Below are 55,888 nucleotides of genomic sequence, written 5' to 3' on the forward strand. Positions count from 1 at the left end.
CTGATCAAGGGCGAGGCGCTTTTCCAGGTCAGCAAGAACCCGGCGCGTCCATTCGTGGTGCATGCCGCTGCAGGCACGGCCCAGGCACTGGGCACCCGGTTCGACGTGAACCTGCTCGAACAGCAGGTGCGGGTCGGCGTCAGCGAGGGCGTGGTGCAGGTAACGTCCGGTGGCCAGAGCGCGCGCCTGGAACCGGCCCAGCAACTGGACTATGCCCAGGGCCTGCCACCGTCCTCCACGCGCCCGCTGGACCTGACCAGTGATTCGGCATGGCAGCGCGGCAAGCTGATCTTCAATCGACGCCCACTCGACGAGGTGGTCAGCGAAATCGGGCGCTATGTACCCGGCGCACTGGTGGTGACCGGGCAATTGCCGAGCACGGCGGTGAGCGGGGTGTTCAACCTGGACGACGGTGCCCAGATGTTCAGTACCCTGGCGCGCACCCAACCGCTGCGGGTCGTGCAACTGCCGTGGCTGACCCTGGTGATGAACCGCGAGAGCGTCGAAGAAAAATAAATCCGGATTTTGTTGGCAAGGTTGACGGCAATGAATCGTCGTTGGTTTGAACGCGAATACTTCTCATAAATATCGCTTCTTACCAACATTTGATGACGGACGATTTCAATGCAGGCGCTTTCCAACGCTTTTCCGTTCAGTGGCCGTACCCTGACGCTGGCCATCGCTCTGACCCTGGGTGGCGGGGTGCCGCTGACCCTGCCGCTGGCCCACGCAGCCGAAACCACCACGCGCCTGACCCTGAACCTGGCGCCCCAGGCGCTGGACCGGATGCTCACTCAACTGGCCGACCAGGCCAACGTACGTCTGGTGTTCAACTCCAGCGACCTGGCTGGCCGGTCCGGCCCGGCCCTGCAGGGTGCCTTTACCCTGGCCCAGGCCCTGGACCGGTTGCTGCAGGGCAGCGGCCATACCTGGCAGTTGCTGGACGGTCAGACCCTGGTGCTGGAAAAACTGCCTGCCGCCGATGCGTCCGTGGTGCTGGGCGCCACCAACATCGACAGCCGTGCAACCGAATCGGCCTACGGCCCGGTCGACGGGATCGTGGCCAAGCGCAGCGCCACCGGCTCCAAGACCGACACGGCCCTGAGCGAGATCCCGCAGACGATCAACGTCATCACCCAGGACGAAGTGAAGATGCGCGGCGCCCAGTCGGTCACCGAGGCCCTGCGCTACACCGCCGGCATGACCGGTGGCGGCTTCGCCGACCGGGTGAAGGTGTTCGATGAACCCACCTCCCGCGGCTTCTCCCCCACCCCGCTGTACCTGGACGGCCTGCACCTGCCCTACAGCGGCGGCAGCACGGGTGGCTCGCTGCAGATCGACCCCTACACCCTGGAGCGCATCGAAGTGCTCAAGGGCCCGGCGTCGGTGCTGTATGGCCAGAACCAGCCGGGCGGCATCGTCAACATGGTGAGCAAGCGCCCCACCGCCACGCCGCTGCATGAAGTGGTCATCGGTGGCGGCAGCTACGACCGCAAGTACGGGGCCTTCGACCTCGGTGGCCCGATCGACGATCAGGGTCAGTTCCTCTATCGCCTGACCGGCGTGGTCAACGACAGCAACTCGCAGATCGACTATGCCGACCAGAACCGCATGCTGCTGGCGCCCAGCCTGACCTGGCTGGCCAACGAGCGCACCACCGTCACGGTGTTCGGCCAGTACCAGAAAGACCGCGACACCCCGGAAGCCCAGGGCCTGCCGGCCAAGGGCACGGTGTACAGCACCGCCAACGGGCGCATCAGCCGCAGCCTGTTCATCGGCGAGCCGGGCCTGAACAAATATGACCGCGAGCAGTTCGTGGTCGGCTACGAGATCGCCCACGAGCTCAACGACACCTGGACCCTCAAGCAGAACGCACGCTACGCCGACCTCGACGACCGCTACGTCGCACCACTGCACGGCTATTCATTCGGCCCCAACCCGGTCACCGGCGCCAACGACTTCAGCTACCAGGCAGACCGCTTCGGGGTGGACTGGGCGCAGCACAACCGGGTCTACGGCATCGATAGCACCGCCCAGGCCAAGTTCAAGACCGGCGAGCTGGACCACACCCTGCTGCTGGGGGTGGACTACTACCACTTCAACTCCGAGTTCCTCGGCCGATACGACCGTCGCGGCCCGGGCATCGACCTGTACAAGCCGGTCTACGGCAGCAAGTTCACCTTCACCCAGCCTTACCGCTGGGACAACACCATTACCCAGACCGGCCTGTATGCCCAGGATCAACTGCTGTGGAACAAATGGTTCCTGACCGTGGGCGGCCGCTATGACTTTGCCGAAACCGACAACAAGACGCCGCTCAACGGCGGCCACACCAACCAGAAGGATGAAAAGTTCACCGCGCGTGCGGGGCTGGGCTACTCGTTCGACAACGGTGTGACGCCCTACGTGAGTTACGCCGAGTCGTTTTTGCCGCTGTCCGGTGTCGACGCCAACGGTTCGGGTTTCGACCCCACCAACGGCAAGCAGTATGAAGTGGGCATCAAGTACGAGCCCAGGTCGATCGACGGTTTCATCCAGCTGTCCGCCTACCAGATCGACCAGGACAACATGCTGACCAACGACCGCGACGACCCGAGCCTGAGCGTGCAGAGCGGCTCGGTGCGTTCGCGTGGTGTCGAGCTGGAAGGCAAGGTCAATGTCACCGACAACCTGAGCGTGCTGGCTGCGGTATCACGCAACCAGATCAAGTGGCGCAGCATCAACGACGGCCGCGAAGGCCGTACCCTGGCCATGCAGCCACCGCTGACCGCTTCGGCGTGGGTCAACTACGACTTCGACGTTTCCACCGTACTGGCCGGGTTCGGTGTGGGCCTGGGCGCGCGCTATGTGCGCAGCAGCTACGGTTCGGACTACGTGGGCGACTCTTTCCAGATTCCGTCCTACACCGTGTATGACGCCATGGTGTCCTATGACCTGGAAAAATCGCCGCTGCACGTCAAGGGCGTGAAGCTCAAGGCCAACCTGCAGAACCTCACGGACGAGAAGTACGTGGCGGCCTGCAATGGCGGGCTGGACTGCTATTACGGCGAAGGCCGCACCCTGAGTGCAGATGTGACCTACAACTGGTAAGACGGCGCGAGGCTGTCTGGAAAAGGCGCCCTCAGCGGCGCCTTTTTCGTTGTTGGAGGGGGATGCATGGCAGGCGCGGCCAAACGCCAGGCACAAAAAAAGCGACCCTAAGGTCGCTTCGTTTGTGGCTTCAGGGAGTTCAGTGGGCCCTGAAGCTAATATATGGCGCAGCGGACGGGACTCGAACCCGCGACCCCCGGCGTGACAGGCCGGTATTCTAACCGACTGAACTACCGCTGCGCGATACACTGAGAAGTGGTGGGTGATGACGGGATCGAACCGCCGACCCTCTGCTTGTAAGGCAGATGCTCTCCCGGCTGAGCTAATCACCCTTCGTCTCGGTGTGGCGCGCATTCTACGGAGCACCTCACACTCTGGCAAGCACTTTTTTAAAATTATTTTTCAGGCCTTCCAATGACTTAGCGGGCTTGGCCTGAACACGCCGCTCGGAGAATAATGCCCTCCTTATGTACCGAGGAGAGATGCACCCCATGTGGTTCAAAAACCTGCTGCCCTACCGCCTTACCCAGGACATCCAGTTCGACGCCGAGGCGTTGGAAACCGCACTGGCCAGCAAGCCGGCGCGCCCCTGTGCCAGCCAGGAGTTGACCACCTACGGTTTCGTCGCGCCCTTCGGCAAGGGCGAAGATGCGCCCCTGGTGCATGTCAGTGGCGACTTCATGCTGATCGCGGCACGCAAGGAAGAACGCATCCTGCCCGGCAGCGTGGTGCGTGACGCGGTCAAGGAGAAGATCGACGAGATCGAAGCCGAGCAGATGCGCAAGGTCTACAAGAAGGAGCGCGACCAGATCAAGGACGAGATCATCCAGGCCTTCCTGCCCCGCGCCTTCATCCGTCGTTCGATGATCTTCGCCGCCATCGCGCCCAAGCAGGGCCTGATCCTGGTCAACTCGGCCAGCGCCAAGCGTGCCGAGGACCTGCTGTCGACCCTGCGTGAAGTGATGGGCTCGTTGCCGGTGCGCCCGGTGACCGTGAAGATCGCCCCAAGCGCGACCCTGACCGACTGGGTCAAGTCGCAGAAGGCTGCGCCCGACTTCTATGTGCTGGACGAGTGCGAGCTGCGCGACACCCACGAAGACGGCGGCATCGTACGCTGCAAGCGCCAGGACCTGACCAGCGACGAGATCCAGCTGCACCTGGGTACCGGCAAGGTGGTGACGCAGCTGTCGCTGGCCTGGCAGGACAAGCTGTCGTTCGTGCTGGACGACAAGATGGTGATCAAGCGCCTGAAGTTCGAAGAGCTGCTGCAGGACCAGGCCGAGGAAGACGGCGGCGAAGAGGCCCTTGGCCAGCTCGATGCCAGCTTCACCCTGATGATGCTGACCTTCGGCGACTTCCTGCCGGCGCTGTTCGAAGCGCTGGGTGGGGAGGAGATCCCGCAGGGGGTCTGATCGTCTGCTCTCTATATAGCTATATAGAGGCCTTGCGGGCCTCATCGCGGGTCAAGCCCGCTCCTACAGGGTCGCTGCAATCCTTGTGGGAGCGGGCTTGACCCGCGATGGGGCCGCCGATAATAAAAAAGGAGCACCCCCATGCGCGCCCTCGCCGCCCTCAGCCGATTCGTCGGCAATACATTCGCCTGGTGGGTGCTGCTGTTTGCCCTCCTGGCCTTCTTCCAACCCGCCTGGTTCATCGGCCTCAAGGTCGCCATCGTGCCGCTGCTGGGCCTGGTGATGTTCGGCATGGGCCTGACCCTCAAGGTCGAAGACTTCGCCGCCGTGTTCCGCCAGCCCTGGCGCGTGGCCCTGGGCGTGGTCGCCCACTTCGTGATCATGCCGGGCGTGGCCTGGCTGCTGTGCCAGCTGTTCCACCTGCCCGCCGAAATCGCCGTGGGCGTGATCCTGGTCGGCTGCTGCCCAAGCGGTACCTCCTCCAATGTGATGGCGTGGCTGGCCAAGGGCGACCTGGCCCTGGCCGTGGCAATAGCCGCCGTCACCACCCTGCTCGCCCCGCTGCTGACCCCCGCGCTGATCTGGCTGCTGGCCTCGGCCTGGCTGCCGGTCTCGTTCATGGAGATGTTCTGGTCGATCCTGCAACTGGTGATGCTGCCGATCGTGCTCGGCGTGCTCGCCCAGCGCCTGCTCGGCCCGCGCGTACACCTGGCGGTGCAGGTGCTGCCGCTGGTGTCGGTGGTGAGCATCGTGCTGATCGTGTGCGCGGTGGTGGCGGCCAGCCAGGCCAAGATCGCCGAATCGGGCCTGCTGATCATGGCGGTGGTGATCCTGCACAACACCTTCGGGTTCGCCCTGGGCTACGTCACCGGCAAGCTGTTCAAGCTGCCGCTGGCCCAGCGCAAATCCCTGGCGCTGGAAGTCGGCATGCAGAACTCCGGGCTGGGCGCGGCACTGGCCAGTGCGCACTTCTCGCCCCTGGCGGCGGTGCCCAGCGCGCTGTTCAGCGTGTGGCACAACATCTCCGGTGCGCTACTCTCGACCTGGTTCCGGCGCATGGAAGAACCCGTCGCCGAAACGGCAGCGGTCGACGCCACGCGTTGACCGCCTCTTGCCCCCCGGCAAGGAAATGTGCACTATAGTGCGCACTGTGAGGACGACCTCACGACGCACCGCGTGACCGATCCGGGGACGGCCCCATCAACAGATGGAGTACTGCGCATGTCCTGGATCATCCTGTTTTTCGCAGGCCTGTTCGAAGTCGGCTGGGCCATCGGCCTCAAATACACCGACGGCTTCACCCGCCCCCTGCCCACTGTGCTCACGGTTGCCGCCATGGCGGTCAGCCTCGGCCTGCTCGGCCTTGCCATGAAGGAACTGCCGCTGGGCACCGCCTATGCGATCTGGACCGGTGTGGGCGCAGTGGGTACGGTGATCGCCGGGATCATCCTGTTTGGCGAATCCATGGCGTTGATGCGCCTGGCCAGCGTGGCACTGATCATCATCGGCCTGGTGGGGCTCAAGGTCAGCGCCAGCTGACCCTGGCCCCCGCGCCTAGCGCCAGGTGCCGCGTAGTTCGCTGACCCGCTCGCGCAACAGCGCCGGTTGCGCCGTTTCCACCGGTACGGCGCTACCGGCCACCAGGGTCACCCGCGACCACAGGCGCCGGAAAAACCCCTTGGCCGGGTCACGGCTGAAGAAACTCCCCCACAGGCCTTGCAGCGCCAACGGAATCACCGGCACCGGGGTGCGCTCCAGAATCAGGCTCAATCCGCCCTTGAATGCATCGATCTCGCCATCGGAGGTCAGCTTGCCTTCCGGGAAGATGCACACCAGCTCGCCGTCGGCCAGGTAGGCGGCAATTTTCTCGAACGCACGCTCGTAGGTCGGCAGGTCTTCGTTGCGCCCGGCAATCGGGATCGCCCCCGCAGTACGGAAGATGAAATTGAGCACCGGCAGGCGGTAGATCTTGTAGTACATGACAAAGCGGATCGGCCGGCGCACGGCCCCGGCAATCAGCAGCGCATCGACGAACGACACGTGGTTGCACACCAGCAGCGCCGCGCCTTCATCCGGGATCTTGTCCAGGTCGCGGTGTTCGACGCGGTACATGGAATGGCTGAGCAGCCAGATCATGAAGCGCATGCTGAACTCGGGCACGATGCGGAAGATGTAGGTGTTGACCGCGATATTGAGCAGCGACACCACCAGAAACAGCTGCGGGATACTCAGCTTGGCCAGCCCCAGCAACAGCATGGTGACCACGGCCGAGACCACCATGAACAGTGCATTGAGGATGTTGTTGGCGGCGATCACCCGGGCACGCTCGTCTTCGGGGGTGCGCGACTGGATCAGCGCGTACAGCGGCACGATGTAGAAACCGCCGAAAACACCCAGGCCCATGATCGACAGCAGGATCCACCAGGCCTTGCTCATGCCCAGCAGGGCGAGCCAGTCATACGGCGCGCCGGCGGCCGGGATATCCCCCGAATGCCACCACCACAGCAGGCCGAACACCGTCAGGCCGAACGATCCGAACGGCACCAGGCCGATCTCCACCTTGCGCCCGCTGAGGCGCTCGCACAGCAGCGACCCCACCGCGATGCCCACCGAGAACAGCGTGAGAATCAGCGTGACCACGGTTTCGTCGCCGTGCATCCACTCCTGGGCATAGGCCGGGATCTGCGTGAGGTAGATGGCACCGACAAACCAGAACCACGAGTTGCCCACGATCGAGCGCGATACCGCCGGGGTCTGTTTCAGGCCCATGCGCAGGGTCGCGACGGTCTGGCTGAAGATGTTCCATTGCAGCTTGAGTTGCGGCGACGAGGCCGCGGCACGGGGGATTGCGCGGCTGGCGAGGTAGCCCAGCACCGCCACCAGCACCACCGCGCTGGCCACGATGGGCGCGTAGTGGGTGCTGGACATCATCACCCCGGCGCCGATGGTGCCGGCCAGGATCGCCAGGAAGGTACCCATCTCCACCAGGCCGTTGCCGCCCACCAGCTCCTCTTCGCGCAGGGCCTGGGGCAGGATCGAGTACTTGACCGGGCCGAACAGTGCCGAATGGGTCCCCATGGCGAACAGCGCCACCAGCATCATCCACAGGTGGTTATAGAGAAAGCCCGCGGCGCCCACGCCCATGATGACGATCTCGGCCAGCTTGATGGTGCGGATCAGCGCATCCTTGGCGAACTTTTCGCCGAACTGGCCGGCCAGGGCCGAGAACAGGAAGAACGGCAGGATGAACAGCAGCGCGCAGAGGTTGACCAGCATCGTGCCGTCGCCGCCCAGGCTGAGCTTGTAGAGAATGGCCAGGATCAGCGATTGCTTGAACAGGTTGTCGTTGAACGCCCCCAGCGACTGGGTGACGAAAAACGGCAGAAAGCGCCGTTTTTGCAGCAGGGCAAACTGTGAGGGGTGACTCATCGTCCAGGGTCCTGAGTGGGGCTTTGTTATTGGAGGAAGCCAGCCCGCAAAAAGCCACAGATGCACGGGTAAATGCAAGCCACCGCATGAACCGCTTCGCCGACAAGGCCTTCTAGCGCCAGCAAAACCCTGCCGGAGCCGGCCTTGCCGGCGAAACTGCCACCCTTGTCACTTGCCCGTGCACCCCGCAATGCAAGGCGACACGAACAGCTCGCCACGCCAGGCCCCCGCCAGGGTACGGCTGGCCACCACCAGCCACAGCCCTGCCAGCGCCACCACCAGCACGTGGCCCATCACCGTGAAGAACCCCAACTGCAGCCACGCCGCCAGCTTCAACGTGGCCAGGGCATACACCCCCAACGGAAAGGTGAAGCCCCACCAGCCCAGGTTGAACGGCATGCCATCGCGCAGATGGCGCAGCGTGATCAACACGGCAGTGAGCAACCACCACAGCCCCGCACCCCACAGCACGATACCGGCCACCAGCCCCAGCCCGCGGGCAATCTCGCCCAGGCTGCCCAGGCCATTGGCAGCGAAGATCGCCGGTGCATCACTGCCCAGCAGCATCATGCCCAGGGCACCGGTGCCGATCGGCCCGAGTGCCAGCCAGCTCGAAGCGGCCATGCTCGCCTGGGGCAGCTTGTGCAGCGCCATGCGCAGGGTGAGGATGGTCAGGATGCTGAACGCCACCGGCAACGACACCGCCCACAGCACATAGCTGGTGATCAGTACCTGGAACTGGCGATGGACGTCCGTCAGGTGCGGCGCCAGCAGGCCGCCGCTGGCCGCGGCCACTTCGGCCGCCACCACCGGCAGCAGCCATACCGCGGTCATCTGGTCGATACTGTGCTCCTGTCGGGTGAACATCAGGTAAGGGATCGCCACCCCGCACAGCAGCGCCAGGGCCACGTCCAACCACCACAACGCCTCGACCCACGGAAGCACCCCCGTGCCCCAGCGCTCGACCCCGAATACCAGCGCCCCATTGAGAATGGTCGCCAGGCCCATGGGGATGGTGCCGAAGAACATCGAGACCGTGGAATGCGCGAAAATCCGCCGCGCCTCATCGAAGAACATCACCCAGCGCGCGGTGTAGAGCACGCTGAACAGCACGAACAGGCCAATGGTCAGCAGCCACAGCGCCTCGGCCATACCCGACAACCCCGGTACCGCCTGCCGCAGCGCCAGCGCCAGCACGCCGGTGCCCATGGTCGCGGCGAACCAGTTGGGGGTGAACTGTCGGATCACCTCGCGCGGGTGAGCCAGGCGGCTCAGCGGGCGCAAGGGGTGGGCTATCTTGGTGCAGGTCATGGTGTCGGTCTCCTGTCCTCCGGTGAGGTGAAATCGATGTTACAACCCTATGGAATATCGATATAACGGGTAATTTCTCTAACTGTTATCTGTTTTACCTATATATAAGCCGTTCGCGAGCCTTTCAAGGCTGACGTATGCTGGCGGCTGACCTCACCGGACAAGGACGTGAACATGCTCGAAAGCCTGCGGGGCTATGGCGCCGAGGTTCGCCTGCTGCTGTGCACCACCTTCGTGCTGACCCTGGCGCGGGCCATCACCCTGCCTTACCTGGTGGTGTACCTGTCGGAGCACTTCGCCCTGGGCATCAGCGCCATCGGCCTGATGATCGGCGGTGCACTGATCGTCGGCTCGCTGCTGAGCCTGTACGGCGGCTACCTGATCGACACCCTGCGCAGCTACACGGTGATCGTGTTCTCCACCCTGGCCTTCGCCCTAGCGTTCTTCGTGGCCGTGGCCAGCCGGCAACTGGGGATGCTGTTTGCCTGCCTGGTGGTGATCAACCTCACCCTGGCAGTGGTGGACATCGCCGCCAAGGCCGGCTTCTGCGCGCTGTTGCCAGTGCAGGCACGCGGCGAGGTGTTCTCGATCAAGTACACCCTGAGCAACGTCGCCTATGCCGTCGGGCCTTTTGTGGGGGTGGCGCTGGTGCTATTGGATGACCGGCTGCCGTTCGTGCTGTCGGCATTGCTGGGGCTGGGCATGTGCCTGAACTATCAACGCCGGGGCGAGCGTGCTGCACGCGCCGGGCTCGGCGGGCCGACGCTGGGCCTGCTGGCGGTCGGCAGGCACCTGCTCGGCGATCGGCGCCTGGTGTACTTCACCCTGGGCGGCGCGCTCAGCGCGGTGGTGTTCGGCCAGTTCACGGCCTACCTGTCGCAGTACCTGGTGACCACCACATCGGCCATCCAGGCCAACCAGACCGTCAGCTACCTGGTGGCGACCAACGCCATCACGGTGATCGCCCTGCAATACGCCATCGGCCGGCGCATCGGCAGTCGCCAGCTGATGCCCTGGCTGCTGGCCGGGATGCTGCTGTTCGTGATCGGGTTGCTGGGGTTCTCGCTGGCGCAGACATTGTGGGTGTGGTGCCTGGCGATGCTGGTGTTCACATTGGGCGAGATCATCGTGATCCCGGCCGAATACATGTTCATCGACAGCATTGCCCCGGAGCACCTGCGCGGGGTGTATTACGGCGCACAGAACCTGTCCAACCTGGGGGCGGCGCTGGGGCCGGTACTGTGCGGGTTTGCGCTGGCACACCTGATGCCGACGGCGATGTTCTACCTGATGATGCTGTCGGTGGGGCTTGCGGGGCTGTTCTATTGCCTGGGGGCACGGCGCCAGGCCTGAAGGCCGGCGCCGACAAAGATCCACGCTGCTCTTGCCGGAAAACGCAGCACCATCGAGATCAGATAGATCGCGCTCCGCGCATCGCCGGCAGGTTCAACACCCCCGCCACCGCGCACAACCCGACCAGCACCAGCGCATACACCTCGCTGGTGGCCACCAGCCCGAACTGGCGCACCATCAACCCGGCCGCAAGCGCGGGCACACAGAACGCCAGGTAGCTCAGCACATAGAACGTGGCCATCAAGCCCGCCCGTTCATGGGCCTCGGCCAGTGGCAGGGTACTGCGCAACGCACCCAGAAACCCCGCACCAAAGCCGCTGCCCGCCACCAGCGTGGCGGCGAAGAACAGCACCAGGCTGGCGTTGTGCAGCGCCAGCAGAATCAGCCCCACCCCGCCGGCCAGCAGCCCGGTGCCCAGCGCCAGCACCTGCTGTGCCGGGCGCAGGCGCAGCCGATAGATCGCCAGCGCGCCACTGAGGGTCAGGGTCGCCACCAGCGCGCCACCGACCAGGCTTGAGCCCAGGCCGCTCACCTCCCGCACCAGCGACGGCCCCAGTGAGAGGAAGAACCCGCCAAGCGCCCACACCGCAATGTTCACCGGCAGCATGCGCCACACCGCGCCACGCGCCTGAGGCGGCACCAGCAGGCTCGGACGCAGGGCGCGCAGCGCGCCCGGCTGGCGGCTGACGCTCTCCGGCAAACGCCACACCAGCAGCGCCAGCACCACGAACAGCGCCAGCAGCACCCCATACACAAGGCGCAGCGGCCACGGCGCGAACTCCACCAGCACGCTGGTGCCCAGCGCCCCGCAGGCCATGCCCAGCAGCGGCGCCAGGCTATTGACCAACGGCCCCTGTTCGCGGTCGGTATCGAGCAGCGCGGCGCCCAGCACACTGGTGGCCATGCCGGTGGCAAAGCCTTGCAGCAACCGCGCCGCAAGCAGCCAGGGCACCGACTCGGCCTGGATGAACAGCAGCATCGCCACGCTCTCGAGCAGCAACGCCACGAAGATCACCGGCCGGCGCCCCAGGTAATCGGACAGCGACCCCACCGTCAGCAACGCCGCCAGCAGGCTCAAGGCATACACCGCAAACACCAGGGTCAGGGTTGCCGGCGAAAACTGCCACGCATGCTGATACAGCTGGTACAACGGCGTCGGCGCACTCGAGGCCGCCAGAAAACCGAGCAGCGCGACGGCCAGGTACACCAGCCGCAAACGCGCCGACGCCGGACGGCTGAACAATCCGATCATGTGCTTTCTCCACTAAAGCTAACCGTTAGCTTTTGTGCAGTCTGCGCGTCCTGAATCCTTAACGCAAACCCTTTGTGTTAAGGTCGCGCCATGGCGATCAAAGAAGGTATTCGCACGGGCGGTCGCAGCGCCCGTGTCCAGCAATCGGTGCACAGCGCCGTGCGGGCCCTGCTCCAGGAGCAGGACCGCGCGAGCCTGACCGTGCCCATGGTGGCCGCACGTGCCGGCGTCACCCCCTCGACCATCTACCGGCGCTGGGGTGAACTGGCGGCGCTGCTGGCCGACGTGGCGGTGGAGCGCCTGCACCCCGACAGCGAACCCCTCGACACCGGCACCTTGCGCGGCGACCTGCTGGCCTGGGCCGAGCAGTACCTGGACGAGATGAGCTCCGAGCCCGGCCGACACATGATGCGCGACGTGCTCAGCAGCGCCTGCCCCGGCTACTGCACCACCCTGCTGCGCGGCCAGTTGCAGACCTTGCTGGACCGCGCGCAGCAGCGTGGCGAAGCCGGCCCCGGGGTGGAACGGCTGCTCGACCTGCTGGTGGCTCCCACGGTGTTTCGCATTCTGTTCGCCGAAGCGCCCCCGAGCCTGCAGCAGCTGCATGAACTGGTCGAACTGGCCCTGCGCGACTGAGCACTGCGACGCTCTGCCACTGCGACCTTCGTCGGCGCTGACGAAGTGAGAACGGCGTGCCAGACTGATTGATCGTGGTTGGCCGTTACCGTTTTTTCGTTCGGAGTTTTCATGTCGCTGTCCAGCGGGCTGATCGCCCTGGTCGCCCTGGCCTATATGGCCATCATGTTCGCCATCGCCTTCTACGGCGACCGGCGCAGCACCCCGCTGCCGCCACGCCTGCGCGCGTGGGTGTACAGCCTGTCGCTGGCGGTGTACTGCACCAGCTGGACCTTCTTCGGCGCCGTCGGCCAGGCCGCCGAACAACTCTGGGCCTTTCTGCCCATCTACCTGGGGCCGGTACTGCTGATGCTGTTTGCACCCTGGGTGCTGCAGAAGATGGTGCTGATCAGCAAGCAGGAGAACATCACCTCCATCGCCGACTTCATTGCCGCGCGCTACGGCAAGTCCCAGACCCTGGCGGTGGTGGTGGCGCTGATCTGCCTGGTGGGCGTGCTGCCGTACATCGCCTTGCAGCTCAAGGGCATCGTGCTGGGGGTCAACCTGCTGATCGGTGCCGGGGCCGATGCCACCGGCAGCCGCGTGCAGGACACCGCGCTGGTGGTGTCGCTGGTGCTGGCGCTGTTCAGCATCGTGTTCGGTACCCGCAGCCTGGATGTGACCGAGCACCACCGCGGCATGGTGCTGGCCATCGCCTTCGAATCGCTGGTCAAGCTGCTGGCGTTTCTCGCCGTGGGCGCGTTCATCACCTTCAGTCTGTATGACGGCTTCGACGACCTGTTCAGCCAGGCCCGCCTGGCGCCCGCCCTTGACGGCTACTGGCAGGAAACCATCAACTGGCCGTCGATGATCGTGCAGACCGGCGTGGCGATGATGGCGATCATCTGCCTGCCGCGCCAGTTCCATGTCACCGTGGTGGAGAACATCGAACCGCAGGACATGCGCCTGGCACGCTGGGTGTTTCCGGCCTACCTGATCCTCGCCGCGCTGTTCGTGGTGCCGATTGCCCTGGCCGGGCAGATGCTGCTGCCCAGCTCGGTGCTGCCGGACTCGTTCGTGATCAGCCTGCCGCTGGCCGAAGCACACCCGGCGCTGGCCTTGCTGGCCTTCATCGGCGGCGCCTCGGCCGCCACTGGCATGGTCATCGTCGAGGCCGTGGCGCTGTCGACCATGGTCTCCAACGACATGCTGCTGCCCTGGCTGCTGCGGCGCAACAACGCCGAGCGCCCGTTCGAGGTGTTCCGCCACTGGATGCTCACGGTACGCCGGGTGACCATCGTGGTGATCCTGCTGCTGGCCTACGTCAGCTACCGCCTGCTGGGCTCCACCGCCAGCCTGGCCACCATCGGCCAGGTCGCCTTTGCCGCCGTCACCCAACTGGCCCCGGCCATGCTCGGTGCGCTGTACTGGAAGCAGGCCAACCGCCGCGGCGTGTTCGCCGGCCTGGCCACCGGCACCTTCCTGTGGTTCTACACCCTGGTACTGCCGATTGCCGCCCACAGCGTGGGCTGGTCGCTGGACTTGTTCCCGGGCCTGGCCTGGCTGCACGGCAACCCGCTCAACCTGCCGATCACCCCGCTGACCCAGGGCGTGGTGCTGTCGCTGGCAGGCAACTTCACGGTGTTCGCCTGGGTTTCGATCCTGTCGCGCACGCGGGTATCGGAGCACTGGCAGGCCGGGCGCTTCATTGGCCAGGAAACCAGCGCGCGGCCCAGCAGCCGTTCGCTGCTGGCGGTACAGATCGACGACCTACTGCACCTGGCCGCGCGCTTCGTCGGCGAAGAGCGTGCGCGCCAGAGCTTCATCCGCTTCGCCTATCGCCAGGGCAAGGGCTTCAACCCCAACCAGAACGCCGACGGCGAATGGATCGAGCACACCGAGCGCCTGCTGTCCGGCGTGCTCGGCACCTCCTCGACCCGCGCCGTGGTCAAGGCGGCCATCGAAGGCCGCGACATGCAGCTGGAGGACGTGGTACGCATCGCCGACGAAGCTTCCGAGGTGCTGCAGTTCAACCGCGCCCTGCTGCAAGGGGCCATCGAGAACATCAGCCAGGGCATCAGCGTGGTCGACCAGTCGCTGCGCCTGGTGGCCTGGAACCGTCGCTACCTGGAACTGTTCAACTACCCCGACGGGCTGATCAGTGTCGGCCGGCCGATTGCCGACATCATCCGCTACAACGCCGAACGCGGCCTGTGCGGCCCGGGCGAGGCCCAGGTGCATGTGGCGCGGCGCCTGCACTGGATGCGTCAGGGGCGCGCGCACACCTCCGAGCGGCTGTTCCCCAATGGCCGGGTGATCGAGCTGATCGGCAACCCCATGCCCGGCGGCGGGTTCGTGATGAGCTTTACCGACATCACCCCCTTCCGCGAGGCCGAGCAGGCCCTCAAGGACGCCAACGAAGGCCTGGAGCAGCGCGTGGCCGAGCGAACCCACGAGCTGTCGCAACTGAACCTGGCGCTGACCGAGGCCAAGAGCCATGCCGAAGCGGCCAACAAGTCCAAGACCCGCTTCCTGGCGGCCGTGAGCCACGACCTGATGCAGCCGCTGAACGCCGCACGGCTGTTCTCCGCCGCGTTGTCGCACCAGGAAGAGGGCCTGTCGGGCGACGCCCAGCAACTGGTGCAGCACATGGACAGCGCCCTGCGTTCGGCCGAAGAGCTGATCAGCGACCTGCTGGACATCTCGCGCCTGGAGAACGGCAAGATCAACCCGGACGCCAAGCCGTTCGCCCTCAGCGAACTGTTCGACGCCCTGGGTGCCGAGTTCAAGGTACTGGCCCAGCAGCAGGGCCTGGATTTTCGCGTGCGTGGCAGCAAGCTGCGGGTGCACAGCGACGTCAAGCTGCTGCGGCGTATCCTGCAGAACTTCCTCACCAACGCCTTCCGCTATGGCAAGAGCCCGATCCTGCTGGGCGTGCGCCGCGCCGGGGACCGCCTGTGGCTGGAAGTGTGGGACCGCGGCCCGGGCATTGCCGACGACAAGCTTCAGGTGATCTTCGAGGAATTCAAGCGCCTGGACAGCCACCAGACCCGCGCCGAAAAAGGCCTGGGCCTGGGCCTGGCGATCGCCGACGGCCTGTGCAAGGTGCTCGGCCACCCGCTGGAGGTACGCTCATCGCCCGGCAAGGGCAGCGTGTTCCGCGTCAGCGTACCGCTGGCCAGCGCCGCGAGCCCGGCCCAGGCCAAGCCAGCCGAACAGGCCGGCCAGCCGCTGGCGGGGTTGCAGGTGCTGTGCGTGGACAACGAAGACAGCATCCTGATCGGCATGAACAGCCTGCTCAGCCGCTGGGGCTGCCTGGTGTCGACGGCGCGCAACCGCGAGGAATGCGCCGCCCTGCTCGACAAGGGCCTGCGCCCGCATCTGGCGCTGGTGGACTACCACCTGGACAACGGCGAAATCGGTACCGAACTGATGGCCTGGCTACGCACGCGCCTGGGCGAGCCGGTGCCGGGGGTGGTGATCAGTGCCGACGGCCACGGCGAGACCGTGGCGCGGGTACATGCCGCCGGCCTCGACTACCTGAGCAAGCCGGTCAAGCCGGCGGCCCTGCGCGCCCTGCTCAATCGTCATCTGAGCCTGGTGCAGTAAGGCCTTCGGCAAGGTTGTCGGTGCCGCCCATGGCGCGTTCCAGCAGGTCGGCCGGCAGGCTCTTGCTGGCCCGCGCGCCGAGCAGCTTGAGCTGCTCGCTGCGACTGATCAGATTGCCGCGCCCCTCGCAGAGCTTGTTGCGCGCCGCGGCATAGGCCTTGTCGACCTGTTGCAGGCGGTTGCCCAGCTCGTCCAGGTCCTGGATGAACAACACGAACTTGTCGTACAGCCAGCCGGCGCGCTCGGCGATCTCGCGGGCGTTCTGGCTCTGGCGCTCCTGTTTCCACAGGCTGTCGATGACCCGCAGGGTGGCGAGCAACGTGGTCGGGCTGACGATCACGATCTGGCGGTCGAAGGCCTCCTGGAACAGGTTGGGCTCGGCCTGCAGCGCCGCCGAAAACGCCGCCTCGATGGGCACGAACAACAGCACGAAATCCAGGCTGTGCAGGCCCTCGAGGCGATTGTAGTCCTTGCCCGAGAGGCCTTTGACATGGTTGCGCAGCGACAGCACATGCTGCTTGAGCGCGGCCTGGGCCACGTCGGTTTCACTGGCGTTTACATATTGCTGGTAAGCCGTGAGGCTGACCTTGGAGTCGACCACCACCTGCTTGTCGCCGGGCAGCATGATCAGCACGTCAGGCTGGAAACGCTCGCCATCGGCGCTCTTGAGGCTGACCTGGGTCTGGTATTCGCGGCCCTTTTCGAGCCCCGCATGTTCCAGCACCCGCTCCAGAATCAACTCGCCCCAGTTGCCCTGGGTCTTCTGGCCCTTGAGTGCCTGGGTCAGGTTGGTGGCCTCGTCGCTCAGGCGCTGGTTCAACTGCTGCAGGCGCTCGAGTTCCTTGCCCAGCGAAAAGCGCTCGCGGGCTTCCTGCTGGTAGCTTTCCTCGACGCGCTTCTCGAACGACTGGATACGCTCCTTGAGCGGGTCGAGCAGTTGCCCCAGGTGCTGCTGGCTGGTCTGGGCGAAACGCTGCTCGCGCTCGTCGAAAATCTTCGTCGCCATTTCGGCAAACTGTGCACGCAGCTCGTCGCGCGAGCCCTGCAGGTCGTTCAGGCGCTGCTGGTGGCTGTCCTGCTGCTCGCGCAGTTCGGCGGCAAGGCCGGCGCAGCGCGCTTCGAGGCGGCGCAGCTCGGCTTCACGGGCGTTGCGTTCAAGGTTCCAGGCATGGGCGGCATCGCGTGCGTTGTCGCGCTCGATCTGCAGCAACTCCAGCTCGCGGCCCTGAGCGGCCAGGCTGGCCTGCTTGGCGGCATTGGCCTGGCCCAGGTCGCTGATTTCGTCACGGCTGGCGTCGAGTTGCGCGCTCAGGCCCTCCTGGGCCAGCAGCGCACTGCTCAGGCGCTCCTCGGCCAGTGCGGCGGCGGCCTGCCTGTCAGCCAGCTGACGTTGCAGACGCACCAGCACCACCACAGCGGGCAAAGCCGCCACCACCATTCCCAGCACGATGCTGGTCAGATCCATTGCAGCCATAGACAGCATGCTCACCCCCAGGGAAATCCCCCAGAGCTTAACAGCCCCGGGCGGTCGATCAGTGGCTCGTGAGTTGCCCGAGCAGCCGCACGGCTTCTTTGGAGCCCTGCGCGGCAGCTTGTTCCAGCCAGTAACGTGCCTGCTCCGGCTCGTTGACCTGGGGCTGGGTGCACAGACGGCCGTATTCGAGCTGTGCCCTGCGGTCACCGGCCCGGGCAGCCTGGCGCAGCAGCTCGTGGCCGATGCGCCGGTCACGGGCGTTGCCGCAATCGCGGCACAGCATCTGCCCCAGCCGGCTCTGCGCCACCACCACACCCTGGCGTGCCGGTTGCTTGAGCAGGCGCCCGGCGAAGTGCTTGACGTTGGGGTTGTCGCCCAGGCGCGGGCTGTCGAGCAGCCACAGGGCCACCTTCAACGAAAAACGTCGGGGCTCGGCAACGGGGGGTTGGGCAGTGGGGCTTGGGGTTTTGCTGCGAAACTTCATAAAAAACGGCGAAGGCAACTCGAGAGGCGCGCCACTCTACCGGATTTTCTCGTGCATGGCCCGAGGGAATTCGAGGCTTTTTTTCCTTCAGGCGATGTTTTTTTTTGACACGTCAGTAGACATTTCGCGCGAGCCGAAATGCGCCGCGAAAATTGTCAGACACTTCCTGCATTGCTGGCACCCGCGTCCTAGAGCAGACCCGCATGACAATCCACAGAAGCTGTGGATAACTCGGTGGACAACCCCCTCCTACACCCCGCAAACCCCGGTAGAATGGGGCCCGCGCTCAAACTGACGATTTTTTCACCAGCTAAAAAAAGTGTTTTTTTTCATTGACTTGTACTTTCGAACTGGTCATCGCCAGGGCCCTGCCGCGGTGTAGCGCCACATTGACAAGAGGTGTTACAGGTGTGGACAGGTGCCCCAAAGCGAGGCACGGGATTGCACGAAAATGCTCCGCACGCGCGGTGGTGCCTCCTGGGGCCCTCTTCACAGAACAGCCTGAAATCGAGATAATGGCCGGCTTGGCGCACGAAAAGCACAAAGGGTTGCCACAACCTGGAAACTGCTGTAGTGTTGCCAGCGTTAGTACCAAGCTGAAACTCAATTCTGGCCAAAGCAGTCCTTGCAGCGTCCTGATCCGACAACGGAACAGCACCTGTTGAAACCAGGACCGGCCCACTTGATGACTCCCAGGTAACCATTACCTACTCTTGGCGAGTCACCCTGCAGATTGAACAGGATCTTCACACAGCGGCGCAGAACCTTAGCCCTGACGTGTTGCCTGTCTTCCTAGTACCTACCAGTCAGCCCTGGCGCCACCTAATCAATGCGCTTACCTCTGGCTGCCCTGTTCCAGTCAGGTTCTTCGCTCTAGCCCTAAAGCTTTGCGTTACTGGAACGTTTTATATGAACACGGCTCTTATGCTGTGTCTTTTGCAGGAACATCTAATAACTATGAATACATCCATCCATACTCAGGCTGCCATTCGCACCCTTAGCCAGGCATTTGCCCCGTTGAACTGCATGATCCATGCGGCGCGCAAGGGCAGCTTCAGCTTTACCCTGGTCAATGAACACGGCATTGCTCGTCACAGCGAGCGTCTGTATCCGGAGCAGTACGAGAGTGCTGAGCCGCTGCAAGCGGTGATTGACCGGACTCGCCAGGCACTGGTTGCCTGATGGTCGTCTGAGACGCAAGAAGCCCTGCCGGTTGGCGGGGCTTTTTTATGCCTGAAATTCAGTGACCGCCGCGCTCGACCTGCCCTTTGCAAGGCCCGGATTCATTGGCCAAACCCCAACCACTGAAAGCGCTTTAACCCCCACGGCCTAATACCCAAGCGTCATATGGGCTATGCCAAGCCACCACAATCGATTTAAAAACAGTCCTTTACAGCATAGATATGACACTACACTTCAACTCAAGCGGCCTTGCCCGCTTCCGGCGGGCCTGACCCCGACCCACCTGCTGCCAAGCACCAGCGTCCCGCCGGCCATTTACGAAGTTCGAGGGCATTATGGCTATCGCCGCGAGCGAGTTGAGTGAATTCGTCATCCGCCCCACCCTGTTGTACCTGGGCCGCTACTGCCCCAGCGCCGAAGCCCTGCTGCTGGGCATCGCAGCCAGCCAGTCGGGCATGGGTTCGGCCCTGCACGACCGCCGTGGCCACGGCCTGTACCGCATCGGCGAACTGCGCCACCAATCGATCTGGGACCAGTTCCTGGCCCACGACCCCGAACTGGCCAGCCTGGTCCGCGGCCTCGCCAGCCAGCACGCGTTCCTCAGCGGCCCGCACCTGGAACTGACCGTCAACCTGCGCTACGCCACCGCCATCGCCTGGATGCTGGTCGAAGAAAAGGCGCTGCCGCTACCAGAATCCGACGACCTGCTAGGTCTCGCAAGAATCTGGCGTCAAACATTCCAGCCCCACGCCCGTTTACGCGACTTCACCCAGGCCTGGCAGGCATGCGTCGGCAAACCGGCACTCCAGGCCTGCTGAGAACCATTTTCAAACAACCGGATAAAATCAGCGAATCTGGTCGGATTGTCCTACAAAAACGCGGTATCTCCTGATTTAGAGCCTATAGCGCACGTCCAAAATTATTGATACTTTGCGCTCCGGTGATCCCATGGAGTTCTAATAATGAAAAAAGTAATACTCAAATCCTCACTCGGCCTCGCTGTCGCTTTCGCATCAACTCAACTCTTCGCCAGCGGTTTTGCCCTCAACGAGCAAAGCATCAGCGGCATGGGCACAGGTTTCGCGGGTCGTTCTTCTTCTGCCGATGACGCCAGCACCGTGTTTGGCAACCCTGCCGGCATGTCCCGCCTCAAACGCGAACAAGTGACCGTCGGCGGCGCGGCCATCATTGCCAAGTCCGACATCAAGGGCAGCGGCACCTTCGGCGGCAGCAACGACGGCGACATGGTCCCCGTGGTTGGCGTACCGATGGGCTACTACGTCAAGCCGATCGATGACCACTGGGCATTCGGCTTCGGGGTCTACGTGCCTTTCGGCCTGATCACCGACTACGAGCACGGCTTTGCCGGCCGCTACTTCGGCAGCAAGAGCGAAGTTCAGGTCGTGACCCTGCAACCGACCATCAGCTACGCCTTCAACGACAAGGTCTCGATCGGTTTCGGCCCGACCATCAACCGTATCGACGGCACCCTGGAGTCCGCCGCGCTGAACCGCGCCACCCCAGGCAGCAACGACGGCAAGGTCAAGATCACCGGTGACGACACCGCCGTCGGCTACAACATCGGCGTGATGGTGCAGGCCACCGACAGAACCCGCGTCGGCCTGACCTACCACTCGATGGTCGACTACAAGCTCAAGGGCGACACCAAGATCAGCGGCCCGGGCTTCGGCCCGTTCAGCGGCAGCAAGTTCGACGCCTCGCTGAAGATCAAGACCCCCGAGTCGGTCGACTTCTCGGTCACCCACGAACTGGATGACAACTGGACCCTGTACGCGGGCAGCACCTGGACACGCTGGAGCCGCCTGGAGTCCATCGTGGTCAACAACGAGGGCACCGGGCCACTGGCACCGGCACTGGGCCAGATCGCCGAAGAACAGAACTGGCACGACACCTGGGCCCACGCCATCGGCGCTGCCTACAAGCTGAACAAGGAATGGACCCTGCGCGCCGGCTTCTCCGTCGACCAGTCGCCAGCCAACAACCAGAACCGTTCGCCACGCATCCCAACCGGCGACCGCAAGGTGTTCAGCCTGGGCGCCGGCTGGAACCCGAGCGACGACATGACCATCGACGTGGCCTACTCGTACCTGATGGAAGAAGACGTCAAGATTCACCAGAGCACCGCCATCACCGACCCTTCGTTCAAGGGCTCGTACAACGCCAAGTACGAAAACAGTGCACACGGCCTGGGTGCTTCGCTGACCTACCGCTTCTGATCGCTGTTGCATGAAAAAACCGCCTTCCAAAGGCGGTTTTTTTATGCCCGCGCGCGCACGCGCCAGGCCTGCGCCAGGCAGTCCTCCACATATGCCATGAAGGCCCGCACCTTGGGCGTCAGCGCCGAACGGTCGGCCACGCACAGGTAGATGTCCATGGGCGAGGTCTGTGCATAGGCCTGGTGGGGTTGGGCATATTCGAACAGCGGCACCAGTTGCCCGTTCTCCAGGTAAGGCCGCGCCACGAACTCGGCCAGGCGCACGATCCCACCCCCCATCACCGCCATCTGCGCCAGCACGTCGATGTCATCGCTGATCGACACATCCCCGAACTCGGCATCGAAACGCAGGCCGTCACGCACAAAGCCCCACCGCAGAAAGCGGCCGTCCACCGGGTAACGGAACACCAGGCAGCGATGCCCCTTCAAGGCTTCCGGGGTGCCGGGCCGGCCGGCACGCTCCAGGTAGGCAGGCGCTGCGCAACAGATGAACGGGATCTGGGCAACGTGCCGCGCCAGCAGGCCGTCTTCCAGCTGGGGGGTGATGCGCACACTCACGTCAATCGACTCGCGCGCGTGGTCCACACGCCGGTCGCTCGTAAGCAATTCAATTGAAAGCTGCGGATAGCGCAGGTTGAATGCCGGCATCAGGGGCGCCAGCACATAGCGCGCGAAGGCCGAAGAAGAGGAGATGCACAACCGGCCCTGGGGTTCGCCGTCATCGGCCGTGACGGCCAGCTGCGCCAGCTCCAGATCACGCTCCACATGCCTGACCTTGTCGTAATAGGCGCGACCATTGGGCGTCAACGCCATGCTGCGGGTGGTGCGGGCCAGCAGGCGCACTTGCAGATGGGCTTCCAGGCGCGCGATGTTCTGGCTCACTGCGGCGGCGCTCAAGCCCAGGGTGCGGGCCCCACCGGCGATGCTGCCAGCCTCGACCACCTTGATGAAACTGCGTATCGAGCCCAACAGGTTCACGGCCAAACTCCAGGATTCGTAAGGTTCTCTTTATAAAGACCTAAGCTGGCGTCGTCTACCTCGTACCCTGGCAGCCTGCTAGTCTGGCGCCTCCCCTACCCTCAGGAGCCTGCATGACCAGCCAGACCCGCCCTCGCCCACGCCTGAAACTCGGCGTACGCGCCACCCCCTACGTATTCGCGTTCTACATGTCGTCGATCATGGCGCTGCTGATGTGCTTCGTGATCACCGCCGCCAACAGCGGCGTCGGCGAGCATTACCTGGCCAATGTGCTCAAGGCCTACCAGCTGGCCATGCCGGTGGCCTTCGCCTGCGTGCTGGTGGTACGGCCGATCGTGCTCAAGCTGGTGGCCTGGACCGTCCACCCGGGCAAGGCCTGAGCCCGCCTCAGGGCTGCGAGGCGATGGCCTTCTCGATGGCAGCCCTGAACGCTGGATCGTCCGGCTTGGTCAGGCTGGAGAAGCTGGCTACCACCTTGCCCTGGCGATCGACCACATACTTGTAGAAATTCCACTTGGGCGCATTGCTCTGCCTGGCCAGCTCGCGAAACAGCGGCGTGGCGTCGTCGCCGCGCACCTTCTGTGGCTCGGTCATGGTGAAGGTCACGCCGTAGTTGGCATAGCACACCTTGGCGGTCTTCTCGCTGTCGGCGTCTTCCTGCTTGAAGTCGTTGGACGGCACCCCGAGCATTTCCAGGCCCTGCCCGTGATAAGCCTTGTAGGTGCTCTCGAGCCCTTCGAATTGCGGCGCGAAGCCGCAATAGCTGGCGGTGTTGATCACCACCAGCGGCTTGCCGGCGAAGCGCTCGCACAGGTTCACCTGTTCCTTTGCGCGCAGCTTGGGCAACTCGCCCTGCAGCAAGGCCGGGCAGTCGGCGGCCAGCACGGCCCCCGAACCAGCCAGTATCAATAGCGGTACCAACAGCCAGCGTGCGTACATGGTGCGTCTCCCTTGCCTGAGTGCAGGGGTTCAGCTTACGCCTAGCACACGCCCATGCCCAACTGCATCAGCGCCAGACCGCCCTGGTGCCAGCCCCACCACACCAGCGCCAGCACCAGGCCAGCCAGCACCAACGCTACCAGGCGCGCGGTCATGCCGCCTCCGGCCGCGCCTGCAGCCGCGCCACCGGGCGCTCGCGCACCGGCCAGTTGAGCGCGGCAGCCAGCAGGCTGAGCAGGATCGAGATCTGCCACACCAGGTCATAGTTGCCGGTACGGTCGTACACCACACCGCCCAGCCAGCCGCCCAGGAATGCGCCCAACTGATGGAACAGAAAGACGATGCCGCCCAGCATGGACAGGTTGCGCACCCCGAACAGGGTGGCGACGGTGCCGTTGGTCAGCGGCACGGTCGACAGCCACAGCAGGCCCATGGCGATACCGAACAGGTAGGCGCTGAACTGGGTCACCGGCGCCCACAGGAACAGCACGATCACCACCGCCCGCAGCAGGTACAGGGTGGTCAACAGGCGCGGCTTGGACATGCGCCCGCCCAGCCAGCCGGCGGTGTAGGTGCCGACGATATTGAACAGCCCGACCAGTGCCAGCACCGTGGTGCCGATGGTGGCCGGCAGGTGCTGGTCGACCAGGTAGGCCGGCAAGTGCACGCCGATGAACACCACCTGGAAACCGCACACGAAAAAGCCCAGCGCCAGCAACCAGAAGCCCGAGTGCGAACAGGCTTCGCGCAGCGCCTGCATCAGGGTCTGTTCGTGCCCCTGGCTGGGCAGCGGGTTATCGCGCAGCATGCCCACCAGCGGCACGATGAAGGCCACCAGCAGGCCCAGCACCAGCAATGCCGCCGACCAGCCCAGCCAGCCGATCAGGCCCAGGGTGCCCGGCAGCATCGCGAACTGGCCGAAGGAGCCTGCGGCGCTGGCGATGCCCATGGCCATGCTGCGCTTGTCTGCCGGCACGGCACGCCCTACCACACCCAGGATCACCGAGAACGAGGTGCCCGACAGGCCGATGCCGATCAGCAGCCCGGCACTGAGCGACAGTGACCACGCCGAGTCCGCCATGCCCATCATCACCAGCCCCACGGCGTAGAGAATGCCGCCGATGATCACCACCTTGGCCGCGCCCAGGCGATCGGCCAGGGCACCGGCAAACGGCTGGGCCAGGCCCCAGATCAGGTTCTGCAAGGCGATGGCGAAGGCGAACACTTCGCGCCCCCAGCCGAATTCGGCGCTCATCGGCGCCAGGAACAGGCCGAAGCCATGCCGCACCCCCAGCGACAATGCCAGGATCAGCGCCGCCCCCAACAGCACCCAACCGCTCGTGCGCCATACCGATGTCATTCTTGTTCTCCCAGACCGCCGCAAGGTTACACGGGTATATACCCGCTTATTGGTGTAATACGCTCAAGCCAACTGTTCCAACAGGCGCACCAGTTCATCGCGCTGCCCTTCGCCCAGGTTGCTCACCAGGGCATCCTGGGCCTGCTCCCAGGCAGGCGTGGCGGCCACCAGGCGCGCCAGGCCCTTCTCCGTCAGCAGTACGATGCGGTTGCGCAAGTCGACACCTTCGGCCAACGCCACCAGGCCGTCGGCTTCCAGCACCCGCACGTTGCGACCCAGCGTGCTGCGATCCAGGCCCATGGACTCGGCCAGCACCGAGATGCTGGGCTGATCGAGACGCTGCAGATGCCGCAGCAGGGAAAACTGGGCGACATTGATGCCGAAGCCCACAAGGGCTTCGTCATAGTGCCGGCTGACCCCACGGGCGGCCCGGCGCAGATGAGTACAGATGCAATGGCTCTTCAACATAGATGCGTGTATATACCCGGAGTTTCCAGGATGCAAGCGTTCAGTGGGGTACGCCATTGAGGGCAAGGCGTTTTCGAATCGGTTCCAACAGGCTGGAGGGCGTGCGCTTGAGCGGGTCCGGCAGGCCCTTTTCGATCGCCTGCCAATAAGCCCACGGCACTTTGGCGCTGCCCAGCTCGTAGTCCATCCCGTCCCAACTGTCTTCGCGAAAGCTGTAGAAGGCCCAGTGCACCTGCTGGCGATCGAGGGTGCCCAGTACATCCTCCAGATAGGCGGTACAGCCCGCCCAGCGGCGCATGCAGCCGAACTCGCCGGCCACCAGGCGATTGGCCGGCACCGCGTGCCTGCCGGCCCAGTCCAGCGGGCGCTGCAGATACTGCTGCACCCGGGCCTTGTTCCATTGCGCAACGCTGCCGCCAAAGGGCGCGGGCCCAGGGTAGGCATAGGGCGTGGCGCGCTCCAGGTTGGGCGCGCTGGTGGCCGCGTAGGGTTCGTACATGTGAAAGCTGTAGAGCAGGCGCTGGTCGTCGAGCGCGCCAGGCCAGTACTCGAAGGCATCGGCCGCGGCGTACCAGCCGGCATCGAGCATGACCGGGGTGAGTGGATCGACTTCGCGTATCGACGCCACCAACTGGCGATACAGCGCCGGCAGGTCGCGGGTGCTGCCCTGCTGCTGTCGGTACCAGGCGCGCATCTGCTCGGCGCTGGCGTGCTCGGCCAGGCCGCCAAGTTTCTCGGGCGCCGGTTCGTTGATCAGGTTGTAGGCCGCCACCGCCGGATGGTCCTTGAGCGCCCGCGCCAGGTCACGCCAGAAGTCGGCGGCCTGCGCCCAGTAGGCCTTGTCCTGCCAGAGCCGGTCATCGAACTGGCCGGCGTTGTTCTGTGCCCAGCGCATGCCGGGCAGTGAGAGGGGCGTGATAACGACCTTGAGGCCTGCGGCGTGCGCGCGGTCCAGGGTGGCCTTGAGCGTGGCAAGGTCGGCGGCCGGCAGCCCTTGGTAGGTATCGGCATTACCGAGCAGAAAATCACGCTGCGCCGCTTGCCACTTGTCATAGGACAACCGCACCCAGCTCGCCCCGTAGCCGTGCAGCGCCTCGAAATAGGCCTGGTCGGGCGGCAGGCGGTTGAAGCTGTTGCCGCCATGGCGCGGCGTGTTCCAGAAGTCGATCAGGTCGGCGGCGTGGGCCGGCAGGGACGAACAGGCGATAAGGCAGGCCAGCAGTTGGTTGCGCATCGGGGCACCCAGCAAAGACAGAGGGACGTAAGGCTAGCGCTTGCGAAGGCTGACCACGTGCTGCATTCAGTTGCAAAACACTACAGATTCATGACCGCAGCGAAGAGCTCCTGACAGCCCCTTCAGAGTGCCAGGCTTACCACCACCGCCAGCTCCAGCAGCTCCAGCAACGCCCCTGCTGTATCCCCGGTGGTTCCCCCCAGGCGCTTGAGCATCACCTGGCGCAGCAGCGCGAACACCAGCAGCGCCACGCCCACGGCCAGGATACCGTTCCATCCCGCCAGCACCAGGCACCCCAAACCGGTCGCCAGCAACACGGCCTTGGCTTCGCCACGCGGCAGATGCTCGGCCAGCGCCTGTCCCAGGCCGCCTGCGCGCACATACGGCGTGCACAGGAACAACCCCAGCATCGCCGCCCGCCCCAGTACCGGTGCCAGTAGCAGGCCCACCGCCTGCCCGCTGTCGACCAGCGCGAGCAACGCGCAGAACTTGAGCAGCAGCACCAGTACCAGCGTCACCACCGCAATCGGCCCGCTGCGCGGGTCCTTCATGATCGTCAGGGTGCGTTCGCGATCGCCGAACCCGCCCAGCCAGGCATCGGCGCTGTCGGCCAGGCCATCCAGGTGCAACGCACCGCTCAACCACACCCAGATGCACAGCAGCAGGGCCGCCTGCAGCATCGGCGGGCTGCCCGCCAGCAGCGTGCTGGCGGCCCACAACACCCCGCCGAACAACAGCCCCACCAGCGGGTAGCACAGCAGGGAGCGCCCCATCTGCTCGGGCGCGGGCATGCCCGCCAGGCGCACCGGCAGGCTGCTGAGAAACTGCAGGGCAATCCAGAACGCCTGCATCAGGCGATTTCCGCGAAACGACCGTCGGCCGCGCAATGCAGACGGTGCACCGCGCCGTGCCCGACCACCACCTGCAGCAGCTGCTCGCGCGGCAGGCCGCGGGCACGGGCCAGCAGCAGGCGCATCACGCCGCCGTGGGTCACCAGCAGCACGCGCTCGCCGGCGTGGGCCTGATACGCCCGCGCCATGGCCGCCAGCACCCGCTCGGCAAACGCCGTGACCGGCTCGCCACCCGGCGGCGTGAAGGCATAAGGGTCGGCCCAGAACAGCCCCAGGCCCTGTTCGTCGGTAAGCATGAGGTCGGCGGTGCTGCGCCCCTCCCAGTCGCCGAAGTGCAGCTCCTGCAGGCCGGCCTCCAGTTGCATGGGCACGCCCACCTGACCGGCAAGTTCTTCGGCAAATCGCGCGCAGCGTTGCAGCGGCGAGCTGATGATCCGCGTCCACGGCCCGCCCTCGACCACAGCCGCACGCATCTGCGCCCAGCCAAGTTCGGTCAGCGCGTCGTCCAGGCTGCCGCGCAGCCCACCGCCCAGTTCGGTTTCACCATGACGCAGCAGGTCGACGATCATGTATCGCGGTCCGCCACCGCCGCCTCGGCGAAGGTCGCCATCTGCCCGTGCAGGTCGCAGGCCATGCGCAGCAGCGGTACCGCCAGCGCCGCCCCGCTGCCCTCGCCCAGGCGCAGGCCCAGCTCCAGCAGCGGTTGCGCCTGCAACGCTTCGAGCACCCGCTGGTGCCCGGGCTCGGCGCCGCGATGACCGAACAGCAGCCAGGCCCGGCAACCGGGGTTGATGCGCGTTGCAACCAGCGCCGCCACGGTGCAGATAAAACCGTCCACCAGCACCACGATGCCTTGCTGCGCGCACGTCAGGTACGCCCCCACCAGCGCGGCAATCTCGAAGCCGCCAAAGCACAACAGCTGCTCCAATGGGTCGTCGGCCAGCGCCGCGTGGGTGAGCAGCGCGCGTTCGATCACGCGGGTCTTGTGTTCGACACCGGCAGCATTCAGGCCAGTGCCGGGGCCGGTCAGCTCGCCAGGGGTGCATTTGAGCAATGCACTGGCCACCGCACTGGCAGAGGCCGTGTTGCCGATGCCCATTTCGCCGCCGATGAACAGTTGCGCCCCGGCGTCACGCGCACGCAAGGCGCTCTCGCGCCCGGCCTGCAGCGCCAGGCGCCCCTGCTCGGCGGTCATTGCCGGCACCTGGGCGAAGTTGGCGGTGCCCGCCCCGATGCGCAGATGGCGTACACCGGCAAGTTCCAGGGTCAGGTCGACCGTCCCCAGGTCGACCACCTCCAGCTGCGCACCCAACTGGCGGGCCAGCACGCTGATGGCTGCGCCGCCGCCGACGAAGTTCTGCAGCATCTGCCGCGTGACCACCTGCGGATAGGCCGAAACCCCCTCGGCCACCACGCCGTGATCGCCCGCGAAAATCGCGATCCATACCTGCCGCACGCCAGGCTTGAGCTTGCCCTGCAAGCCCGCCAGCTCCACCGCAACCTGCTCCAGCCGGCCCAGTGAGCCGGCTGGCTTGGTCAGCTCGCGCTGGCGCTCCAGCGCCTGTTCGCGCACAGCCAGGTTGATCGGCTGACACGCGTTCTGCCACCAGTTTTGACTCATGTTCAGGCTCCCTTGAGCGTAAGCGGCAGGCCGGCAACGGTCAGCACCACGTGCTGGCAACGTTCGGCAATGGCCTGATGCAGCCAGCCGGCTTCATCGACGTAACGACGGGTCAGCTCGCCCATGGGCACCACGCCCAGGCCGGTCTCGTTGCTGACCAGGATGATTTCACCCGGCAACTGCGCCAGGCAGTCCAGCAGTGCATCGCGCTCGGCGGCCAGGCGCTCGAGGTCTTCGAGCATCAGCAGGTTGGTCAGCCACAGGGTCAGGCAGTCCACCAGCAGGCAACGCTCGGGCGCGGCGGTTTCGCGCAGCACCCGCGCCAGCGCCAGCGGCTCCTCGATCAGCGCCCACTCGGCAGGGCGACGCGCACGGTGCAGTTGCACGCGGGCATTCATTTCACCGTCCAGCGGCTCGCTGGTGGCGATATAGGTCACCGCCAGCGCGCTGTCGACGGCGTATTGTTCGGCCAGGCGGCTCTTGCCCGATCGGGCGCCGCCAAGAATCAGCTTGAGCATGTCAGTCCAGCCCGCAGAGTTGACGAAGCCGGGCGCCGTCCAGGTGCGTGTCCACCAGGTCGGCCAGGCGTTCGATGTCCAGTTCACGCAGAGCATGGTAGTCCACCTGCTGCACATCGTTCAGGCCAGCCCAGCGCAGCAGCGCCGTGCACGAATGCGGCGACTCGAACAGGCCGTGCAGGTAGGTGGCCAGGATCTGCCCATCGGCGCTGACCGCGCCATCGCTGCGACCGTCGGCCAACTGTACGGCGGGCTGCGCCAGCGCCGGCCCGCAGGTGACCCCGGCATGGATCTCGTAGCCACTGACGGGCGCCTGCTCCAGGTTCAGCGTGCCGCTGACATTGCGCAGCTGCTTCTCGGCCTCCAGCTGCGTGCTGTAGTCCAGCCAGCCCAGGCCCGCGCTGCTGCCGGCGGCGCCTTCCAGGCCCAGTGGATCATGCACGTGGGTCCCGAGCATCTGCAGGCCACCACAGATGCCCAGCAGTTTGCCGCCGTAGCGCAGGTGGCGGGTTATCGCCTCCTCCCAGCCGCGCTCGCGCAGGTGTGCCAGGTCGCTGCGCACGCTCTTGGAGCCCGGCAGGATGATCAGGTCGGCCGGCGGTATCGCGTCGCCCGGCCCGATGAACTGCAGATCCACCTGCGGATGCAGGCGCAGCGGATCGAAGTCGGTATGGTTGCTGATGCGCGGCAGCACCGGCACGATCACCTTGAGCACCTGCGCGGCTTTCTGGCCCTGGCGTCGGTCCAGGCCATCCTCGGCCTCCAGATGCAGGTCCAGCACATACGGCAGCACGCCCAGCACCGGCTTGCCGGTACGCGCCTCGAGCCAGTCCAGGCCGGGCTGCAGAAGGGCGATGTCGCCACGAAAGCGGTTGATCACGAAGCCCTTGACCCGCGCCTGCTCGCTGGGCGACAGCAGCTCCAGGGTGCCGACCAGGTGTGCGAACACCCCGCCGCGGTTGATATCGGCGATCAGGATCACCGGGCAGTCGACCGCCTCGGCAAACCCCATGTTGGCGATGTCCCCGGCCCGCAGATTGATTTCGGCCGGCGAGCCCGCGCCCTCCACCATCACCACCGGGTAGGCGTCGCTCAGGCGCTGGTGCGAGGCCAGTACCGCCTGCATGGCGATGGCCTTGTAGTCGTGATAGGCCACCGCGTTCATGCTGGTGACCGCGCGGCCATGCACGATCACCTGGGCTCCGGTCTCGCTGTTGGGCTTGAGCAGTACCGGGTTCATGTCGGTGTGCGGCGCCAGCCCGGCGGCCTGGGCCTGCACCGCCTGGGCGCGGCCGATTTCGCCGCCGTCGGCCGTCACCGCACTGTTGAGTGCCATGTTCTGCGGCTTGAACGGCACGACACCCACGCCCTGGCGCGCCAGCCAGCGGCACAGCGCGGTCACCAGGGTGCTCTTGCCGGCATCGGAGGTGGTGCCTTGCACCATCAGGGTGGTCATGGGTGTTCCTTGCGGTAGTCGTCCAGCGCCTGGATCAGGCGCTGCCAATCGGTGTCGGTGGCCGGCAGGCCGAAACGCAGGCTGCCCAGGTGCTCGAACAGGCGCAGCAGGATGCCGCGCCGCGCCATGAACTGGTGCAACTGCGCGGCGTGGGCAAGCTCCAGGTACTGGAACAGGTCGCAGCCGCCGGCCGGCGTGAAGCCGGCAGCATCGAGTACCTGCGCCAGGCGTGTGCTGGCCTCGGCGCAGCGGGTGATCTGGCGCTGCTGGGCGCCATGGTCGAGCAGGCAGGCCTGGCCCAGCACCCGCGTGGGCCCGGCGATCGACCAGGGCCCCAGTTGTTCGGCCAGCAGCTGCAGCAGTTGGCGTTCGGCCAGCACGAAGCCCAGGCGTACACCGGCCAGGCCGAAGAACTTGCCGAACGAGCGCAGCACGATCAGCCCGTTGCGCCAGGTTTCGGCGGCGATGCTGTGTTGCGGGGTGTTGTCCATGAACGCTTCATCCACCACCAGCCAGCCACCGCGCTGGGCCAGGCGGGCGTGCCAGCCCAGCAGGCGCTCGGCGCTCAACAGGCGCCCGGTGGGGTTGTTGGGGTTGACCACCACCAGCACATCGAGGCTGTCGAGAAAGAACTCCACCTCGGCCTCGCCGACTTCACGCACGCGGTGCCCGGCGCGCCGCCAGCCCTCGGCATGTTCGGCGTAGCACGGCGACAGCACACCGACCTTGCCACTGCGACGCAAGCGCGGCAGGGCCTGGATGGCGGCCTGGGACCCGGCCACCGGCAGCAGTTGCGGCACGCCGTAGTACTCGCGGGCCGCCTGCTCCAGGCCATCGTCGGTTTCGGGCAGGCGTGCCCAGGCGCGCAACGGGATCTCGGGGATCGCGAAGGGCCACGGCGCGATGCCGCTGGACAGGTCGACCCAGTCCTGCACTGCGATGCCGTACTCCAGCACCGCCCGTTGCAAACGACCACCGTGCTCAAGCATAGAATTGCGCCCCCACGCACAACAGCAGCAACCACAACCACACGCCCTTGCACACCAGTTGCCAACCACGCTCGATGGCGTGCGCATCGGCCGGCGGGCCTTCGCCCAGTTGCGGGCGCTGGTGCAGCTCGCCGTGGTACACCGCCGCGCCGCCCAGCTCGACACCCAGCGCACCGGCGCCAGCTGCCATCACCGGGCCGGCGTTGGGGCTGTCCCACAACGGCGCCTGACGGCGCCAGCAGCTCAGTGCCAGGCGCGTCCTGCCCAGCACCGCGTAGGTCAGGGCCACCAGCCGCGCCGGAATATAGTTGAGCAAATCGTCGATGCGCGCTGCGGCCCAGCCAAAGCGCTCGAAGCGCTCGTTGCGATAGCCCCACATGGCATCCAGGGTATTGCTCAGGCGATACAGGACCACACCTGGCGCCCCCGCCACCACGAACCAGAACAGGGCGGCGAACACTGCATCGCTACCGTTCTCCAGCACCGATTCGGTGGCGGCACGCGCCACGGCGGTGTCATCCAGTTCGCCGGTTTCACGGCTGACCAGGTAGCCCACGCGGCGGCGCGCTTCGTCCAGGTCGCCGCCACGCAGCGCCTCGGCCACGGGCCGTACATGTTCGCCAAGGCTGCGCAGGCCCAGCGCGCAGTACAGCGCCAGTATCTCCACCAGCCAGCCGATGTAGGGCAGCCACGACAGCACAGTCACCAGCAAAGTCAGGGGCACCACCGCCAGAAACCACGCGGTGACGCCATGGCTGCGCCAGCCACGACCGCCGGCATTGAAGCGTTGTTCCAGGCGTCCGGCATAACGGCCGAACGCGACCAGCGGGTGCGCACGCCGGGGCTCGCCCAGCAAGGCATCCAGCGCCACCCCGGCCACACTCAGCAAGGCCACACTCATCAACGCTCTCCCCAATGGTTTTCGTAGAGCATCTCGCTCAATGGCCGCTCGCGGGCCCAGCCTTCGAGCACCAGCATGGGCGCCTCGTAGAACGCCTCGACCGGGCCCAGGCACAGTACCGCCAGCGGTTTGGCACCGGCCGGCATGCCCAGCAGGTCGGCCAGTGCCTGCGGTTCGAACAGCGACACCCAGCCCATGCCCAGGCCCTCGGCACGGGCCGCCAGCCACAGGTTCTGGATGGCGCATGACAGCGAGGCCAGGTCCATTTCCGGCAAGGTGCGACGGCCGAAGATGTGCGCCTCGCGCCCGTCCATCAGCGCCGCCACCAGCACCTCGGCGCAATCGTTGATGCCCTCGACCTTGAGCCGCATGAAATCGTCAGAACGCTGCCCCAGTGCCTCGGCGGTGCGCACCCGCTCCTGCTCCACCAGCGCCTGGATCTGCTGGCGCAGCTCGCGACGGGTGATGCGGATGAAACGCCAGGGCTGCATCAGACCCACGCTCGGGGCCTGGTGCGCCGCCTGCAGCAGGCGTGCCAGCAGCTCGGGGGCCACCTCGCCGCCGCTGAAATGGCGCATGTCGCGACGTTCGCCGATGGCACGGTATACCGCCGCGCGCTCGGCGTCGTTGAAGGCCTGGTCGCTCATGGTGCCAGCAGCGCCGCCAGCGCAGACGGGTTGGACGGGAAGTAGAAATGCACATACGAGGCCGTCAGCCGGCCGCAACGGTACACCGCCTCGGCGCCGCGCCCGCCGTTGGGGCTTTGCCCGCGGGCGATGGGTTCGAGCGCGGTGCTGGTCAGCGAATGGTGATAGGTATGCCCGCGCAGGGTGCCCTCGGGCAGCTCTACCGCTTGCAGGGCCAGGGCCGCCAGGCGCTTCTGCATCACCGCCTCGCCCGGCAGCAGGCCGGCCAGTTCGGCCCGTTCGCCGGCCACATCGGTCAGTGCATCGAGCAGGTAGAGCATGCCGCCGCATTCGGCCAGCAAGGGCTTGCCGGCCTGGTGATGGGCCCGGATCGCCGCCAGCATCGGCGTGTTGGCGGCCAGCGCATGGTGGTGCAGCTCAGGGTAGCCGCCGGGCAGGTACAGGCTGTCGCAGTCTGGCAGCAGGCGGTCGTGGATCGGCGAGAAGAAGCTCAGCTGTGCGCCCATCTCGCGCAACAGGTCCAGGCTGGCGCCATAGGTGAATGCGAAGGCTTCGTCGCGCGCCACGCCGATCCGCACGCCGGCCAGCAGTGGCTCGATGCTGCGCGGCTGCGGCGCATCGAAGGCCACCGCCGGCGTCAGGGCCGACTCGCAGCTGTCGCCCAGGGCGTTGGCGGCGGCGTCCAGGCGCAGGTCCAGGTCGGTCAGTTCACTGGCCTGCACCAGGCCCAGGTGGCGGCTGGGCAGTTCGATGCCGGTTTCCCGCGACAGCCCGCCGTACCAGCGCAGGCCTTCGGTCAGGCTGCCTTCGAGCAGTTGCGCGTGACGCAGCGAGCCCACACGGTTGGCCAGCACGCCGGCAAACGGCAGGTCGGGCTGGTAGCGCGCCAGGCCCAGGGCCAGCGCGCCGAAGGTCTGGGCCATGGCCGTGCCGTCGATCACCGCCAGCACCGGCACGCCGAAATGCCGCGCCAGGTCGGCGCTGGACGGCGTACCGTCGAACAGCCCCATCACCCCTTCGATCAGGATCAGGTCGGCGTCGGCGGCGGCTTCCCACAGCAGGCGCCGGCTTTCCTCGGCGCCGACCATCCACAGGTCCAGCTGGTACACCGGGGCGCCACTGGCGCGCTCCAGAATCATCGGGTCGAGAAAGTCCGGGCCACACTTGAACACCCGGACCTTGCGCCCCTGGTTGCGGTGCAGGCGCGCCAGTGCGGCCGTCACCGTGGTCTTGCCCTGGCCAGATGCAGGTGCCGCGATCAGCACCGCCGGGCAATGACGGGTTTGCCTCATAGTTCCACGCCCTTCTGGGCACGGATGCCGGCCTGGAAGGCATGCTTGACCATGCCCATCTCGGTCACGGTGTCGGCCAGCTCGATCATCTCGGGCTTGGCGCCGCGGCCGGTGACGATCACATGCTGCATCGGTGGGCGTGCCTGCAGGTCGCCGAGCACCTGGTCGAGGTCGAGGTAGCCGTGCTTGAGGGCGATGTTGAGCTCATCGAGCACTACAAAACCGATGGCCGGGTCCTGCAGCAACTGGCGCGAAACCGCCCAGGCAGCCTCGGCGGCGGCGATGTCGCGCTGGCGGTCCTGGGTTTCCCAGGTAAAGCCCTCGCCCATCACGTGGTAGCGCACCTGTTCGGGGAAGCGGCGGAAGAACAGCTCCTCGCCGGTGCTGTTGCGGCCCTTGATGAACTGCACCACGCCACATTGCATGCCGTGGCCCAGGGCCCGCGCCAGCATGCCGAAGGCCGAGCTGCTCTTGCCCTTGCCGTTGCCGCTGAGTACCAGCAGCAGGCCGCATTCGTTGGGCGAGTTGGCAATGCGTTCGTCGATTACCGCTTTTTTGCGCAGCATGCGCGCCAGATGGCGTTCGTCGCGATCGGTGGTGTCGGTCATCGGAGGCTCCGTGGGCAACTGGCGCGCACAGGGACCGGGGGGATCGAGTCGGCGCGACAGCAGGTTGGCGATGGCACACGGAAAACGCGCAGGCCCTGCCACTGGCCGGGAGAACCGCGCATCACCCTCCGTGATGCCGTTGATCTGTGACAGGCCGGTCTCCGGGCTCATGGGCGGGTCTGATCGACCCGGATCGCGCGCCTTCCCGGGCTGTTGCACCCAGTGGCCCTGCGCGATCCCGACTCATTTACCGTTGCGGGGGCAGCGCCGGAATCGCACGTTGCACGTGCCCACCGGCTTCCCTGTTTCACCCTGCCGGCACCTTGGCCGCAGAGCACCTGAAACAAGTCGCGAAGGTTAGAGGGTTGGGCCATGAGCGTCAATCAAAGGCGCTGCGAAGCGGTCTGGATCAATGGCATTTATGTCATCTTGTGTCACACTCACTGCAGTGATATCACATAGCCATTATCCGCACCTCTCCGATCCACAATAACAATGGAGCACGGCATGCAAGGTCTGATCATCAACAACCCGCGTCTGGAGTTCCTGCGCCCCGCCCTGGAACGTTGGGCCGAGTGCCTGGAGCGCTACAACCAGACCCTGGGCGACAGCGACGCCCCCTACTGGCAAGGCGTGCAAAGCAACCTTGGCGTGCTGGGCGCGGCGGCCTGGCAGGCGGAGCTGGTGACCTTGCAGGGTGCGCAGACCAAGAAGCAGCGCGACGAAGGCGAGCGTGCGGCGCACTGCGACCTGGTGATCGCCAGCAAGGAAGAGACCGCCTACCTGCAAGCCACCCAGCGCTGGCCACGGGTCGGCAAGCTCGACCTCACCGATGCCCTGCAGGAGAGCGTCGCCCAGGCTCGCCTGGTGGGCTATGCCAGCCAGCTCAAGGTCGCCGCGCTGTTCGTCAGCCCGTACAAGGCCGGGCAACACGCCAGCCCCGAAGAGCTTCAGGACCTGGTCGACGACCTGCAGAAGCACAATGCATGCGCCATCGCCTGGGTGTTCCCCTATGGCTACCGCAAGCTGCACGACGACGTGGGCCGCTACCACCCCGGCATCGCGCTGCTGCTCAAGCAGGCCTGAGCCCCTGTCGAGGGAACCTCGCCGACGTGCCCGCCTCTACCTTACTGGACACGGCCAACTTCGCGAGGGACACCGATCATGGGCAACATGCGCATTGCTGTACTGCTGGCACTCACCACCGGGCTGGTGGCCTGCGGCGAGAACGCCCGCCTGGACGTCACCGATGGCACCGGCCCGTCGCCGCGCCTGCCCGAACCGAACAAGACCCTCATCCCCACGGTAAACATCGCGCCGGCCATCGGCTGGCCAGAGGGCGGCAAACCCAAGGCTGCGGCAGGCACCCAGGTGGTGGCCTTCGCCGACAAGCTCGACCACCCGCGCTGGCTGTACGTGCTGCCCAACGGCGACGTGCTGGTGGCCGAGACCAACGCGCCGCCCAAGCCCGATGACGGCAAGGGCATCAAGGGCTGGGTGATGGGCAAGGTGATGGGCCGCGCCGGCGCCGGAGTGCCCAGCCCCAACCGCATCACCCTGCTGCGTGACAGCGACAAGGACGGCGTGGCCGACACCCGCACCACCTTCATCGAGGGGCTGAACTCGCCGTTCGGCATGGCCCTGGTGGGCAACGACTTCTATGTGGCCGACACCGATCGGCTGTTGCGCTTCACCTACGAGCCAGGCGCCACCCGCCTGCAGGGCAGCGGCACCAAGGTGGTCGACCTGCCGGGCGGCACGCTCAACCACCACTGGACCAAGAACGTGATCGCCAGCCCCGACGGCAAGAAGCTGTACGTGACCGTGGGCTCCAACAGCAACGTGGCCGAAAACGGCATGGAGCAGGAGAAAGGCCGCGCCGCGATCTGGGAGGTCGACCCGGCCACCGGCAGCCAGCGCCTGTTCGCCACCGGCCTGCGCAACCCCAACGGCCTGGCCTGGGAACCCCATAGCCAGCAGCTGTGGACGGCGGTGAACGAACGTGACGAGATCGGCAGCGACCTGGTGCCGGACTACATCACGTCGGTGAAGGACGGCGCCTTCTATGGCTGGCCCTACAGCTATTACGGGCAGCATGTGGATGAGCGCGTACAGCCGCAGGATGCAAAGCTGGTGGCCAGCGCGATAGCGCCGGACTATGCGGTGGGGCCACACACCGCCTCGCTGGGGCTGGCGTTTACCGTGCCGAACGCCTTGCCGGCGCCGTTCGACCAGGGCGCGTTCATCGGCCAGCACGGCTCATGGAACCGCAAGCCGCACAGTGGCTACAAGGTGATCTTCGTGCCGTTCAGCACGGCGGGCAAACCGTCGGGCAAGCCCATCGATCTGCTGACCGGGTTTCTCGACGAGGACGGCAAGGCCATGGGGCGCCCGGTCGGCGTGGTGAACGATCAGCGTGGCGGGGTGCTGGTGGCCGACGACGTGGGCAATGTGATCTGGCGGGTGAGCAAGGCGCAGTAGCACTGCGCTGACGTGTTCGCCGGCAAGGTCGGCTCCTGCTGGAGCCGGCTTTGCAGGCCACGCTGTCAGGGATTGCGCGCCAGGTGCGCCGGCTGCAGCACGCGCTTGGCGTTGAGGTAGGTCTTCTGCCAGTAGCTGTTGGACAGGTAGTCCAGGCGCACCGTACCGCCCGTTGACGGTGCATGCACGAAACGCCCCTCGCCCACGTAGATACCGGCATGGCTCACCTGGGTGCCGCCATTGGTGGCGAAGAACACCAGGTCGCCCGACTGCAACGCACCCTTGTCGATGTCCGGGGCACGAATGCCGATCATCTCGCGGGTTGAGCGCGGCAGGGCGATACCCGCCGCGTCCCGGTACACGTAGCCAATCAGCCCGCTGCAATCGAACCCCGAGTCCGGGGTATTGCCGCCCCAGCGGTAAGGCGTGCCCACCAGGCCCAGGGCCCGGAACAGCACATCCTCGGCCACTGGCGAGAAATACACCTGGGGCGCCATCACCTTCGGCTCGACCACCTGAGGTTTCTGCGGGGCATGGCTGGAGCAGGCACCCAGCAGGGCCGCCAGGGAAAGTACAGCAACGCGCGCGAGTATCGACATAGTCAGAACATCCTGTCTGAAGCCGCCCGACCCCAAGTCGGAAATAGGTGAGAAACTAGATTAGACGTTTTCTGTAAACACGCACGGCGGCGAGCTTTTCAGCTACGCCGCCGTGCGGGACATCACGCGCAGACTCAGTTACGCGACAGGGTAGTCGGTGCCATGGCCAGCGCGCGCTTGGCTTCGATGAAGGTCTTGCTCCAGTAGCGGTCACCGAGATTGTCGATGCGCACGCCACCGCTGCGGCGGCTGCTGGAGTGAATGAACTGATCGTCGCCCAGGTAGATGCCGGCGTGGCTGACGCGGCCGCGGCCATTGGTGCTGAAGAACAGCAGGTCGCCTGGCTTGAGCTTGTTGCGCGCAACCAGCGGGGCTTTCACGTTGATCATTTCGCGGGTGGAGCGCGGCAGGTTCATGCCGGCCTCTTCGCGGAACAGGTAGCCGATGAAGCCGCTGCAGTCGAAGCCGGACTTCTCCGAGGTGCCGCCGAAACGGTAGCGGGTACCGATCAGGGACATGCCACGTTCGAGAATGTTGTCGGCCAGGGCTGGCAGTTCGTAGGGCTTGGTGCTGGAGGAGAACGCTTCCAGGTCCTGCTCGGTGGCCAGCTCTTCTTCGAACACCGACGCGGCGGTGGAAGGCTTGGCGGCAGCCTGGGCAGCAACTGGAGCGGGAGCCTGCTGGTGGGTGACGGGACCGGTGGTCGCGCAGCCGAACAGCAAGGTCACAAGTGCGAGGGGCACGAGGGGTGCGAAGCGATTTAGCATGGGCACGACCGTGGCTTGAATTTGATGAAGCCGAGACTATGCCTTCTATCGGATCGATTTGCAAATTCAATCGAAAAAAATGTGACTTTTATGTGCCGAGGCTCTGGGCCGGCCCTACCAGCCCAATGTCTCTTTCAAAAACGGGATGGTCAGCTTGCGCTGCGCCTGCAGTGAAGCCTGGTCGAGGCGTTCGAGCAGGTCGAACAGTGCGCTCATGCTGCGCGTGCCTCGGGTCAGGATGAAATGCCCGACTTCGTCGGTGAGGTGCAGGCCCCGGCGCGAAGCGCGCAATTGCAGGGCACGCAGCTTGTCTTCATCCGACAGGGCGCGCATCTGGAAGATCAGCGCCAGGGTCAGGCGCGACTTCAGGTCGGCCAGCTTGATCGGCAATTCCCGTGGGGAGCTGGACGCTGCCAGCAGCAAGCGGCGGCCGCTGTCGCGCAGGCGGTTGAACAGGTGGAACATGGCCTCTTCCCAGTCCGGCTTGCCGGCAATCACATGCAGGTCGTCCAGGCACACCAGTTCGTACTGTTCCAGGTTGTCGAGCAGTTCCACGCCGCGATCGAGCAGTTGCGCCAGAGGCAGGTACACCGCAGGCTCGCCCAGTTGCTCGAAGCGCAGGCACGCGGCCTGCAGCAGGTGGGTACGCCCTACGCCCTGCTTGCCCCACAGGTAGATCAGGCTTTCGGTCCAGCCGGCGTCGGCTTCGCAGAGTCGCTCGACGTAGCCCAATGCGGCGGCGTTGGCACCCGGATAGTAGTTGATGAAGGTGGCGTCATCACGCAGACGCACACCCAGGGGCAACTGGATCGGTTTCATGCTGGCTGGGCAGTCCCGAGGAACCGCAAGGGGCCTTTGGTGAAAAGTCCGCAAAGTCTATACCCGTGACGCCAACCGCACAATGCGTTAGCAAAATCAAAGGCTTGCGCGGCATATGGGGCAGGCATGGGTCAATCCTCCAGCAGTTCCTCTGCACTCAGGCGAAACAGCTCCACGGTGTTGATGCTCGCCCCTTCGAGCGAGCCTTCCTTATCCAGTACCTGGTTGGCCGCGTTCATCTCCGAACTGCGCCCGGCAACGCGCTGGAAGGTGCTGCGCGGTAGTGCGGCGCTCCAGCCATTCTCGAAGGTGTTGTAGGCCAGGGTCAGCGCCGCGGTGAAGTAGTGCTGATTGGCGACCGGGATCCGCACCGCATTGTCGTCCTGGTCATAGGCCGTGAAATGACTGGGCAGCGCCTTGAGCCCCAGACGCTTGAGCACCACCCAGGAAAACGCCGAGGGTACGAACATCGTGAGCTTCTCGGCCGCGTGCCGCGAGTAGCCCTGCTGCTGCAGGGCCGCTGCCACCTCATCCTCGTCGAGGTCATCGGCCAGCAGCGGCAATGCATCCATCACGCCTGCCAATGCACAGGCGTGGTCGGTTTCATGTTCCATCACTCAGGGTGTCCTTCAAAGGTCTGGGTCGATTTCACCAGCATACATGTCCGACTCTTTATAGAGGTCGTGCATGTGCCGCAGCAACACCATGATCACCGCCGCCACCGGCAGCGCCAGCAGTACCCCGGTGAACCCGAACAGCTCGCCGCCGGCCAGGATCGCGAAGATCACCGCCACCGGATGCAGACCGATGCGGTCGCCCACCAGCAATGGCGTGAGCACCATGCCTTCAAGCGCCTGGCCCACCATGAACACCGCGACGATGCCCAGCATCGGGTACAGGTCGCCGCCGAACTGGAACATGCCGGCGATCAATGCCGCGCCGATGCCGATGATGAAACCCATGTACGGCACGATGGCCGCAAGCCCGGCCATGATACCGATCAGCAGGCCCAGTTCGAGGCCCACCAGCATCAACCCGGCGGCGTAGATCACCCCCAGCGCCAGCATCACCAGCAACTGCCCGCGCACGAACGCACCGAGCACCTCGTGGCATTCCAGGGCCAGCGACACCACCTGCTCTTCGCGCTGGCGCGGCAACAGGCGGCGCAGCTTGGCCATCATCAGGTCCCAGTCGCGCAGCAGGTAGAAGCCCACCACCGGGATCAGCACCATGTTGGCCAACCAGCCGATCAGCGCCAGCCCGGACGCGGTAGCCTGGCTGAGCACGATGCCGACGATGTCGGTGGTCTGGCCCATGTGCTCGCTGATCGCCGACTTGATCTTGTCGAACTTCCAGAAGCCATCGGCCAGCCCCAGGCGCGTCTGCACCCACGGCAGCGCCACGTGCTGCAACCAGTCGAGCATCTGTGGTGCCAGCTCGTACAGGCGCACCAACTGCTTGGCCAGCATCGGGATCAGCACCAGCAGCATCGCCATGAACACCAGGGTGAACAGGGCGAACACCACCACCACGCCCCAGGTGCGTGACAGCCCGGCGCGCTCCAGCCGGTCCACCAGCGGGTCGGCCAGGTACGCCAGGCCGATACCTATAAGGAAGGGCGAGAGGATCCCGTGCAAGAAGTACAGCAGCGTGCCGATTACCAGCACCCCCAACACCCATACCCAACGGCGTGTATCCATCATTCAGTCACGCTCCCTGCCAACGAAACCGCAAACCGGTGAACGGTGCGGGCGCAGCCACCTGGGCCTCGCCTGGGGCTGCGGGTGCGACCGGCGCAGGGGCGGCGGCCTCTGCCGGCACCTCCTGCAGCCTGGCCAGGCCCAGTTGCGCACGCACCTGTTCGGGGGTGCCGCTGACGGTGTAGGTCAGGGTATCGCCGTCCACATAGGTCAGGCGCCCGCCCAGCGGCTCAAGGGTCTGCAAAAGCTGCGCATAGCGCTCCAGGGTCATGCCCTGCACCTGTATCTGGTTTTCGCCACCGGTGCCCGGCCGCGCGACAAAGCGCGGCGCCAGGCGCGTGCTGACGGCCAGCATCACCGCATCGGCCAGGGCGGCCTGATCGGCGCCTTCGACCTTGCCCTGCTCACGCTGGTCGCCCAGCCACAGGCGCCAGGTACCCTGCCATTTGCCCTCGCCCTCGGTGGCATGCACCGCCAGCAACGCATCGGCCGCGTAGCGCTCGGAGGCCTCGCGCAGGGGCGCGGGGTCGGTGCCTTCGAGGTTCTTGGTAGTGGCCACCAGTTGCTCGTTCAGGTCGCCCATGGGCAGGCGCAGCGGCAAGCCACGGTGTTGCGCGGCGCGGCGCAGCGGTTCGGCGCTGCTCTGGCCATCGCCCACCAGGCTCGAACCGCCCACGCTGTCGTTCAACCACCAGCCGAGGATGGCCGGCCGGTTGCTGCCCCACAGGGCCAGCCCGGCCTGGCGCAGCGCCCGGTCGGTGCTGCCGGGGTCGAAATCCACCAGCACGGTTTCCGGCGGGCCGGCCTCGAAACCGAACTGGCTGATGATTTGCTGCGGGTCCTTGCGTAGCCCTGCCAGGCCCGCACTCTGCGGCGCCTTGGGGTCGCCCGTGAGGCGCACCACCAGGGTGCTCAGGGCGTTCTGGGTGGCCTGGGCGCGGGCTTCGGTGCCCTCGCCGCTGACCGGCTCGCGCACCTGATAAAGGCCAGTGAGGGTTTCGGCCTGAACGCTCAGGCCAAACAGGGCAAGGCAGCCAACGGCCAGGTATGAACGCAAACGCATGGAGGATTCCTGTCCAGGTAAATAGAAAGCGCGGTCAGTGAAAAGTGAAGCTCTGACCACCCCCGCGGGTAAAACATTCAGCCCTGCGGTCAAATTTCATTACCTATACCTTATACAGCCCATGGCGCGGCAACCAGCGGCCATACCGAATCAATGTTTTTATGTCGAATGAGGCCCTGCCCGTCGGCCTGAGGATGGCCGCTACCGGGTAACCCTGATAAAATCGCGCGCCTTCGCAGACCGGCGACGCTCAGGCAGCAGGAAAACCCTCGCAATGCCTGGCAGGTGCCGGTCGATTCCCCCGAATCCCTCCCCCTAAAGGCCTGGATCATGAGCAAGCAACCCTCCCTGAGCTACAAGGACGCCGGTGTAGACATCGACGCCGGTGAAGCATTGGTCGAACGCATCAAAGGCGTCGCCAAGCGCACGGCGCGCCCGGAAGTCATGGGCGGCCTGGGGGGCTTCGGCGCCCTCTGCGAAATTCCGGCCGGCTACAAGCAGCCGGTGCTGGTTTCGGGCACCGACGGCGTGGGCACCAAGCTGCGCCTGGCACTGAACCTGAACAAGCACGACACCATCGGCCAGGACCTGGTCGCCATGTGCGTCAACGACCTGGTGGTGTGCGGCGCCGAGCCGCTGTTCTTCCTCGACTACTACGCCACCGGCAAGCTCAACGTCGACACCGCGGCTGACGTGGTCACCGGCATCGGCGCCGGCTGCGAACTGGCAGGCTGCTCGCTGGTAGGCGGCGAAACCGCTGAAATGCCGGGCATGTACGAAGGCGAAGACTACGACCTGGCCGGCTTCTGCGTCGGCGTGGTGGAAAAGGCCGAGATCATCGACGGCTCCAAGGTGGCTGCCGGTGACGCCCTGATCGCCCTGCCATCGTCGGGCCCGCACTCCAACGGTTACTCGCTGATCCGCAAGATCATCGAAGTGGCCGGCGCCGACATCCAGAACGTCCAGCTCGACGGCAAGCCGCTGACCGAACTGCTGATGGCCCCGACCCGCATCTACGTCAAGCCGCTGCTCAAGCTGATCAAGGACACCGGCGCGGTCAAGGCCATGGCCCACATCACCGGTGGCGGCCTGCTGGACAACATCCCGCGCGTGCTGCCAAAAGGCGCCCAGGCCGTGGTCGACGTGGCCAGCTGGCAGCGCCCGGCGGTATTCGACTGGCTGCAGCAGCAGGGCAACGTCGACGAGACCGAAATGCACCGCGTACTCAACTGCGGCGTGGGCATGGTGATCTGCGTGGGTCAGGATCAGGTCGACAACGCCCTGAACGTGCTGCGCGAAGCCGGCGAGCAGCCTTGGGTGATCGGCCAGATCGCCACCGCTGCCGAAGGCGCCGCCCAGGTCGAGCTGAAGAACCTCAAGGCGCACTGATGCCGAGCACGTCTTGTGATGTAGTGGTGCTGCTGTCCGGCACCGGCAGCAACCTGCAGGCCCTGATCGACAGTACCCGCACCGGCGACAGCCCGGTGCGGATCCGCGCGGTGATCTCCAACCGCGCCGATGCCTACGGCCTGCAGCGCGCCCGCGATGCGGGCATCGACACCGCCGTGCTCGACCACAAGGCCTTCGACGGCCGCGAGGCCTTCGACGCGGCGCTGGTCGAGCTGATCGACGGCTTTGCCCCGCAGCTGGTGGTGCTGGCCGGCTTCATGCGTATCCTCAGTGCCGGTTTCGTGCGCCATTACCACGGCCGCCTGCTCAATATCCACCCTTCCCTGCTGCCCAAGTACAAGGGCCTGCATACCCACCAGCGGGCGCTGGAAGCCGGGGATGCCGAGCATGGCTGCAGTGTGCACTTCGTCACCGAGGAACTCGATGGCGGGCCACTGGTCGTACAGGCTGTGATACCGGTAGTCTCGGATGACACGCCGGCGCAACTGGCCCAGAGGGTTCACAGCCAGGAACACCTGATTTATCCGCTGGCGGTGCGCTGGTTCGCCGAAGGCCGTTTGCGCCTTGGCGAGCACGGTGCTCTACTGGATGGCCAGCCCTTGGCGGCCAGCGGCCACTTGATTCGACCCTAGGAGATTTTATGCGTCGTGCCCTGCTCTTCGCACTTGCCGTGCTTGCACTGCCGCTTCAGGCAGCCGATCTGAAGCCTTTTTCGGCCAGCTACACCGCCGACTGGAAGCAACTGCCCATGAGCGGCACCGCCGAGCGCAGCCTGGCCAAGAACGCCAACGGGACCTGGAGCCTCAACTTCAAGGCCTCGATGATGATTGCCAGCCTGACCGAGCAAAGTACCCTGCGCCTGGACAAGGACACCCTGCTGCCGCAGACCTACCACTTCGAACGTGGCGGCCTGGGCAAGGCCAAGAAGGTCGACCTGGACTTCGACTGGTCGAGCAAGAAGATCACCGGCTCCGACCGTGGCGACGCGGTCAACCTGCCGCTCAACCGCGGCGTGCTGGACAAGTCGTCCTACCAGCTGGCCCTGCAGCATGACGTGGCAGCCGGCAAGAAGAGCATGACCTACCAGGTGGTGGATGGCGACGAGATCGACACCTACGACTTCCGCGTGCTGGGTACCGAAAAGGTCAGCACCAAGACCGGCCAGGTCGATGCGATCAAGGTCGAGCGCGTGCGCGACCCGAGCCAGAGCAAGCGCGTCACCGAGCTGTGGTTCGCCAAGGACTGGGACTACCTGCTGGTGCAACTGCGCCAGGTCGAGACCGACGGCAAGGAGTACGTGATCGTGCTGCAGGACGGCACGGTCGACGGCAAGTCGGTCAAGGGCAGCTGACAGGCCGCTAGCGTGCATTACCCAAAACCCCGCCTTGTGCGGGGTTTTGTTTTTGTGGCGTGGCCCTCCCTGCAGACACCAGCCTTGCTGGCGAAGGAGTCGCCTCGACCGTGCGGCATGAAAGATGTTTCATGCGCCAAGCATTTACTTAGGCTGCTAACAAATTCTATAAAAGAGACCTGCGACACGGTGCCGCAGTTAACTGGATTTGGAGTTAGCAGATGACTGTCAAAGTAACTGAGCGCGATGAATCGAAACTGTCCCACGAAGGCCTGGCCGCAGGCGTGCGTATCTGGGATGTGCATCAGCAGGACCAGCTGGTCGGCATGTTCCACAACGAACAGGAAGCCCACAGCTACCGGATCGAACTGGAGTACCTCGAAGCCAAGCGCCAACCCCAGTAATTCCCCGTCTTCAGAAACAGCAAACCCCGCCGAGGCGGGGTTTGTCGTGTCTAGCCCAGCAGGCTTACCACATCAGGTCATCCGGGATGACGTAGGCGGCGTACGGGTCGTCCGCATCCGGCGCTTCGACCTGGGTGTTGAGCAGCACGATGCGCTGCGGGTCGCGCTCCTGGATCTTCAGCGCGGCCTCACGCGGGATCACCTCGTAGCCACCGCCATGCTGCACGATCGCCAGCGAGCCGCTGCTCAGCTTGCTGCGCATCAACGCGTTGACCGACAGGCGCTTGACCTTCTTGTCGTCGACGAAGTTGTAGTAGTCCTCGGTGGTCAGCTTGGGCAGGCGCGACACCTCGATCAACTGCTTGACCTGGGCGGCACGGGCCTTCTGCTCGGCCTTTTCCTGCTGCTGACGGTTGAGCTCCTGGTCACGCTTGGCCTTCTCGGCCATGGCTTCCTTGGCCAGGCGCTGCTGGGTGTCGTCGACTTCGACCTGGCCTTTGTGCTCCAGGCGTTTCTGTTTCTTCTGTTCTTTGCTGACCTGCTTGACCTGCTTCTGGTTGACCAGGCCGGCTTTGAGCAGTTGGTCACGAAGGGAAAGGCTCATCGGTGTTCACTCACTTATGCAACAGCTCAGCCGCAGCTGGGCAGGTTCTTTTCCTGACGTTTGGCTTCGCCCCAGAGCGCGTCCAAGTCTTCGAGGGTGCAATCTTCAATCGGACGCCCCATGTCGCGCAATGCCTGTTCGATAAAACGGAAACGTCGTTCGAACTTGCGATTGGCACCACGCAGGGCGTTTTCCGGGTCCAGCTTGAGGTGACGGGCCAGGTTGACGGTGGCGAACAGCAAATCGCCCACCTCGTCGGCCAGCGCCGCCGGGTCGTTGTCGGCCATGGCCTGGAGTACTTCGTCCAGCTCCTCGCGCACCTTGTCCAGCACCGGCAACGGGTCGTCCCAGTCGAATCCGACCTGGGCCGCACGCTTTTGCAGTTTGGCCGCACGCGACAGGGCCGGCAAGGCCGCCGGCACGTCGTCGAGCAGCGACAGTTGTTCGGGCTCGCCCTTTTCGGCGCGCTCCTGGGCCTTGATCTCTTCCCAGCGCTGCTTGACCTGTTCTTCATCGAGCCGTGGCAGGTCCAGCGGCGCATGGAGCTCGCCGGTGGGGAATACGTGCGGGTGGCGACGGATCAGCTTGCGGGTGATGCTGTCGATCACCCCGGCGAAATCGAAACGGCCCTCTTCACGGGCCAGCTGGGCGTAATACACCACCTGGAACAGCAGGTCGCCCAGTTCGCCCTGCAAGTGTTCGAAGTCGCTGCGCTCGATGGCGTCGGCCACCTCGTAGGCTTCTTCGAGGGTGTGCGGGATGATCGTGGCGTAGGTCTGCCTGAGGTCCCACGGGCAGCCGTACTGCGGGTCGCGCAGGCGGGCCATGAGGTGGAGCAGGTCGTCTAGGGTGTACATCGTGTGCTCTCTGTTCGGCAGGTCTGGCCTCATCGCGGGTCAAGGCCGCTCCCACAAGGATCCTGCAGGAGCGGGCCTGCCCGCAATGGCGCCCTCAAGGCGTACGGTTGCGCCGCGTCTCGATGATGTTGGGCAACTGCGAAATGCGCCCCAGCAAGCGCCCCAGGGCGTCCAGGCCCGGGATCTCGATGGTCAGCGACATCAGCGCAGTGTTGTCCTCCTTGTTCGAACGGGTGTTCACCGCCAGCACGTTGATGCGCTCGTTGAGCAGCACCTGCGACACGTCGCGCAGCAGGCCCGGGCGGTCATACGCACGCACGATGATGTCCACCGGGTAGGTCTGCACCGGCACCGGGCCCCAGCTGACCTGGATGATGCGCTCCGGCTCGCGACCGGCCAGTTGCAGCACCGAGGCGCAGTCCTGGCGGTGAATGGTCACCCCACGACCCACGGTGATGTAGCCGACGATGGCATCGCCCGGCAGCGGCTGGCAGCACCCGGCCATCTGCGTCAGCAGGTTGCCCACGCCCTGGATCTGGATATCCCCGCGCTTGCCCGGCTTGTAGCCGGTGGCCTTGCGCGGCACCAGCTCGATGTGGTCGATGCGGTCCGGCTCCACCAGTTGCTGCGCGGCGTTGACCAGGTGCGCCAGGCGCAGGTCGCCGGCGCCCAGCGAGGCGAACATGTCTTCGGCAGTCTTGAGGTTGGCCTTTTCGGCCAGGCGCTCGAAGTCCACCTGCGGCAGGCCCAGGCGGTTGAGTTCGCGCTCGAGCAGGGTCTTGCCGGCGGCGACGTTCTGGTCGCGGGCCTGCAGCTTGAACCAGTGCACGATCTTGGCCCGCGCCCGCGAGGTGGTGACGTAGCCCAGGTTCGAGTTCAGCCAGTCGCGGCTCGGGTTGCCGTGCTTGCTGGTGATGATCTCCACCTGCTCGCCGGTCTGCAGGCTGTAGTTGAGCGGCACGATGCGCCCGTTGATCTTGGCGCCCCGGCAGTTGTGGCCGATCTCGGTGTGCACGCGGTAGGCGAAGTCCAGCGGCGTGGCGCCCTTGGGCAGGTCGATGGCGTGGCCGTCGGGGGTGAACACGTACACCCGGTCCGGCTCGATATCCACGCGCAGCTGTTCGGCCAGGCCGCCGATGTCCCCCAGTTCCTCGTGCCATTCCAGCACCTGGCGCAGCCACGAGATCTTCTCCTCGTAGTGGTTGGAGCTGGGCTTGACGTCGGTGCCCTTGTAGCGCCAGTGCGCGCAAACGCCCAGTTCGGCCTCCTCGTGCATGGCATGGGTGCGGATCTGCACCTCCAGCACCTTGCCCTCGGGGCCGATCACCGCGGTGTGCAGCGAGCGGTAGCCGTTCTCCTTGGGGTTGGCGATGTAGTCGTCGAACTCCTTGGGGATGTGCCGCCACAGGGTATGCACGATGCCCAGCGCGGTGTAGCAGTCGCGCATCTCGGGCACCAGCACGCGCACGGCGCGCACGTCGTAGATCTGGCTGAACTCCAGGCCCTTGCGCTGCATCTTGCGCCAGATCGAATAGATATGTTTGGCCCGGCCGCTGATGTCGGCCTTGACACCCGTGGCCAGCAGCTCGTTCTGCAGCTGGTTCATCACGTCGCTGATGAAGCGCTCGCGGTCGAGCCGGCGCTCGTGCAGCAGCTTGGCGATCTGTTTGTACTGGTCGGGTTCCAGGTAGCGGAACGAGAGGTCTTCAAGCTCCCACTTGATGTGGCCGATGCCCAGGCGGTGGGCCAGCGGCGCGTAGATGTCGAACACCTCGCGGGCCACGCGGTTGCGCTTCTCGTCGTCGGCGCCCTTCACCGCACGAATGGCGCAGGTTCGTTCGGCCAGCTTGATCAGCGCCACGCGCACGTCGTCGACCATCGCCACGAGCATCTTGCGCAGGTTCTCGACCTGCGCCTGCGAGCCCAGCACCAGCGAATGGCGCGGGCTGAGGCTGGCACTGATGGCCGCCATGCGCAGCACGCCGTCGATCAGCTTGGACACCACCGGGCCGAAACGCTGGCCCACCTCGGCCAGGGTCACCTTGCCTTCACGCACCGCACGGTAGATGACCGCCGCCACGAGGGAGTCCTGGTCGAGCTTGAGGTCGGCGAGAATCTCGGCGATCTCCAGGCCCGCCTGGAAGCTCGAGGTACCGTCGGCCCAGGAATGCTTGGCCGGGTTACCTTTTTTCTCTATATCCTGAGCGAACTCGCAGGCCGCCTTGAGGGCTTCCCGGTCCAGCGCCAGGTCGACGCTGACCACATGATCCAGCCATGCTTCGAGATTGATACTGCCGTCGGTGTTGACCGGCTGGTGCACTCTCACCTGTACCATCTTTGTTTACCTTTCCCTACAGCGCATGCTCATGCGCTTGAAAACACGGGTGTCGCCCCTGCCAGATCGAAGGGGCGACACCGGGCGGGCCAGCGTCGCTAACCCACCTCGAATAACGCCATGGCCTCGACATGCGCAGTCTGCGGAAACATGTCGAGGATCCCGGCACATTTTAACCGGTACCCCTGCTTGACCAGCTCGACGGTGTCGCGGGCCAGCGTCGCCGGGTTGCACGACACGTAGACCAGACGTCGGGCGCCAAGTGCGGCGATGTTGCGCACCACCTCGAAGGCACCGTCGCGCGGTGGGTCCAAGAGTACCGCACAAAAGCCTCCTGCCGCCCAGCCTGAAGTCGCCAGAGGCTGGGATAAATCGGCCTGAAAAAACTGCGTGTTATGCAGTTTGTTGCGTTGGGCATTGGCCGCGGCCCGGTCGACCATGGCCTGCACCCCTTCCACCGCCACCACTTCGCGGGCCTGCCGGGCCAGCGGCAGGGCAAAGTTGCCAAGGCCGCAGAACAGGTCCAGCACACGCTCGTCGGCCTGTGGCGCAAGCCATGCCAGGGCCTGCTCGATCATCGCGGTGTTGACCTGGGCATTGACCTGCACGAAGTCACCTGGCCTGTAGGCCAATTCCAGGTTCCACGGTTCCAGGGTAAACCCTAGCGTGTCCGCTGGATTGGCCGGGGCCGGTTGCCCCTCACCTTGTAACCAGAGTTGTACACCCGCCTCGCTGCAGAACGCCTGCAAACGTGCCAGGTCGGCCTCGACCAGTGGCGCGGTATGGCGCAGCAGCAGTGCCAGGGCGGTGCCGCTGAACAGCTCCACGTGCCCCACCACCTGTGGCTTGCTCAGGCTCTGCAACAGCAGCGGCAGGTGACGCAGTATCGACTGCAAGGGTTGTACCAGCACCGGGCAGTCGTCGATGGCGACGATGTCCTGGCTGGCTTCGGCGCGAAAGCCCACGTCGAGCTTCCGGGCCTTGGCGTCCCAGCGCACCGCCACGCGGGCGCGCCGGCGATAACCGAATTCGGGGCCGGACAACGGCGCGGCCCACTGCTCGGGCACCACGCCGGCGACCCGCTGCAACTGCTCGGCCAGCAGGCGCTGCTTGAGCTCGAGCTGAGCGGCATGGGGCAGGTGCTGCAGGTTGCAGCCGCCACAGCGATCGAAGTGCTTGCACGGCGCCGGGCGCCGCGCCTCGCTGGCGCTGAACACACGCTCCAAGCGTGCCTCGACCACCTTGCCGTGGGCATTGAGCACCCGTGCCTCGACCTCTTCACCGGCCAGGGCGCCGCTGACGAACCAGGTGCGCCCTTCGAAGAAGGCGATGCCGCGGCCGTCACCGGCCAGGCGCTCGATGCTCAGGCGCTGCTTCTTGCCCGTTGGCACCTGGGGCGCACGGGTACCACCGGTCGGCTGGAAGCGCAGACCGCCATTGCGTTTGGCCTTGGACATCAGTTGGCCGCGTCGAAGATGCCGGTCGACAGGTAACGGTCGCCTCGGTCACAGATGATCGCCACCATTACCGCGTTTTCCAGCTCGCGCGACAGGCGCAGCATGGCCGCCACCGCACCACCGGAGGACACGCCACAGAAAATGCCCTCTTCGCGGGCCAGCCGGCGGGTGGTTTCTTCGGCTTCGCTCTGGGCCATGTCGACCACACGGTCGACGCGGCTGGCGTCGAAGATCTTCGGCAGGTACTCGTGGGGCCAGCGGCGGATCCCGGGGATCGCCGAGCCTTCCATCGGTTGCAGGCCGACGATCTGCACGTTGGGGTTCTGCTCCTTGAGGTAGCGCGAGCAGCCCATGATGGTGCCCGTGGTGCCCATGGAGCTGACGAAGTGGGTGATGCTGCCGCCGGTCTGCTGCCAGATTTCCGGGCCGGTGCTGACGTAGTGGGCTTCGGGGTTGTCACCGTTGCCGAACTGGTCGAGCACCTGGCCACGGCCTTCGGCCTGCAGGCGCTCGGCGAGGTCGCGGGCGCCCTCCATGCCTTCTTCCTTGCTGACCAGGATCAGCTCGGCGCCGTAGGCGGTCATGGCAGCCTTGCGTTCGGCGCTGGAGTTGTCGGGCATGATCAGGATCATCTTGTAGCCCTTGATCGCCGCTGCCATCGCCAGGGCGATACCGGTGTTGCCGGAGGTTGCCTCGATCAGCGTGGCGCCTGGCTTGATCTGCCCGCGCAGTTCGGCACGGGTGATCATCGACAACGCCGGCCGGTCCTTGACCGAGCCTGCCGGATTGTTGCCTTCGAGCTTGAGCAGGAGGGTATTGCTGGTCTCGCCGGCCATGCGCTGCAGGCGAACCAGGGGCGTGTTGCCGACGCAATCGGCGATGGTAGGGTACTGCAAGGTCATGGCGTATTTCGCAATCCAGACTGCGGGGGCGCCTATCATACCGGCAAACGGCTTTGGCCCATATCACGCAATGGTTGAGGGTTATAGCCGAGGGATATAAGCAGCCCGCGCGCAGCAACTTGAAACGGTGGTGGTGTATTGGCCGGCAAGGCCGGCGCCTACAGCCGCAGCGGTGCTAGATCACCGCCGGCAGCTGCATGTTCACCCGCAAGCCCTTGGCGTTGTTCTGCGCCCACAGCTGCCCGCTCTGACGCTGCAGGGCATTGCGCGCAATGCTCAGGCCCAGGCCGAAGCCGCCGTTCCCCGGCCGCGAGTCGTCCAGGCGGGTGAACGGCGCGAAGATGTGTTCCAGCTGGGCCTCGTCCACGCCTCCGCCTTCGTCCTCCAGCCACAGCAGCCACTGGCCCCCCTGGCGGCTTCCCGCCAGGCGTATCACCCCGCCCGGCGGCGAGTGGCGAATGGCATTGCGCAGAATGTTCTCCAACGCCTGGGCCAGGCTGTTGAGGTTGCCCTGCACCCAGCAGTCGGCCCCCAGCGTGCACACCAGTTGCTCCCGCGGCCAGCCACTTTCGAAGCAGGCATCCTCCGCCAGCATCTCCCACAACGCCTGCACCTGGATCGGTTCGCTGACCAACTGCGTGCGCTCGGCGTCCAGCCAGGCCAGTTGCAGGGCGTCTTCCACCAGGCGCTGCATGTTGTCCACTTCCCGGCCCAGGCGTTCGCGCAGCGCCTCCAGGTCGGTCTCGCCCTCGCTGGCCACCCGCAGGCGGCTCAGCGGCGTGCGCATTTCATGGGACAGGTCGCGCAGCAACTGCTGCTGCAGGGCCACCGTGCCCTGCAGGCGCTCGGCCATGTCGTCGAAGGCGCGCCCCAGCTCGCCGAACTCGTCCTTGCGGCTGGTGGTGTCGCTGGCCACCCGCGCGGTGAGCCGGTCGGCGCGCCAGGCATTGGCCTGCTCGCGCAACTGGCTCAGCGGGCGAATCAGCATGCGATACAGGCCCACGCAGAACACCAGGGTCAGCAAGCCGGGGATCAGGCCGTTGGTGACCATTCGCCAGAACAGCATGTTCAGGCGCCCCGGCATCAGCCGCTGCGGCAGTTCGATCACCAGGCTGCCCAGGCTGGAGTCGTCCGGGAACGGCACGAGCATCCATGGCGAGCGCGCCGAATGCCGGCTTACCGGCCAGTCGGTGCCGCGCAGAAACGTCAGGCGCTGGCTCTGGGCGTCGGTCAGCGGCACGCTGCCCAGCGATTGCAGGTCGCTGCCGATCACGCCCACGAAACCGCGCTCGCGCTCGTGCATCTGCGTCAGCCACGCATCCACGCCGGCCTGCCCGCCGCGGCGCACGGCGTTTTCGGCCTCGCGGGCGTAGTCTTCGAGGGTGGCGCGCGCCTTGGGCGACAGGTAGGCGTTGCGGATCTCCATGTGCCGGCCCCACTGCCAGCTCAGGGCAATCATCAGCAGGCAGAACACCACCAGCAGCAAGGCCAGCTTCCAGAACAGGGAATGACGGCTGAGCACCTACAGGTCCTCGCTGGCGCTGAGCACATAGCCCTTGCCCCACACCGTGCGCACCTGGCGCTCCAGGTAACCGATGGCCTTGAGCTTGCGGCGGATCTGGCTCACGTGCATGTCCAGGCTGCGGTCATGCCGGGCATAGCCGCGCTGCAATACGTGCTGATAAAGGAATGCCTTGCTCAACACCTCTTCATGGCTGCGGTGCAGGGTGTCGAGCAGGCGGTACTCGCTTAAGGTCAGGCCGGCCCGCTGCTGCCCGTGGAGCACATCGCAGGCCAGTTCATCGAACACCAGTTCGCCCGCGGGCGTGCCCTCCCCCGGCTGGTGCCGGCGCTCCAGCGCCACCCGCCGCAGGATCGCCTCGATGCGCACGCGCAGCTCGACCATGCTGAACGGTTTGGGCAGGTAGTCGTCGGCGCCGCGCTGGAAGCCGGTGATGCGATCGCCTTCGGCGCCCAGCGCCGACATCAGGATCACCGGTATCGAGCTCTTCTCGCGCAGCCGCGCCAGGGCATCCAGCCCGTTCAGGCCGGGCAGCAGGATATCCATCAGCACCACATCGAAGCTGCGCTGGCGAGCCATCTGCAGCCCTTCGCGGCCATCGCGGCACCAGGTCACCAGAAACCCGCTGCGCTCGAGCTGCTCGTGCAGGTGGGCACCCAGGACCGGATCGTCCTCGATGGCAAGTATGTTTGAGGCGTTAATGGCGACGGGATTCATTGGCTGGTGCTAGCAATTCTCAATCGCTCGATTATTGAGCATTCCCCCCATGCAAGCAACACGCGCCGACAAAAGCACCTACGCCTCCTACAATCGACAAAAACAGATACAAATGAGTGCATTAGATACACAGTCGCGGTAATTTTCAGAGTTGGGTCGTCGGAACATGCCGACGAAGGTCCTACAGCGCTAACCGAGCACAGGAGAGTGGGCGTGCTGAATCGATTGGGAATCAGAAGCCGCGTACTGCTGCTCGCCCTGCTCCCGGCCAGCATGATGGCACTGGTGCTGGGTGGTTACTTCACCTGGTTGCAGCAAAGCGAACTGCAGGCCCAGCTGCTGCAACGCGGTCGCATGATCGCCGAGCAACTGGCGCCCCTGGTGGCCCCGGTGCTGGCCCGCAACGATTCGGCGCAGCTCGAGCGCATCGCCGCCGAGGCGCTGGAGCAGGCCGACGTGCGCGCCGTGTCGTTTCTGCACCCCGACCGCAGCCACCTGGCCCACGCCGGCCCGAGCATGCTCAACCAGCAGCCCAGCGGTGGCGGCACCCAGTTGCTGCAACGCAGCGGCAACGATGCCACGCGCTACCTGTTGCCGGTGTTCGGCCGCCATCGCGAGCTGGCCGGCGAACGGGTTCCCGGTGAAGCCGACCGCCTGCTGGGCTGGGTCGAGATCGAGCTGTCCCACGATGGCACGCTGCTGCGCGGCTACCGCAGCCTGTTCGCCAGCCTGCTGCTGATTCTGGTGGGCCTGGGCGCGACCGCCCTGCTGGCGCTGCGCATGAGCCGCACCATCAACGGCCCCATCGGGCAGATCAAGTTCGCGGTCAACCAGCTCAAGGACGGCAACCTCGAACAGCGCCTGCCGAGCCTGGGCAGCCATGAGCTGGATGAACTGGCCAATGGCATCAACCGCATGGCCGAAACCCTGCACAACGCCCATGAAGAGCTGCAGCACAGCATCGACCAGGCCACCGAGGACGTGCGCCAGAACCTTGAGACCATCGAGATCCAGAACATCGAGCTGGACATGGCGCGCAAGGAAGCCCTGGAAGCCAGCCGCATCAAGTCCGAATTCCTGGCCAACATGAGCCACGAGATCCGCACGCCGCTCAACGGCATCCTGGGCTTTACCCACCTGCTGCAGAAAAGCGAACTGACCCCGCGCCAGCTCGACTACCTGGGTACCATCGAAAAATCCGCCGACAGCCTGCTGGGCATCATCAACGAGATCCTCGACTTCTCCAAGATCGAGGCCGGCAAGCTGGTGCTCGACAGCATCCCGTTCAACCTGCGCGACCTGATCCAGGACACCCTGACCATCCTCGCCCCGGCGGCCCACGCCAAGCAGCTCGAACTGGTCAGCCTGGTGTACCGCGACACCCCGCTGTCGCTGGTGGGCGACCCGCTGCGGCTCAAGCAGATCCTCACCAACCTGGTGAGCAACGCGATCAAGTTCACCCGCGAAGGCACCATCGTTGCCCGCGCCATGCTCGATGACGAAACCGAAGACAGCGTGCAATTGCGCATCTGCGTGCAGGACACCGGCATCGGCCTGTCCAGCCAGGATGTGCGTGCCCTGTTCCAGGCCT

The 55,888-nt window shown here is 65.5% G+C and carries 52 protein-coding genes, 2 tRNA genes and 1 riboswitch (2 of these 55 only partly in view); of the genes, 19 read left to right on the plus strand and 35 right to left on the minus strand.

Annotated elements, in window-relative coordinates; genetic code table 11:
* Positions 1 to 516, plus strand: the 3' portion of a protein-coding gene (locus tag MF6396_RS04400; RefSeq protein ID WP_043860020.1) for a FecR family protein. The gene continues 447 nt to the left of window position 1, outside the view; 516 of the gene's 963 nt are visible here — the last part of the coding sequence; its start codon lies beyond the left edge, outside the window; the stop codon is at positions 514 to 516.
* A gap of 108 nt (positions 517 to 624) precedes the next feature.
* Positions 625 to 3,090 carry a TonB-dependent siderophore receptor gene (locus tag MF6396_RS04405; RefSeq protein WP_043860019.1) on the plus strand — a complete coding sequence of 822 codons (2,466 nt, stop codon included), beginning with the start codon at positions 625 to 627 and terminating at the stop codon, positions 3,088 to 3,090.
* 163 nt (positions 3,091 to 3,253) lie between these two features.
* Here the strand turns inward: MF6396_RS04405 and MF6396_RS04410 are convergent.
* Positions 3,254 to 3,330, minus strand: a tRNA-Asp gene (locus MF6396_RS04410).
* Positions 3,331 to 3,346: 16 nt separating this feature from the next.
* Positions 3,347 to 3,422: transfer RNA gene (locus MF6396_RS04415), tRNA-Val, on the minus strand.
* Between the two features lie 159 nt (positions 3,423 to 3,581).
* Here MF6396_RS04415 and rdgC point away from each other — a divergent pair.
* The 3 genes from rdgC to sugE all read left to right on the plus strand — a co-directional run bounded on the left by rdgC (position 3,582) and on the right by sugE (position 6,041).
* Positions 3,582 to 4,502: a recombination-associated protein RdgC gene (gene rdgC / locus MF6396_RS04420; RefSeq protein ID WP_043860018.1), complete on the plus strand. Its 921-nt coding sequence runs from the start codon at positions 3,582 to 3,584 to the stop codon at positions 4,500 to 4,502.
* 141 nt (positions 4,503 to 4,643) lie between these two features.
* The gene (locus MF6396_RS04425) at positions 4,644 to 5,606 is read left to right on the plus strand and encodes a bile acid:sodium symporter family protein (protein ID WP_043860017.1); all 963 of its coding nucleotides are present in this window, start codon (positions 4,644 to 4,646) and stop codon (positions 5,604 to 5,606) included.
* Between the two features lie 117 nt (positions 5,607 to 5,723).
* Positions 5,724 to 6,041 (plus strand): quaternary ammonium compound efflux SMR transporter SugE, encoded by a 318-nt coding sequence (sugE, locus tag MF6396_RS04430; protein WP_043860016.1) that lies wholly within the window; start codon positions 5,724 to 5,726, stop codon positions 6,039 to 6,041.
* 15 nt (positions 6,042 to 6,056) lie between these two features.
* On the opposite strand, the gene MF6396_RS04435 is transcribed toward sugE, so the two are convergent.
* A complete protein-coding gene (locus tag MF6396_RS04435; protein ID WP_043860015.1) occupies positions 6,057 to 7,931 on the minus strand; it encodes an MFS transporter in 1,875 nt (624 codons plus the stop codon).
* 168 nt (positions 7,932 to 8,099) lie between these two features.
* Positions 8,100 to 9,242: a TDT family transporter gene (locus MF6396_RS04440; protein WP_058541019.1), complete on the minus strand. Its 1,143-nt coding sequence runs from the start codon at positions 9,240 to 9,242 to the stop codon at positions 8,100 to 8,102.
* Between the two features lie 174 nt (positions 9,243 to 9,416).
* Between MF6396_RS04440 and MF6396_RS04445 the strand changes: the two genes are divergently transcribed.
* Positions 9,417 to 10,595, plus strand: coding sequence for an MFS transporter (locus tag MF6396_RS04445; protein WP_078479787.1), 1,179 nt, complete (start codon positions 9,417 to 9,419; stop codon positions 10,593 to 10,595).
* 58 nt (positions 10,596 to 10,653) lie between these two features.
* Here MF6396_RS04445 and MF6396_RS04450 read toward each other — a convergent pair whose 3' ends face one another.
* Entirely contained in the window at positions 10,654 to 11,847 is a 1,194-nt protein-coding gene (locus MF6396_RS04450) for an MFS transporter (RefSeq protein WP_078479788.1), read from the minus strand.
* Positions 11,848 to 11,937: 90 nt separating this feature from the next.
* On the opposite strand from MF6396_RS04450, the gene MF6396_RS04455 reads away from it, so the two are divergent.
* Both MF6396_RS04455 and MF6396_RS04460 read left to right on the plus strand, forming a co-directional pair.
* Positions 11,938 to 12,483, plus strand: coding sequence for a TetR/AcrR family transcriptional regulator (locus MF6396_RS04455; protein WP_043860011.1), 546 nt, complete (start codon positions 11,938 to 11,940; stop codon positions 12,481 to 12,483).
* Between the two features lie 111 nt (positions 12,484 to 12,594).
* A complete protein-coding gene (locus tag MF6396_RS04460) occupies positions 12,595 to 16,071 on the plus strand; it encodes a PAS domain-containing hybrid sensor histidine kinase/response regulator (protein ID WP_078479789.1) in 3,477 nt (1,158 codons plus the stop codon).
* Here the strand turns inward: MF6396_RS04460 and rmuC are convergent.
* Together rmuC and MF6396_RS04470 are read right to left on the minus strand one after the other, a co-directional pair.
* The gene (rmuC, locus tag MF6396_RS04465; protein WP_162484864.1) at positions 16,043 to 17,428 is read right to left on the minus strand and encodes a DNA recombination protein RmuC; all 1,386 of its coding nucleotides are present in this window, start codon (positions 17,426 to 17,428) and stop codon (positions 16,043 to 16,045) included. The two genes, MF6396_RS04460 and rmuC, sit on opposite strands and share 29 nt — an antisense overlap.
* Positions 17,429 to 17,603: 175 nt before the next feature.
* A complete protein-coding gene (locus MF6396_RS04470) occupies positions 17,604 to 18,029 on the minus strand; it encodes a tetratricopeptide repeat protein (protein WP_078479791.1) in 426 nt (141 codons plus the stop codon).
* Between the two features lie 957 nt (positions 18,030 to 18,986).
* On the opposite strand from MF6396_RS04470, the gene MF6396_RS04475 reads away from it, so the two are divergent.
* The 3 genes from MF6396_RS04475 (at position 18,987) to MF6396_RS04485 (ending at position 21,448) form a co-directional block, all read left to right on the plus strand.
* Entirely contained in the window at positions 18,987 to 19,211 is a 225-nt protein-coding gene (locus tag MF6396_RS04475) for a hypothetical protein (RefSeq protein ID WP_043862639.1), read from the plus strand.
* A gap of 335 nt (positions 19,212 to 19,546) precedes the next feature.
* Positions 19,547 to 20,029: a hypothetical protein gene (locus MF6396_RS04480; protein ID WP_054914682.1), complete on the plus strand. Its 483-nt coding sequence runs from the start codon at positions 19,547 to 19,549 to the stop codon at positions 20,027 to 20,029.
* Between the two features lie 144 nt (positions 20,030 to 20,173).
* Entirely contained in the window at positions 20,174 to 21,448 is a 1,275-nt protein-coding gene (locus MF6396_RS04485; protein ID WP_043862525.1) for an OmpP1/FadL family transporter, read from the plus strand.
* A gap of 41 nt (positions 21,449 to 21,489) precedes the next feature.
* Here MF6396_RS04485 and MF6396_RS04490 read toward each other — a convergent pair whose 3' ends face one another.
* Entirely contained in the window at positions 21,490 to 22,425 is a 936-nt protein-coding gene (locus MF6396_RS04490; protein ID WP_054914683.1) for a LysR family transcriptional regulator, read from the minus strand.
* 113 nt (positions 22,426 to 22,538) lie between these two features.
* On the opposite strand from MF6396_RS04490, the gene MF6396_RS04495 reads away from it, so the two are divergent.
* On the plus strand, positions 22,539 to 22,805 hold the full coding sequence (locus MF6396_RS04495) for a DUF2798 domain-containing protein (protein WP_043862527.1): 267 nt from the start codon (positions 22,539 to 22,541) through the stop codon (positions 22,803 to 22,805).
* A gap of 7 nt (positions 22,806 to 22,812) precedes the next feature.
* On the opposite strand, the gene MF6396_RS04500 is transcribed toward MF6396_RS04495, so the two are convergent.
* From MF6396_RS04500 to cobO, 14 genes are all read right to left on the minus strand, one after another.
* Positions 22,813 to 23,364, minus strand: a complete 552-nt coding sequence (locus MF6396_RS04500) for a glutathione peroxidase (RefSeq protein WP_078479792.1) — start codon at positions 23,362 to 23,364, stop codon at positions 22,813 to 22,815.
* Between the two features lie 151 nt (positions 23,365 to 23,515).
* Positions 23,516 to 24,724, minus strand: a complete 1,209-nt coding sequence (locus MF6396_RS04505) for an MFS transporter (protein ID WP_043862529.1) — start codon at positions 24,722 to 24,724, stop codon at positions 23,516 to 23,518.
* Positions 24,725 to 24,787: 63 nt separating this feature from the next.
* Positions 24,788 to 25,192: a MarR family winged helix-turn-helix transcriptional regulator gene (locus MF6396_RS04510; protein WP_043862530.1), complete on the minus strand. Its 405-nt coding sequence runs from the start codon at positions 25,190 to 25,192 to the stop codon at positions 24,788 to 24,790.
* A 40-nt stretch (positions 25,193 to 25,232) separates the two neighbouring features.
* The gene (locus MF6396_RS04515; protein WP_078479809.1) at positions 25,233 to 26,426 is read right to left on the minus strand and encodes a glycoside hydrolase family 5 protein; all 1,194 of its coding nucleotides are present in this window, start codon (positions 26,424 to 26,426) and stop codon (positions 25,233 to 25,235) included.
* Positions 26,427 to 26,548: 122 nt separating this feature from the next.
* On the minus strand, positions 26,549 to 27,277 hold the full coding sequence (locus tag MF6396_RS04520; protein WP_078479793.1) for an adenosylcobinamide-GDP ribazoletransferase: 729 nt from the start codon (positions 27,275 to 27,277) through the stop codon (positions 26,549 to 26,551).
* Entirely contained in the window at positions 27,277 to 27,846 is a 570-nt protein-coding gene (gene cobC, locus MF6396_RS04525; RefSeq protein ID WP_058541011.1) for an alpha-ribazole phosphatase family protein, read from the minus strand. The genes MF6396_RS04520 and cobC overlap by 1 nt, the downstream gene beginning before the upstream one ends.
* Positions 27,843 to 28,898, minus strand: coding sequence for a nicotinate-nucleotide--dimethylbenzimidazole phosphoribosyltransferase (gene cobT, locus MF6396_RS04530; protein WP_078479794.1), 1,056 nt, complete (start codon positions 28,896 to 28,898; stop codon positions 27,843 to 27,845). The genes cobC and cobT overlap by 4 nt, the downstream gene beginning before the upstream one ends.
* A gap of 2 nt (positions 28,899 to 28,900) precedes the next feature.
* Complete coding sequence (gene cobU / locus MF6396_RS04535; RefSeq protein WP_078479795.1) at positions 28,901 to 29,416, minus strand: bifunctional adenosylcobinamide kinase/adenosylcobinamide-phosphate guanylyltransferase; 516 nt, start codon at positions 29,414 to 29,416, stop codon at positions 28,901 to 28,903.
* Between the two features lies 1 nt (position 29,417).
* Positions 29,418 to 30,872: a cobyric acid synthase gene (locus MF6396_RS04540; protein WP_078479796.1), complete on the minus strand. Its 1,455-nt coding sequence runs from the start codon at positions 30,870 to 30,872 to the stop codon at positions 29,418 to 29,420.
* Complete coding sequence (gene cobD / locus MF6396_RS04545; RefSeq protein WP_043862537.1) at positions 30,869 to 31,861, minus strand: threonine-phosphate decarboxylase CobD; 993 nt, start codon at positions 31,859 to 31,861, stop codon at positions 30,869 to 30,871. Before cobD ends, MF6396_RS04540 begins: the two co-directional genes overlap by 4 nt.
* The gene (cbiB, locus tag MF6396_RS04550; RefSeq protein ID WP_078479797.1) at positions 31,854 to 32,762 is read right to left on the minus strand and encodes an adenosylcobinamide-phosphate synthase CbiB; all 909 of its coding nucleotides are present in this window, start codon (positions 32,760 to 32,762) and stop codon (positions 31,854 to 31,856) included. The genes cobD and cbiB overlap by 8 nt, the downstream gene beginning before the upstream one ends.
* The gene (bluB, locus tag MF6396_RS04555) at positions 32,762 to 33,409 is read right to left on the minus strand and encodes a 5,6-dimethylbenzimidazole synthase (protein ID WP_043862539.1); all 648 of its coding nucleotides are present in this window, start codon (positions 33,407 to 33,409) and stop codon (positions 32,762 to 32,764) included. Before bluB ends, cbiB begins: the two co-directional genes overlap by 1 nt.
* On the minus strand, positions 33,406 to 34,701 hold the full coding sequence (locus MF6396_RS04560; RefSeq protein WP_078479798.1) for a cobyrinate a,c-diamide synthase: 1,296 nt from the start codon (positions 34,699 to 34,701) through the stop codon (positions 33,406 to 33,408). The genes bluB and MF6396_RS04560 overlap by 4 nt, the downstream gene beginning before the upstream one ends.
* On the minus strand, positions 34,698 to 35,309 hold the full coding sequence (gene cobO / locus MF6396_RS04565) for a cob(I)yrinic acid a,c-diamide adenosyltransferase (protein ID WP_054914693.1): 612 nt from the start codon (positions 35,307 to 35,309) through the stop codon (positions 34,698 to 34,700). Before cobO ends, MF6396_RS04560 begins: the two co-directional genes overlap by 4 nt.
* Before the next feature lie 135 nt (positions 35,310 to 35,444).
* Positions 35,445 to 35,666: riboswitch (cobalamin riboswitch) on the minus strand.
* 150 nt (positions 35,667 to 35,816) lie between these two features.
* Here cobO and MF6396_RS04570 point away from each other — a divergent pair.
* Together MF6396_RS04570 and MF6396_RS04575 are read left to right on the plus strand one after the other, a co-directional pair.
* Positions 35,817 to 36,395 (plus strand): hypothetical protein, encoded by a 579-nt coding sequence (locus tag MF6396_RS04570; protein ID WP_043862542.1) that lies wholly within the window; start codon positions 35,817 to 35,819, stop codon positions 36,393 to 36,395.
* 78 nt (positions 36,396 to 36,473) lie between these two features.
* Positions 36,474 to 37,790 carry a PQQ-dependent sugar dehydrogenase gene (locus MF6396_RS04575; protein ID WP_058541004.1) on the plus strand — a complete coding sequence of 439 codons (1,317 nt, stop codon included), beginning with the start codon at positions 36,474 to 36,476 and terminating at the stop codon, positions 37,788 to 37,790.
* 65 nt (positions 37,791 to 37,855) lie between these two features.
* On the opposite strand, the gene MF6396_RS04580 is transcribed toward MF6396_RS04575, so the two are convergent.
* From MF6396_RS04580 to MF6396_RS04605, 6 genes are all read right to left on the minus strand, one after another.
* Positions 37,856 to 38,389: a C40 family peptidase gene (locus MF6396_RS04580; RefSeq protein WP_054914695.1), complete on the minus strand. Its 534-nt coding sequence runs from the start codon at positions 38,387 to 38,389 to the stop codon at positions 37,856 to 37,858.
* A 134-nt stretch (positions 38,390 to 38,523) separates the two neighbouring features.
* Positions 38,524 to 39,156, minus strand: coding sequence for a C40 family peptidase (locus tag MF6396_RS04585; protein WP_043862545.1), 633 nt, complete (start codon positions 39,154 to 39,156; stop codon positions 38,524 to 38,526).
* A gap of 114 nt (positions 39,157 to 39,270) precedes the next feature.
* The gene (gene hda / locus MF6396_RS04590; RefSeq protein ID WP_043862546.1) at positions 39,271 to 39,975 is read right to left on the minus strand and encodes a DnaA regulatory inactivator Hda; all 705 of its coding nucleotides are present in this window, start codon (positions 39,973 to 39,975) and stop codon (positions 39,271 to 39,273) included.
* Between the two features lie 131 nt (positions 39,976 to 40,106).
* Complete coding sequence (locus tag MF6396_RS04595; RefSeq protein WP_043862547.1) at positions 40,107 to 40,589, minus strand: hypothetical protein; 483 nt, start codon at positions 40,587 to 40,589, stop codon at positions 40,107 to 40,109.
* A 15-nt stretch (positions 40,590 to 40,604) separates the two neighbouring features.
* The gene (locus MF6396_RS04600; RefSeq protein WP_043862548.1) at positions 40,605 to 41,678 is read right to left on the minus strand and encodes an AI-2E family transporter; all 1,074 of its coding nucleotides are present in this window, start codon (positions 41,676 to 41,678) and stop codon (positions 40,605 to 40,607) included.
* A 4-nt stretch (positions 41,679 to 41,682) separates the two neighbouring features.
* Positions 41,683 to 42,738, minus strand: a complete 1,056-nt coding sequence (locus tag MF6396_RS04605; protein WP_078479799.1) for a DUF2066 domain-containing protein — start codon at positions 42,736 to 42,738, stop codon at positions 41,683 to 41,685.
* Between the two features lie 330 nt (positions 42,739 to 43,068).
* Here MF6396_RS04605 and purM point away from each other — a divergent pair, with 330 nt between their 5' ends.
* From purM to MF6396_RS04625, 4 genes are all read left to right on the plus strand, one after another.
* Positions 43,069 to 44,127 (plus strand): phosphoribosylformylglycinamidine cyclo-ligase, encoded by a 1,059-nt coding sequence (gene purM / locus MF6396_RS04610; protein WP_043862550.1) that lies wholly within the window; start codon positions 43,069 to 43,071, stop codon positions 44,125 to 44,127.
* On the plus strand, positions 44,127 to 44,780 hold the full coding sequence (purN, locus tag MF6396_RS04615; RefSeq protein WP_054914698.1) for a phosphoribosylglycinamide formyltransferase: 654 nt from the start codon (positions 44,127 to 44,129) through the stop codon (positions 44,778 to 44,780). Before purM ends, purN begins: the two co-directional genes overlap by 1 nt.
* Positions 44,781 to 44,788: 8 nt before the next feature.
* Entirely contained in the window at positions 44,789 to 45,499 is a 711-nt protein-coding gene (locus tag MF6396_RS04620) for a DUF3108 domain-containing protein (protein WP_043862552.1), read from the plus strand.
* A 221-nt stretch (positions 45,500 to 45,720) separates the two neighbouring features.
* Entirely contained in the window at positions 45,721 to 45,903 is a 183-nt protein-coding gene (locus MF6396_RS04625) for a hypothetical protein (RefSeq protein WP_043862553.1), read from the plus strand.
* Positions 45,904 to 45,967: 64 nt separating this feature from the next.
* On the opposite strand, the gene MF6396_RS04630 is transcribed toward MF6396_RS04625, so the two are convergent.
* The 7 genes from MF6396_RS04630 to MF6396_RS04660 all read right to left on the minus strand — a co-directional run bounded on the left by MF6396_RS04630 (position 45,968) and on the right by MF6396_RS04660 (position 54,297).
* The gene (locus MF6396_RS04630) at positions 45,968 to 46,507 is read right to left on the minus strand and encodes a DUF2058 domain-containing protein (RefSeq protein WP_043862554.1); all 540 of its coding nucleotides are present in this window, start codon (positions 46,505 to 46,507) and stop codon (positions 45,968 to 45,970) included.
* 26 nt (positions 46,508 to 46,533) lie between these two features.
* The gene (gene mazG / locus MF6396_RS04635) at positions 46,534 to 47,364 is read right to left on the minus strand and encodes a nucleoside triphosphate pyrophosphohydrolase (RefSeq protein WP_078479800.1); all 831 of its coding nucleotides are present in this window, start codon (positions 47,362 to 47,364) and stop codon (positions 46,534 to 46,536) included.
* A 94-nt stretch (positions 47,365 to 47,458) separates the two neighbouring features.
* Positions 47,459 to 49,699, minus strand: a complete 2,241-nt coding sequence (gene relA, locus MF6396_RS04640) for a GTP diphosphokinase (protein ID WP_054914700.1) — start codon at positions 49,697 to 49,699, stop codon at positions 47,459 to 47,461.
* 98 nt (positions 49,700 to 49,797) lie between these two features.
* Positions 49,798 to 51,156 carry a 23S rRNA (uracil(1939)-C(5))-methyltransferase RlmD gene (rlmD, locus tag MF6396_RS04645; protein WP_043862557.1) on the minus strand — a complete coding sequence of 453 codons (1,359 nt, stop codon included), beginning with the start codon at positions 51,154 to 51,156 and terminating at the stop codon, positions 49,798 to 49,800.
* On the minus strand, positions 51,156 to 52,058 hold the full coding sequence (cysM, locus tag MF6396_RS04650) for a cysteine synthase CysM (protein ID WP_162484876.1): 903 nt from the start codon (positions 52,056 to 52,058) through the stop codon (positions 51,156 to 51,158). Before cysM ends, rlmD begins: the two co-directional genes overlap by 1 nt.
* 175 nt (positions 52,059 to 52,233) lie before the next feature.
* Positions 52,234 to 53,517 carry a HAMP domain-containing sensor histidine kinase gene (locus tag MF6396_RS04655; RefSeq protein WP_078479810.1) on the minus strand — a complete coding sequence of 428 codons (1,284 nt, stop codon included), beginning with the start codon at positions 53,515 to 53,517 and terminating at the stop codon, positions 52,234 to 52,236.
* A 63-nt stretch (positions 53,518 to 53,580) separates the two neighbouring features.
* The gene (locus MF6396_RS04660) at positions 53,581 to 54,297 is read right to left on the minus strand and encodes a response regulator transcription factor (protein WP_043862560.1); all 717 of its coding nucleotides are present in this window, start codon (positions 54,295 to 54,297) and stop codon (positions 53,581 to 53,583) included.
* 213 nt (positions 54,298 to 54,510) lie between these two features.
* On the opposite strand from MF6396_RS04660, the gene MF6396_RS04665 reads away from it, so the two are divergent.
* Positions 54,511 to 55,888 carry the 5' portion of a response regulator gene (locus tag MF6396_RS04665; RefSeq protein ID WP_043862561.1) on the plus strand. Its footprint extends 1,376 nt past the window's final position, so only the first 1,378 of its 2,754 coding nucleotides appear in the window; its start codon is at positions 54,511 to 54,513; the stop codon falls past the right edge of the window.

This window comes from Pseudomonas sp. MF6396, assembly GCF_002018915.1.
In the GTDB taxonomy this organism is placed as follows: domain Bacteria; phylum Pseudomonadota; class Gammaproteobacteria; order Pseudomonadales; family Pseudomonadaceae; genus Aquipseudomonas; species Aquipseudomonas palmensis.

Excerpts from the sequence above, each read along its gene's own strand:
- MF6396_RS04515 (WP_078479809.1), bottom strand. The coding sequence starts at position 26,426 with ATGCGCAACCAACTGCTGGCCTGCCTTATCGCCTGTTCGTCCCTGCCG.
- MF6396_RS04480 (WP_054914682.1), top strand. The coding sequence starts at position 19,547 with ATGGCTATCGCCGCGAGCGAGTTGAGTGAATTCGTCATCCGCCCCACC.
- MF6396_RS04445 (WP_078479787.1), top strand. The coding sequence starts at position 9,417 with ATGCTCGAAAGCCTGCGGGGCTATGGCGCCGAGGTTCGCCTGCTGCTG.
- MF6396_RS04455 (WP_043860011.1), top strand. The coding sequence starts at position 11,938 with ATGGCGATCAAAGAAGGTATTCGCACGGGCGGTCGCAGCGCCCGTGTC.
- MF6396_RS04425 (WP_043860017.1), top strand. The coding sequence starts at position 4,644 with ATGCGCGCCCTCGCCGCCCTCAGCCGATTCGTCGGCAATACATTCGCC.
- MF6396_RS04600 (WP_043862548.1), bottom strand. The coding sequence starts at position 41,678 with ATGATGGATACACGCCGTTGGGTATGGGTGTTGGGGGTGCTGGTAATC.
- cobT (WP_078479794.1), bottom strand. The coding sequence starts at position 28,898 with ATGAGTCAAAACTGGTGGCAGAACGCGTGTCAGCCGATCAACCTGGCT.
- MF6396_RS04595 (WP_043862547.1), bottom strand. The coding sequence starts at position 40,589 with ATGGAACATGAAACCGACCACGCCTGTGCATTGGCAGGCGTGATGGAT.
- MF6396_RS04475 (WP_043862639.1), top strand. The coding sequence starts at position 18,987 with ATGAATACATCCATCCATACTCAGGCTGCCATTCGCACCCTTAGCCAG.
- MF6396_RS04500 (WP_078479792.1), bottom strand. The coding sequence starts at position 23,364 with ATGTACGCACGCTGGCTGTTGGTACCGCTATTGATACTGGCTGGTTCG.
- MF6396_RS04540 (WP_078479796.1), bottom strand. The coding sequence starts at position 30,872 with ATGACCACCCTGATGGTGCAAGGCACCACCTCCGATGCCGGCAAGAGC.
- MF6396_RS04460 (WP_078479789.1), top strand. The coding sequence starts at position 12,595 with ATGTCGCTGTCCAGCGGGCTGATCGCCCTGGTCGCCCTGGCCTATATG.
- cobC (WP_058541011.1), bottom strand. The coding sequence starts at position 27,846 with ATGATCGTCGACCTGCTGCGTCATGGTGAAACCGAACTGGGCGGTGGG.
- cobD (WP_043862537.1), bottom strand. The coding sequence starts at position 31,861 with ATGCTTGAGCACGGTGGTCGTTTGCAACGGGCGGTGCTGGAGTACGGC.
- MF6396_RS04585 (WP_043862545.1), bottom strand. The coding sequence starts at position 39,156 with ATGCTAAATCGCTTCGCACCCCTCGTGCCCCTCGCACTTGTGACCTTG.
- MF6396_RS04495 (WP_043862527.1), top strand. The coding sequence starts at position 22,539 with ATGACCAGCCAGACCCGCCCTCGCCCACGCCTGAAACTCGGCGTACGC.
- relA (WP_054914700.1), bottom strand. The coding sequence starts at position 49,699 with ATGGTACAGGTGAGAGTGCACCAGCCGGTCAACACCGACGGCAGTATC.
- MF6396_RS04505 (WP_043862529.1), bottom strand. The coding sequence starts at position 24,724 with ATGACATCGGTATGGCGCACGAGCGGTTGGGTGCTGTTGGGGGCGGCG.
- MF6396_RS04470 (WP_078479791.1), bottom strand. The coding sequence starts at position 18,029 with ATGAAGTTTCGCAGCAAAACCCCAAGCCCCACTGCCCAACCCCCCGTT.
- MF6396_RS04660 (WP_043862560.1), bottom strand. The coding sequence starts at position 54,297 with ATGAATCCCGTCGCCATTAACGCCTCAAACATACTTGCCATCGAGGAC.
- MF6396_RS04450 (WP_078479788.1), bottom strand. The coding sequence starts at position 11,847 with ATGATCGGATTGTTCAGCCGTCCGGCGTCGGCGCGTTTGCGGCTGGTG.
- purM (WP_043862550.1), top strand. The coding sequence starts at position 43,069 with ATGAGCAAGCAACCCTCCCTGAGCTACAAGGACGCCGGTGTAGACATC.
- MF6396_RS04630 (WP_043862554.1), bottom strand. The coding sequence starts at position 46,507 with ATGAGCCTTTCCCTTCGTGACCAACTGCTCAAAGCCGGCCTGGTCAAC.
- rlmD (WP_043862557.1), bottom strand. The coding sequence starts at position 51,156 with ATGTCCAAGGCCAAACGCAATGGCGGTCTGCGCTTCCAGCCGACCGGT.
- MF6396_RS04620 (WP_043862552.1), top strand. The coding sequence starts at position 44,789 with ATGCGTCGTGCCCTGCTCTTCGCACTTGCCGTGCTTGCACTGCCGCTT.
- hda (WP_043862546.1), bottom strand. The coding sequence starts at position 39,975 with ATGAAACCGATCCAGTTGCCCCTGGGTGTGCGTCTGCGTGATGACGCC.
- MF6396_RS04605 (WP_078479799.1), bottom strand. The coding sequence starts at position 42,738 with ATGCGTTTGCGTTCATACCTGGCCGTTGGCTGCCTTGCCCTGTTTGGC.
- MF6396_RS04405 (WP_043860019.1), top strand. The coding sequence starts at position 625 with ATGCAGGCGCTTTCCAACGCTTTTCCGTTCAGTGGCCGTACCCTGACG.
- cobU (WP_078479795.1), bottom strand. The coding sequence starts at position 29,416 with ATGCTCAAGCTGATTCTTGGCGGCGCCCGATCGGGCAAGAGCCGCCTG.
- cbiB (WP_078479797.1), bottom strand. The coding sequence starts at position 32,762 with ATGAGTGTGGCCTTGCTGAGTGTGGCCGGGGTGGCGCTGGATGCCTTG.
- cobO (WP_054914693.1), bottom strand. The coding sequence starts at position 35,309 with ATGACCGACACCACCGATCGCGACGAACGCCATCTGGCGCGCATGCTG.
- cysM (WP_162484876.1), bottom strand. The coding sequence starts at position 52,058 with ATGACCTTGCAGTACCCTACCATCGCCGATTGCGTCGGCAACACGCCC.
- sugE (WP_043860016.1), top strand. The coding sequence starts at position 5,724 with ATGTCCTGGATCATCCTGTTTTTCGCAGGCCTGTTCGAAGTCGGCTGG.
- MF6396_RS04560 (WP_078479798.1), bottom strand. The coding sequence starts at position 34,701 with ATGAGGCAAACCCGTCATTGCCCGGCGGTGCTGATCGCGGCACCTGCA.
- MF6396_RS04435 (WP_043860015.1), bottom strand. The coding sequence starts at position 7,931 with ATGAGTCACCCCTCACAGTTTGCCCTGCTGCAAAAACGGCGCTTTCTG.
- MF6396_RS04570 (WP_043862542.1), top strand. The coding sequence starts at position 35,817 with ATGCAAGGTCTGATCATCAACAACCCGCGTCTGGAGTTCCTGCGCCCC.
- MF6396_RS04655 (WP_078479810.1), bottom strand. The coding sequence starts at position 53,517 with ATGATTGCCCTGAGCTGGCAGTGGGGCCGGCACATGGAGATCCGCAAC.
- MF6396_RS04580 (WP_054914695.1), bottom strand. The coding sequence starts at position 38,389 with ATGTCGATACTCGCGCGCGTTGCTGTACTTTCCCTGGCGGCCCTGCTG.
- purN (WP_054914698.1), top strand. The coding sequence starts at position 44,127 with ATGCCGAGCACGTCTTGTGATGTAGTGGTGCTGCTGTCCGGCACCGGC.
- MF6396_RS04625 (WP_043862553.1), top strand. The coding sequence starts at position 45,721 with ATGACTGTCAAAGTAACTGAGCGCGATGAATCGAAACTGTCCCACGAA.
- MF6396_RS04510 (WP_043862530.1), bottom strand. The coding sequence starts at position 25,192 with ATGTTGAAGAGCCATTGCATCTGTACTCATCTGCGCCGGGCCGCCCGT.
- mazG (WP_078479800.1), bottom strand. The coding sequence starts at position 47,364 with ATGTACACCCTAGACGACCTGCTCCACCTCATGGCCCGCCTGCGCGAC.
- MF6396_RS04520 (WP_078479793.1), bottom strand. The coding sequence starts at position 27,277 with ATGCAGGCGTTCTGGATTGCCCTGCAGTTTCTCAGCAGCCTGCCGGTG.
- bluB (WP_043862539.1), bottom strand. The coding sequence starts at position 33,409 with ATGAGCGACCAGGCCTTCAACGACGCCGAGCGCGCGGCGGTATACCGT.
- rdgC (WP_043860018.1), top strand. The coding sequence starts at position 3,582 with ATGTGGTTCAAAAACCTGCTGCCCTACCGCCTTACCCAGGACATCCAG.
- MF6396_RS04485 (WP_043862525.1), top strand. The coding sequence starts at position 20,174 with ATGAAAAAAGTAATACTCAAATCCTCACTCGGCCTCGCTGTCGCTTTC.
- MF6396_RS04440 (WP_058541019.1), bottom strand. The coding sequence starts at position 9,242 with ATGACCTGCACCAAGATAGCCCACCCCTTGCGCCCGCTGAGCCGCCTG.
- MF6396_RS04575 (WP_058541004.1), top strand. The coding sequence starts at position 36,474 with ATGGGCAACATGCGCATTGCTGTACTGCTGGCACTCACCACCGGGCTG.